76 protein-coding genes (2 of these 76 only partly in view) are annotated in these 49,917 nt (G+C 70.8%); 59 read left to right on the plus strand and 17 right to left on the minus strand.

Translation table 11 applies throughout. From position 1 onward, the window contains the following. Window positions 1-593 carry the 5' portion of a S1 family peptidase gene (locus tag ACZ4Z4_RS27395; protein ID WP_468332716.1) on the minus strand. The gene continues 265 nt to the left of window position 1, outside the view, so 593 of the gene's 858 nt are visible here — the first part of the coding sequence; the start codon lies at window positions 591-593; its stop codon lies beyond the left edge, outside the window. A 204-nt stretch (window positions 594-797) separates the two neighbouring features. Here ACZ4Z4_RS27395 and ACZ4Z4_RS27400 point away from each other — a divergent pair, with 204 nt between their 5' ends. Then, a complete protein-coding gene (locus tag ACZ4Z4_RS27400; protein WP_468332719.1) occupies window positions 798-2,009 on the plus strand; it encodes a pyridoxal phosphate-dependent aminotransferase in 1,212 nt (403 codons plus the stop codon). 117 nt (window positions 2,010-2,126) lie between these two features. Then, on the plus strand, window positions 2,127-2,537 hold the full coding sequence (locus ACZ4Z4_RS27405) for an SCO4983 family protein (RefSeq protein WP_398300656.1): 411 nt from the start codon (window positions 2,127-2,129) through the stop codon (window positions 2,535-2,537). Window positions 2,538-2,673: 136 nt separating this feature from the next. Here the strand turns inward: ACZ4Z4_RS27405 and ACZ4Z4_RS27410 are convergent, their stop codons facing one another. Continuing rightward, window positions 2,674-4,524: a phosphoenolpyruvate carboxykinase (GTP) gene (locus ACZ4Z4_RS27410; RefSeq protein WP_468332723.1), complete on the minus strand. Its 1,851-nt coding sequence runs from the start codon at window positions 4,522-4,524 to the stop codon at window positions 2,674-2,676. Window positions 4,525-4,820: 296 nt separating this feature from the next. Between ACZ4Z4_RS27410 and trhA the strand changes: the two genes are divergently transcribed. The 3 genes from trhA (at window position 4,821) to ACZ4Z4_RS27425 (ending at window position 7,044) form a co-directional block, all read left to right on the plus strand. Continuing rightward, window positions 4,821-5,558 (plus strand): PAQR family membrane homeostasis protein TrhA, encoded by a 738-nt coding sequence (gene trhA, locus ACZ4Z4_RS27415; protein ID WP_468332726.1) that lies wholly within the window; start codon window positions 4,821-4,823, stop codon window positions 5,556-5,558. 65 nt (window positions 5,559-5,623) lie between these two features. Then, the gene (locus tag ACZ4Z4_RS27420) at window positions 5,624-6,259 is read left to right on the plus strand and encodes a TetR/AcrR family transcriptional regulator (RefSeq protein ID WP_468332729.1); all 636 of its coding nucleotides are present in this window, start codon (window positions 5,624-5,626) and stop codon (window positions 6,257-6,259) included. A 29-nt stretch (window positions 6,260-6,288) separates the two neighbouring features. Then, window positions 6,289-7,044 carry a Mut7-C RNAse domain-containing protein gene (locus tag ACZ4Z4_RS27425; protein ID WP_468332732.1) on the plus strand — a complete coding sequence of 252 codons (756 nt, stop codon included), beginning with the start codon at window positions 6,289-6,291 and terminating at the stop codon, window positions 7,042-7,044. A 21-nt stretch (window positions 7,045-7,065) separates the two neighbouring features. Here the strand turns inward: ACZ4Z4_RS27425 and ACZ4Z4_RS27430 are convergent, their stop codons facing one another. After that, window positions 7,066-9,087, minus strand: coding sequence for a thioredoxin domain-containing protein (locus ACZ4Z4_RS27430; RefSeq protein ID WP_468332735.1), 2,022 nt, complete (start codon window positions 9,085-9,087; stop codon window positions 7,066-7,068). Between the two features lie 113 nt (window positions 9,088-9,200). On the opposite strand from ACZ4Z4_RS27430, the gene ACZ4Z4_RS27435 reads away from it, so the two are divergent. Continuing rightward, window positions 9,201-12,455 carry a hypothetical protein gene (locus tag ACZ4Z4_RS27435; RefSeq protein ID WP_468332738.1) on the plus strand — a complete coding sequence of 1,085 codons (3,255 nt, stop codon included), beginning with the start codon at window positions 9,201-9,203 and terminating at the stop codon, window positions 12,453-12,455. An 82-nt stretch (window positions 12,456-12,537) separates the two neighbouring features. On the opposite strand, the gene ACZ4Z4_RS27440 is transcribed toward ACZ4Z4_RS27435, so the two are convergent. The 5 genes from ACZ4Z4_RS27440 to ACZ4Z4_RS27460 form a co-directional block, all read right to left on the minus strand. Next, entirely contained in the window at window positions 12,538-13,575 is a 1,038-nt protein-coding gene (locus ACZ4Z4_RS27440; RefSeq protein ID WP_468332741.1) for a hypothetical protein, read from the minus strand. 324 nt (window positions 13,576-13,899) lie between these two features. Beyond that, window positions 13,900-14,037: a hypothetical protein gene (locus ACZ4Z4_RS27445; protein ID WP_468332744.1), complete on the minus strand. Its 138-nt coding sequence runs from the start codon at window positions 14,035-14,037 to the stop codon at window positions 13,900-13,902. Next, window positions 14,034-15,413: a tyrosine-type recombinase/integrase gene (locus ACZ4Z4_RS27450; RefSeq protein WP_468332747.1), complete on the minus strand. Its 1,380-nt coding sequence runs from the start codon at window positions 15,411-15,413 to the stop codon at window positions 14,034-14,036. The genes ACZ4Z4_RS27445 and ACZ4Z4_RS27450 overlap by 4 nt, the downstream gene beginning before the upstream one ends. Before the next feature lie 76 nt (window positions 15,414-15,489). Further along, window positions 15,490-15,684, minus strand: coding sequence for a hypothetical protein (locus ACZ4Z4_RS27455; protein WP_468332750.1), 195 nt, complete (start codon window positions 15,682-15,684; stop codon window positions 15,490-15,492). A gap of 149 nt (window positions 15,685-15,833) precedes the next feature. Further along, window positions 15,834-16,289, minus strand: a complete 456-nt coding sequence (locus tag ACZ4Z4_RS27460; RefSeq protein WP_468332754.1) for a hypothetical protein — start codon at window positions 16,287-16,289, stop codon at window positions 15,834-15,836. Window positions 16,290-16,464: 175 nt separating this feature from the next. Between ACZ4Z4_RS27460 and ACZ4Z4_RS27465 the strand changes: the two genes are divergently transcribed. From ACZ4Z4_RS27465 to ACZ4Z4_RS27630, 34 genes are all read left to right on the plus strand, one after another. Beyond that, window positions 16,465-16,716, plus strand: a complete 252-nt coding sequence (locus tag ACZ4Z4_RS27465) for a helix-turn-helix domain-containing protein (RefSeq protein WP_468332757.1) — start codon at window positions 16,465-16,467, stop codon at window positions 16,714-16,716. Window position 16,717: 1 nt separating this feature from the next. After that, complete coding sequence (locus tag ACZ4Z4_RS27470) at window positions 16,718-17,044, plus strand: hypothetical protein (protein WP_468332760.1); 327 nt, start codon at window positions 16,718-16,720, stop codon at window positions 17,042-17,044. Window positions 17,045-17,183: 139 nt separating this feature from the next. Then, window positions 17,184-17,591 (plus strand): DUF6197 family protein, encoded by a 408-nt coding sequence (locus ACZ4Z4_RS27475; RefSeq protein WP_468332762.1) that lies wholly within the window; start codon window positions 17,184-17,186, stop codon window positions 17,589-17,591. Beyond that, a complete protein-coding gene (locus tag ACZ4Z4_RS27480) occupies window positions 17,588-18,481 on the plus strand; it encodes a hypothetical protein (protein WP_468332765.1) in 894 nt (297 codons plus the stop codon). Before ACZ4Z4_RS27475 ends, ACZ4Z4_RS27480 begins: the two co-directional genes overlap by 4 nt. Next, a complete protein-coding gene (locus tag ACZ4Z4_RS27485) occupies window positions 18,478-18,849 on the plus strand; it encodes a hypothetical protein (RefSeq protein ID WP_468332768.1) in 372 nt (123 codons plus the stop codon). The genes ACZ4Z4_RS27480 and ACZ4Z4_RS27485 overlap by 4 nt, the downstream gene beginning before the upstream one ends. Beyond that, entirely contained in the window at window positions 18,846-19,454 is a 609-nt protein-coding gene (locus ACZ4Z4_RS27490) for a hypothetical protein (protein WP_468332771.1), read from the plus strand. Before ACZ4Z4_RS27485 ends, ACZ4Z4_RS27490 begins: the two co-directional genes overlap by 4 nt. Continuing rightward, the gene (locus tag ACZ4Z4_RS27495; RefSeq protein WP_468332774.1) at window positions 19,447-19,686 is read left to right on the plus strand and encodes a hypothetical protein; all 240 of its coding nucleotides are present in this window, start codon (window positions 19,447-19,449) and stop codon (window positions 19,684-19,686) included. The genes ACZ4Z4_RS27490 and ACZ4Z4_RS27495 overlap by 8 nt, the downstream gene beginning before the upstream one ends. Then, window positions 19,683-19,925 (plus strand): hypothetical protein, encoded by a 243-nt coding sequence (locus ACZ4Z4_RS27500; protein WP_468332777.1) that lies wholly within the window; start codon window positions 19,683-19,685, stop codon window positions 19,923-19,925. Before ACZ4Z4_RS27495 ends, ACZ4Z4_RS27500 begins: the two co-directional genes overlap by 4 nt. Continuing rightward, entirely contained in the window at window positions 19,922-20,182 is a 261-nt protein-coding gene (locus ACZ4Z4_RS27505; protein ID WP_468332779.1) for a hypothetical protein, read from the plus strand. The genes ACZ4Z4_RS27500 and ACZ4Z4_RS27505 overlap by 4 nt, the downstream gene beginning before the upstream one ends. Then, window positions 20,179-21,123, plus strand: a complete 945-nt coding sequence (locus ACZ4Z4_RS27510) for a hypothetical protein (protein ID WP_468332782.1) — start codon at window positions 20,179-20,181, stop codon at window positions 21,121-21,123. Before ACZ4Z4_RS27505 ends, ACZ4Z4_RS27510 begins: the two co-directional genes overlap by 4 nt. A 1-nt stretch (window position 21,124) precedes the next feature. Continuing rightward, window positions 21,125-22,267, plus strand: a complete 1,143-nt coding sequence (locus tag ACZ4Z4_RS27515; RefSeq protein ID WP_468332785.1) for a recombination directionality factor — start codon at window positions 21,125-21,127, stop codon at window positions 22,265-22,267. Next, window positions 22,264-22,995, plus strand: a complete 732-nt coding sequence (locus ACZ4Z4_RS27520; RefSeq protein ID WP_468332788.1) for an exonuclease domain-containing protein — start codon at window positions 22,264-22,266, stop codon at window positions 22,993-22,995. The genes ACZ4Z4_RS27515 and ACZ4Z4_RS27520 overlap by 4 nt, the downstream gene beginning before the upstream one ends. Beyond that, window positions 22,995-23,303: a hypothetical protein gene (locus ACZ4Z4_RS27525; RefSeq protein ID WP_468332790.1), complete on the plus strand. Its 309-nt coding sequence runs from the start codon at window positions 22,995-22,997 to the stop codon at window positions 23,301-23,303. Before ACZ4Z4_RS27520 ends, ACZ4Z4_RS27525 begins: the two co-directional genes overlap by 1 nt. Beyond that, window positions 23,300-23,560, plus strand: coding sequence for a hypothetical protein (locus ACZ4Z4_RS27530; RefSeq protein WP_468332793.1), 261 nt, complete (start codon window positions 23,300-23,302; stop codon window positions 23,558-23,560). Before ACZ4Z4_RS27525 ends, ACZ4Z4_RS27530 begins: the two co-directional genes overlap by 4 nt. Next, window positions 23,557-24,363: an adenine nucleotide alpha hydrolase family protein gene (locus ACZ4Z4_RS27535; protein WP_468332796.1), complete on the plus strand. Its 807-nt coding sequence runs from the start codon at window positions 23,557-23,559 to the stop codon at window positions 24,361-24,363. The genes ACZ4Z4_RS27530 and ACZ4Z4_RS27535 overlap by 4 nt, the downstream gene beginning before the upstream one ends. Next, complete coding sequence (locus tag ACZ4Z4_RS27540) at window positions 24,360-24,986, plus strand: hypothetical protein (protein ID WP_468332799.1); 627 nt, start codon at window positions 24,360-24,362, stop codon at window positions 24,984-24,986. The genes ACZ4Z4_RS27535 and ACZ4Z4_RS27540 overlap by 4 nt, the downstream gene beginning before the upstream one ends. Then, on the plus strand, window positions 24,983-25,429 hold the full coding sequence (locus ACZ4Z4_RS27545; RefSeq protein ID WP_468332802.1) for a hypothetical protein: 447 nt from the start codon (window positions 24,983-24,985) through the stop codon (window positions 25,427-25,429). The genes ACZ4Z4_RS27540 and ACZ4Z4_RS27545 overlap by 4 nt, the downstream gene beginning before the upstream one ends. Further along, entirely contained in the window at window positions 25,429-25,752 is a 324-nt protein-coding gene (locus tag ACZ4Z4_RS27550; protein WP_468332805.1) for a WhiB family transcriptional regulator, read from the plus strand. Before ACZ4Z4_RS27545 ends, ACZ4Z4_RS27550 begins: the two co-directional genes overlap by 1 nt. Continuing rightward, window positions 25,749-26,024 (plus strand): hypothetical protein, encoded by a 276-nt coding sequence (locus tag ACZ4Z4_RS27555; RefSeq protein ID WP_468332808.1) that lies wholly within the window; start codon window positions 25,749-25,751, stop codon window positions 26,022-26,024. The genes ACZ4Z4_RS27550 and ACZ4Z4_RS27555 overlap by 4 nt, the downstream gene beginning before the upstream one ends. A 20-nt stretch (window positions 26,025-26,044) precedes the next feature. Beyond that, window positions 26,045-26,482, plus strand: coding sequence for a hypothetical protein (locus ACZ4Z4_RS27560; protein WP_468332811.1), 438 nt, complete (start codon window positions 26,045-26,047; stop codon window positions 26,480-26,482). A gap of 83 nt (window positions 26,483-26,565) precedes the next feature. Further along, the gene (locus ACZ4Z4_RS27565) at window positions 26,566-27,372 is read left to right on the plus strand and encodes a hypothetical protein (RefSeq protein ID WP_468332814.1); all 807 of its coding nucleotides are present in this window, start codon (window positions 26,566-26,568) and stop codon (window positions 27,370-27,372) included. Beyond that, window positions 27,369-27,614, plus strand: coding sequence for a hypothetical protein (locus tag ACZ4Z4_RS27570; protein WP_468332817.1), 246 nt, complete (start codon window positions 27,369-27,371; stop codon window positions 27,612-27,614). The genes ACZ4Z4_RS27565 and ACZ4Z4_RS27570 overlap by 4 nt, the downstream gene beginning before the upstream one ends. 108 nt (window positions 27,615-27,722) lie before the next feature. Further along, complete coding sequence (locus tag ACZ4Z4_RS27575) at window positions 27,723-28,055, plus strand: hypothetical protein (protein WP_468332820.1); 333 nt, start codon at window positions 27,723-27,725, stop codon at window positions 28,053-28,055. Window positions 28,056-28,057: 2 nt separating this feature from the next. Continuing rightward, window positions 28,058-28,639 (plus strand): hypothetical protein, encoded by a 582-nt coding sequence (locus tag ACZ4Z4_RS27580; protein WP_468332823.1) that lies wholly within the window; start codon window positions 28,058-28,060, stop codon window positions 28,637-28,639. A gap of 77 nt (window positions 28,640-28,716) precedes the next feature. Next, the gene (locus tag ACZ4Z4_RS27585; protein ID WP_468332826.1) at window positions 28,717-29,331 is read left to right on the plus strand and encodes a hypothetical protein; all 615 of its coding nucleotides are present in this window, start codon (window positions 28,717-28,719) and stop codon (window positions 29,329-29,331) included. A 78-nt stretch (window positions 29,332-29,409) separates the two neighbouring features. Continuing rightward, a complete protein-coding gene (locus ACZ4Z4_RS27590; protein WP_468332828.1) occupies window positions 29,410-30,042 on the plus strand; it encodes a hypothetical protein in 633 nt (210 codons plus the stop codon). Window positions 30,043-30,130: 88 nt separating this feature from the next. Next, window positions 30,131-30,529 carry a hypothetical protein gene (locus ACZ4Z4_RS27595; RefSeq protein ID WP_468332831.1) on the plus strand — a complete coding sequence of 133 codons (399 nt, stop codon included), beginning with the start codon at window positions 30,131-30,133 and terminating at the stop codon, window positions 30,527-30,529. After that, window positions 30,526-30,933, plus strand: coding sequence for a hypothetical protein (locus ACZ4Z4_RS27600; RefSeq protein ID WP_468332834.1), 408 nt, complete (start codon window positions 30,526-30,528; stop codon window positions 30,931-30,933). The genes ACZ4Z4_RS27595 and ACZ4Z4_RS27600 overlap by 4 nt, the downstream gene beginning before the upstream one ends. After that, window positions 30,930-31,550, plus strand: a complete 621-nt coding sequence (locus ACZ4Z4_RS27605) for a hypothetical protein (RefSeq protein WP_468332837.1) — start codon at window positions 30,930-30,932, stop codon at window positions 31,548-31,550. Before ACZ4Z4_RS27600 ends, ACZ4Z4_RS27605 begins: the two co-directional genes overlap by 4 nt. 12 nt (window positions 31,551-31,562) lie before the next feature. Continuing rightward, a complete protein-coding gene (locus tag ACZ4Z4_RS27610) occupies window positions 31,563-31,847 on the plus strand; it encodes a hypothetical protein (protein WP_468332840.1) in 285 nt (94 codons plus the stop codon). Continuing rightward, window positions 31,844-32,305, plus strand: a complete 462-nt coding sequence (locus tag ACZ4Z4_RS27615; protein WP_468332843.1) for a hypothetical protein — start codon at window positions 31,844-31,846, stop codon at window positions 32,303-32,305. The genes ACZ4Z4_RS27610 and ACZ4Z4_RS27615 overlap by 4 nt, the downstream gene beginning before the upstream one ends. Continuing rightward, window positions 32,302-32,517, plus strand: a complete 216-nt coding sequence (locus ACZ4Z4_RS27620) for a hypothetical protein (RefSeq protein WP_468332846.1) — start codon at window positions 32,302-32,304, stop codon at window positions 32,515-32,517. Before ACZ4Z4_RS27615 ends, ACZ4Z4_RS27620 begins: the two co-directional genes overlap by 4 nt. 2 nt (window positions 32,518-32,519) lie before the next feature. Beyond that, complete coding sequence (locus ACZ4Z4_RS27625) at window positions 32,520-32,933, plus strand: hypothetical protein (RefSeq protein WP_468332849.1); 414 nt, start codon at window positions 32,520-32,522, stop codon at window positions 32,931-32,933. Window positions 32,934-33,028: 95 nt separating this feature from the next. Continuing rightward, complete coding sequence (locus ACZ4Z4_RS27630) at window positions 33,029-33,742, plus strand: hypothetical protein (RefSeq protein ID WP_468332852.1); 714 nt, start codon at window positions 33,029-33,031, stop codon at window positions 33,740-33,742. A 251-nt stretch (window positions 33,743-33,993) separates the two neighbouring features. Here ACZ4Z4_RS27630 and ACZ4Z4_RS27635 read toward each other — a convergent pair whose 3' ends face one another. From ACZ4Z4_RS27635 to ACZ4Z4_RS27645, 3 genes are all read right to left on the minus strand, one after another. Continuing rightward, a complete protein-coding gene (locus ACZ4Z4_RS27635; RefSeq protein ID WP_468332855.1) occupies window positions 33,994-34,221 on the minus strand; it encodes a hypothetical protein in 228 nt (75 codons plus the stop codon). A gap of 87 nt (window positions 34,222-34,308) precedes the next feature. After that, window positions 34,309-34,524 (minus strand): hypothetical protein, encoded by a 216-nt coding sequence (locus ACZ4Z4_RS27640; protein WP_468332857.1) that lies wholly within the window; start codon window positions 34,522-34,524, stop codon window positions 34,309-34,311. Between the two features lie 182 nt (window positions 34,525-34,706). Then, window positions 34,707-35,048: a DUF6233 domain-containing protein gene (locus ACZ4Z4_RS27645; protein WP_468332860.1), complete on the minus strand. Its 342-nt coding sequence runs from the start codon at window positions 35,046-35,048 to the stop codon at window positions 34,707-34,709. A 408-nt stretch (window positions 35,049-35,456) separates the two neighbouring features. Here ACZ4Z4_RS27645 and ACZ4Z4_RS27650 point away from each other — a divergent pair, with 408 nt between their 5' ends. Beyond that, a complete protein-coding gene (locus ACZ4Z4_RS27650; RefSeq protein WP_468332863.1) occupies window positions 35,457-35,636 on the plus strand; it encodes a hypothetical protein in 180 nt (59 codons plus the stop codon). Window positions 35,637-35,838: 202 nt separating this feature from the next. Here ACZ4Z4_RS27650 and ACZ4Z4_RS27655 read toward each other — a convergent pair whose 3' ends face one another. Further along, on the minus strand, window positions 35,839-36,312 hold the full coding sequence (locus tag ACZ4Z4_RS27655; RefSeq protein WP_468332866.1) for a hypothetical protein: 474 nt from the start codon (window positions 36,310-36,312) through the stop codon (window positions 35,839-35,841). A gap of 11 nt (window positions 36,313-36,323) precedes the next feature. After that, complete coding sequence (locus ACZ4Z4_RS27660) at window positions 36,324-36,617, minus strand: hypothetical protein (protein ID WP_468332869.1); 294 nt, start codon at window positions 36,615-36,617, stop codon at window positions 36,324-36,326. A gap of 169 nt (window positions 36,618-36,786) precedes the next feature. On the opposite strand from ACZ4Z4_RS27660, the gene ACZ4Z4_RS27665 reads away from it, so the two are divergent. From ACZ4Z4_RS27665 to ACZ4Z4_RS27710, 10 genes are all read left to right on the plus strand, one after another. Then, window positions 36,787-37,086: a hypothetical protein gene (locus ACZ4Z4_RS27665; RefSeq protein ID WP_468332872.1), complete on the plus strand. Its 300-nt coding sequence runs from the start codon at window positions 36,787-36,789 to the stop codon at window positions 37,084-37,086. Then, the gene (locus ACZ4Z4_RS27670) at window positions 37,086-37,241 is read left to right on the plus strand and encodes a hypothetical protein (RefSeq protein ID WP_468332875.1); all 156 of its coding nucleotides are present in this window, start codon (window positions 37,086-37,088) and stop codon (window positions 37,239-37,241) included. The genes ACZ4Z4_RS27665 and ACZ4Z4_RS27670 overlap by 1 nt, the downstream gene beginning before the upstream one ends. Window positions 37,242-37,399: 158 nt before the next feature. Continuing rightward, a complete protein-coding gene (locus ACZ4Z4_RS27675; RefSeq protein WP_468332878.1) occupies window positions 37,400-38,239 on the plus strand; it encodes a protein transporter Sec31 in 840 nt (279 codons plus the stop codon). After that, window positions 38,239-38,436 (plus strand): hypothetical protein, encoded by a 198-nt coding sequence (locus ACZ4Z4_RS27680; protein WP_468332881.1) that lies wholly within the window; start codon window positions 38,239-38,241, stop codon window positions 38,434-38,436. Before ACZ4Z4_RS27675 ends, ACZ4Z4_RS27680 begins: the two co-directional genes overlap by 1 nt. After that, complete coding sequence (locus tag ACZ4Z4_RS27685) at window positions 38,433-38,975, plus strand: hypothetical protein (RefSeq protein ID WP_468332884.1); 543 nt, start codon at window positions 38,433-38,435, stop codon at window positions 38,973-38,975. The genes ACZ4Z4_RS27680 and ACZ4Z4_RS27685 overlap by 4 nt, the downstream gene beginning before the upstream one ends. Beyond that, the gene (locus ACZ4Z4_RS27690; protein WP_468332886.1) at window positions 38,972-39,484 is read left to right on the plus strand and encodes a hypothetical protein; all 513 of its coding nucleotides are present in this window, start codon (window positions 38,972-38,974) and stop codon (window positions 39,482-39,484) included. Before ACZ4Z4_RS27685 ends, ACZ4Z4_RS27690 begins: the two co-directional genes overlap by 4 nt. After that, entirely contained in the window at window positions 39,481-40,086 is a 606-nt protein-coding gene (locus ACZ4Z4_RS27695; protein WP_468332889.1) for a hypothetical protein, read from the plus strand. Before ACZ4Z4_RS27690 ends, ACZ4Z4_RS27695 begins: the two co-directional genes overlap by 4 nt. A gap of 76 nt (window positions 40,087-40,162) precedes the next feature. Then, window positions 40,163-40,378, plus strand: a complete 216-nt coding sequence (locus ACZ4Z4_RS27700) for a hypothetical protein (protein ID WP_468332892.1) — start codon at window positions 40,163-40,165, stop codon at window positions 40,376-40,378. Window positions 40,379-40,380: 2 nt separating this feature from the next. Beyond that, on the plus strand, window positions 40,381-40,638 hold the full coding sequence (locus ACZ4Z4_RS27705) for a hypothetical protein (protein WP_468332894.1): 258 nt from the start codon (window positions 40,381-40,383) through the stop codon (window positions 40,636-40,638). A gap of 87 nt (window positions 40,639-40,725) precedes the next feature. Next, window positions 40,726-40,899, plus strand: coding sequence for a hypothetical protein (locus ACZ4Z4_RS27710; protein WP_468332897.1), 174 nt, complete (start codon window positions 40,726-40,728; stop codon window positions 40,897-40,899). Window positions 40,900-41,041: 142 nt separating this feature from the next. On the opposite strand, the gene ACZ4Z4_RS27715 is transcribed toward ACZ4Z4_RS27710, so the two are convergent. The 3 genes from ACZ4Z4_RS27715 to ACZ4Z4_RS27725 all read right to left on the minus strand — a co-directional run bounded on the left by ACZ4Z4_RS27715 (window position 41,042) and on the right by ACZ4Z4_RS27725 (window position 43,173). Continuing rightward, window positions 41,042-41,512, minus strand: coding sequence for a hypothetical protein (locus ACZ4Z4_RS27715; RefSeq protein WP_468332900.1), 471 nt, complete (start codon window positions 41,510-41,512; stop codon window positions 41,042-41,044). A 61-nt stretch (window positions 41,513-41,573) separates the two neighbouring features. Next, window positions 41,574-42,317, minus strand: a complete 744-nt coding sequence (locus ACZ4Z4_RS27720) for a hypothetical protein (RefSeq protein ID WP_468332903.1) — start codon at window positions 42,315-42,317, stop codon at window positions 41,574-41,576. Window positions 42,318-42,582: 265 nt separating this feature from the next. Beyond that, a complete protein-coding gene (locus ACZ4Z4_RS27725) occupies window positions 42,583-43,173 on the minus strand; it encodes a PH domain-containing protein (RefSeq protein ID WP_468332906.1) in 591 nt (196 codons plus the stop codon). A gap of 64 nt (window positions 43,174-43,237) precedes the next feature. Here ACZ4Z4_RS27725 and ACZ4Z4_RS27730 point away from each other — a divergent pair, with 64 nt between their 5' ends. Genes ACZ4Z4_RS27730 through ACZ4Z4_RS27750 form a run of 5 tightly spaced genes read left to right on the plus strand, consistent with a single transcriptional unit; the run spans window position 43,238 to window position 47,918 of the window. Then, entirely contained in the window at window positions 43,238-43,729 is a 492-nt protein-coding gene (locus ACZ4Z4_RS27730) for a helix-turn-helix domain-containing protein (RefSeq protein WP_468332909.1), read from the plus strand. Window positions 43,730-43,738: 9 nt separating this feature from the next. Beyond that, window positions 43,739-45,034, plus strand: coding sequence for a PBSX family phage terminase large subunit (locus ACZ4Z4_RS27735; protein ID WP_468332912.1), 1,296 nt, complete (start codon window positions 43,739-43,741; stop codon window positions 45,032-45,034). Continuing rightward, window positions 45,034-45,264 carry a hypothetical protein gene (locus tag ACZ4Z4_RS27740; RefSeq protein WP_468332915.1) on the plus strand — a complete coding sequence of 77 codons (231 nt, stop codon included), beginning with the start codon at window positions 45,034-45,036 and terminating at the stop codon, window positions 45,262-45,264. Before ACZ4Z4_RS27735 ends, ACZ4Z4_RS27740 begins: the two co-directional genes overlap by 1 nt. Continuing rightward, window positions 45,248-46,819 carry a phage portal protein gene (locus ACZ4Z4_RS27745; RefSeq protein ID WP_468332918.1) on the plus strand — a complete coding sequence of 524 codons (1,572 nt, stop codon included), beginning with the start codon at window positions 45,248-45,250 and terminating at the stop codon, window positions 46,817-46,819. The genes ACZ4Z4_RS27740 and ACZ4Z4_RS27745 overlap by 17 nt, the downstream gene beginning before the upstream one ends. After that, window positions 46,779-47,918 (plus strand): phage minor capsid protein, encoded by a 1,140-nt coding sequence (locus ACZ4Z4_RS27750; RefSeq protein WP_468332921.1) that lies wholly within the window; start codon window positions 46,779-46,781, stop codon window positions 47,916-47,918. Before ACZ4Z4_RS27745 ends, ACZ4Z4_RS27750 begins: the two co-directional genes overlap by 41 nt. Here ACZ4Z4_RS27750 and ACZ4Z4_RS27755 read toward each other — a convergent pair. After that, a complete protein-coding gene (locus ACZ4Z4_RS27755; protein ID WP_468332924.1) occupies window positions 47,915-48,232 on the minus strand; it encodes a hypothetical protein in 318 nt (105 codons plus the stop codon). The two genes, ACZ4Z4_RS27750 and ACZ4Z4_RS27755, sit on opposite strands and share 4 nt — an antisense overlap. 55 nt (window positions 48,233-48,287) lie before the next feature. On the opposite strand from ACZ4Z4_RS27755, the gene ACZ4Z4_RS27760 reads away from it, so the two are divergent. The 3 genes from ACZ4Z4_RS27760 to ACZ4Z4_RS27770 form a co-directional block, all read left to right on the plus strand. Then, a complete protein-coding gene (locus tag ACZ4Z4_RS27760; RefSeq protein WP_468332927.1) occupies window positions 48,288-48,458 on the plus strand; it encodes a hypothetical protein in 171 nt (56 codons plus the stop codon). Between the two features lie 153 nt (window positions 48,459-48,611). After that, entirely contained in the window at window positions 48,612-49,424 is an 813-nt protein-coding gene (locus ACZ4Z4_RS27765; RefSeq protein WP_468332930.1) for a hypothetical protein, read from the plus strand. 17 nt (window positions 49,425-49,441) lie between these two features. Beyond that, a protein-coding gene (locus ACZ4Z4_RS27770) for a major capsid protein (RefSeq protein WP_468332933.1) crosses the window boundary here: on the plus strand, window positions 49,442-49,917 show its 5' portion. Its footprint extends 589 nt past the window's final position; 476 of the gene's 1,065 nt are visible here — the first part of the coding sequence; it begins with the start codon at window positions 49,442-49,444; its stop codon lies beyond the right edge, outside the window.

Consider the following 49,917-nt stretch of genomic DNA (forward strand, 5'->3'; position numbering starts at 1 on the left):
TGGCAGGCCGGGGTGTAGCGGACCGAGTCCTTCCAGGTCCACCTCCCCTCCTTGAGGCGGTAGGCGAAGCCGTCGATGTTGCACTTGTACAGCCGCTTCCAGTAACCGGACGCGACGGTGATCGCCCGGCCCTGCTCGGGGCGCGCCGCGTTCAGCTCCAGCGCCTTGATGCCGTACCGGCTCTCGATGTCGCGGTAGGTGCTGGTGAGTTGGTAGAGCGACATGTCCGTGTCGGTCATCGTGCCGTACGCGATCTTGCTGGCCCGGACCGTCCCCGCGTTGCCCCCGGAGGCGTTGAGCAGGGTGAAGCTGCGGGACGACGCCTTGTTGACGATGACCTGGCCGGGCGCCGGGAAGCCGCCCTCCAGGCAGTGCCCGTTGGACAGGACGAGCGCCGGGTCGCCGGGCTGCGAGGACGGCACGCGGACCACGGACCCGGAACAGTTGCTGAGCGCCACCGTGCCCGCGAAGTTGACGGCCTTGGCCTTCACCTTGGGCGCGGCGGGAGGTTCGTTGCCGACGGCCGCCGCTGGTGCCGCCGTCGCTCCGAGTATCAGAGCGGCGAAGCACACACCGACGAGAGGCTTCTTCATGTGGGGGGTCCCCTCTGAATGACTGAGTGACCGAAGTTCCTTCGGTTTTGTCATGCGCATTGTTGAGGTACCCGGGGTGCGAGGACAAGACCGCGACCGGACACAACCGACCGCTCACAGGACACTCCCCCAGCGCCCCCGCACGCCCCTCCTGTGTCCGAAAACACGAAGCGGCCCGTCCCACCCGGCCTTAAGCTCGCGGACATGCAGGTCATCCAGTCGACGAAGCTCTCCAACGTCTGTTACGAGATCCGGGGCCCGGTGCTCGAGGAGGCGATGCGGCTGGAGGCGGCCGGGCACCGCATCCTCAAGCTGAACACCGGCAACCCCGCGGCCTTCGGCTTCGAGTGCCCGCCGGAGATCCTGGAGGACATCCTCCGCAACGTCGGCGACGCGCACGGCTACGGCGACGCGAAGGGCCTCCTGGCCGCCCGCCGCGCGGTCGTCATGCACAACCAGACCCTGGGCATCGAGACCGACGTCGAGCACGTCTTCATCGGCAACGGCGTCTCCGAGCTCATCGTGATGGCCATGCAGGGCCTGCTCGACGACGGCGACGAGGTCCTCGTACCGGCGCCGGACTACCCCCTGTGGACCGCGGCCGTCTCCCTCTCCGGCGGCACCGCCGTGCACTACCGCTGCGACGAGCAGTCGGACTGGATGCCGGACCTCGCCGACATCGAGCGCAGGATCACCGACCGCACCAAGGCGCTCGTGATCATCAACCCGAACAACCCGACCGGCGCGGTCTACGACGAAGCGATGCTCCGCGGCCTGACCGACATCGCCCGCCGCCACAACCTCCTGGTCTGCTCGGACGAGATCTACGACAAGATCCTCTACGACGGCGCGACGCACACGCCGACCGCCGCCGTCGCGCCCGACCTGCTGACCCTGACGTTCAACGGCATGTCGAAGGCGTACCGCGTGGCGGGGTACCGCGTCGGCTGGGTGGCGATCTCGGGCCCGAAGGCGCACGCCTCCTCGTACATCGAGGGCCTGACGATCCTGGCCAACATGCGCCTGTGCGCGAACATGCCGGGCCAGCACGGCGTCGTCGCGGCGCTGAGCGGCCGGCAGACGATCAACGACCTCGTCCTGCCGGGCGGCCGGCTCCTGGAGCAGCGCGACACCGCGTACGACCTGCTGACGCAGATCCCCGGCGTGAGCTGCGTGAAGCCGAAGGGCTCGCTCTATCTCTTCCCGCGGCTCGACCCGAAGGTCTTCAAGATCAAGGACGACCGGCAGCTCGTCCTCGACCTGCTGCGGGCCGAGAAGATCATGGTCGTGCACGGCACGGGCTTCAACTGGCCGGAGCCCGACCACTTCCGCGTCGTGACGCTGCCGACCGCGCCGGATCTGGCGGAGGCGGTCACCCGGATCGGCACCTTCCTGGACGGCTACAGCCAGCCGTGATCGCACGCCCCGGGGGCCGATGTCGGGACCGGCATGGGGACCGGCATTGGGACCGACTCAACTTTAGACAGGATCTAAGCTAGGATGGCTTTCAAGCAACCGTCTGGAGGCCGTTCCATGTATGAGCCGATCCGCACCAAGTCGGTCCACTCGATGGCCGACGACGCGGGCTACCCCCACCGCTCCCGCGAGGAGGAGCTGGACATCCAGCTCGCCGGGCACCTCGCCGCCCTCCTCGCCGTCACCGACGAGCTGCGCGCCCTGACCCCGTCCGCCGACCTGGACGACGCCGCCGAGCAGCTGGCGCACCAGGTGGCACGCCTGCGCGGCGGCACGCTCCCGCCCCGCTCCGCCGTGGCCGCCGCGATACACGAGCCCCACCTGTCCGCCCTGCACCAGCGCGCCCACGCCCTCGCGGGCCGCGCCCTGGTCGTCGCGGCCTCCCGCGCCGACACCGCGGCGGCGATCCTGGCCGCCGGGCGCATGGACGCCCACGCGGACGCCACGCGCCTGGTCGGCGCCCCCTGATCGGCCCCGGTCCGCGGCCGGGAAGGCCGCGGACCGGGCGCCACCAAATCAAGGGACGCCACCTCCCCTGACGCCTTGACACACGGAGGGGCCCCGCACGCCGTTGTGCGGGGCCCCTCCGGAACGTGCGGGTGCGTCAGCCGAGGCGCTTCACCAGCGCGCGGTACTCGTCCCACAGCTCCGTGGGCGTGTGGTCGCCGAAGGTGTTGAGGTGCTCGGGGACCAGGGAGGCCTCCTCGCGCCAGACCTCCTTGTCGACCGTGAGCAGGAACTCCAGGTCGTCCTTGGCCAGGTCGAGGCCGTCGGTGTCCAGCGAGTCGACCGTCGGCAGGATGCCGATGGGGGTCTCGACGCCCTCGGCCCTGCCGTCCAGGCGCTCCACGATCCACTTCAGGACGCGGGAGTTCTCACCGAAGCCGGGCCACACGAACTGGCCGTCGGCGTTCTTGCGGAACCAGTTGACGTAGTAGATCTTCGGCAGCTTCGACTGGTCCTTGTCGGCGCCGACCTTGACCCAGTGGGCCATGTAGTCGCCCATGTTGTAGCCGCAGAACGGCAGCATGGCGAACGGGTCGCGGCGCAGTTCGCCGACCTTGCCCTCGGCCGCTGCGGTCTTCTCGCTCGCCACGTTCGCGCCGAGGAAGACGCCGTGCTGCCAGTCGAAGGACTCGGTCACCAGCGGCACGGCCGAGGCGCGGCGGCCGCCGAAGAGGATCGCCGAGATCGGCACGCCCTTGGGGTCCTCCCACTCGGGCGCGATGATCGGGCACTGCGAGGCGGGCGTGGTGAAGCGGGCGTTCGGGTGGGCGGCGGGGACGCCGGACTCGGGGGTCCAGTCGTTGCCCTTCCAGTCGGTGAGGTGGGCGGGAGTCTCCTCCGTCATGCCCTCCCACCAGACGTCGCCGTCGTCGGTGAGCGCCACGTTCGTGAAGACGGAGTTGCCCCACAGGGTCTTCATGGCGTTGGCGTTGGTGTGCTCGCCGGTGCCGGGCGCGACGCCGAAGAAGCCGGCCTCGGGGTTGATCGCGTAGAGCCGGCCGTCCTCGCCGAACCGCATCCAGGCGATGTCGTCGCCGATGGTCTCCACCGTCCAGCCGGAGATCGTCGGCTCCAGCATGGCGAGGTTCGTCTTGCCGCAGGCGGACGGGAACGCGGCGGCGACGTACTTGCTCTCGCCCTGCGGCGGGGTGAGCTTGAGGATCAGCATGTGCTCGGCGAGCCAGCCCTCGTCGCGGGCCATGACGGAGGCGATGCGCAGGGCGTAGCACTTCTTGCCGAGCAGGGCGTTGCCGCCGTAGCCCGAGCCGTAGGACCAGATCTCGCGGTCCTCGGGGAAGTGCGAGATGTACTTCGTGGTGTTGCAGGGCCACGGGACGTCGGCCTCGCCCTCCTGGAGGGGCGCGCCGAGCGTGTGGACGGCCTTCACGAAGAAGCCGTCCTCGCCGAGCTCGTCCAGGACGTGCTGGCCCATTCGGGTCATGGTGCGCATGGAGACGGCGACGTACGCCGAGTCGGTGATCTCGACGCCGATCGCGGACAGCGGCGAGCCGACCGGGCCCATGCAGAAGGGCACGACGTACATGGTGCGGCCGCGCATGGAGCCGCGGAAGACACCGCCCTGCTCGTCCTTGCCGCGGAAGATCTCCCGCATCTCCGCGGGGGCCTTCCAGTGGTTGGTCGGGCCCGCGTCCTCCTCCTTCTCGGAGCAGATGAAGGTGCGGTCCTCGACGCGCGCGACGTCGGTGGGGTCGGAGGCCGCGTAGTACGAGTTCGGACGCTTGATCGGGTCCAGCTTCTTGAACGTGCCCTTGGCGACGAGCTCCTCGCACAGGCGCTCGTACTCGGCCTCGGACCCGTCGCACCAGACCACACGGTCGGGCTGCGTCAGTTCGGCGATCTCGTTGACCCAGGAGACGAGCTCCCGGTGGTTGGTCGGGGCAGTGCCCAGGGGCTCTGCCGGCAGGGGAGCCGCGATGTCGCGCGCCACGATTGCTCCTAATCGAGGGGTTTTGGGAATGTATGCCCCGTGGGGGCTGCGACCCGGACGCTTCACGTGTACGTACTTTGGCGCTCATCCGGTGCCGACCGCACTCATTTGATCATCCGACGCCCGCGCGCATCTGTCCAGAGGGCCTCACACCTGAGCGGCGTGAGCATCGCCACTTGTACGGGTACGGGCGCGAGGGCACGGTTCCGTCCCTTTCTGGCGTGAAACCGTCCCCCGTAGGCCGGGAACCCCCCGATTGATTCAGGACTTACGGGCCCGTAGGTACGATGCGGTCCATGACCGCTCACGTCCCCGAAGCGATCCCGCACTCCGCGGACGACACCTCGGCCGACTCCGACAACCCCTCGCTCGTCCCGTCACCGGACTCCATGCCGGTCCCGGTGAAGCCGAAGATGCGCGGCTGGCTGCACGCGGGCATGTTCCCCGCGGTGGTGGTCGCGGGCCTGGCGCTCACCGCGCTCGCGGACTCCCCCCGCGGCCGGCTCGCCTGCGGCATCTTCGCCCTGACCGCGTGCCTGCTGTTCGGCGTGAGCGCGCTCTACCACCGGGGCAACTGGAGCCCGAGAGCCGACGCCGTCCTGCGCCGGCTCGACCACTCGAACATCTTCCTGATCATCGCGGGCACCTACACCCCGCTGACGCTGCTGCTCCTCCCCGACGCGAAGGGGCGGTGGCTGATGTGGGGCATCTGGGGGGCGGCCGTCGCCGGTATCGCCTTCCGGGTCTTCTGGGTCGGCGCCCCCCGCTGGCTCTACACCCCCTGCTACATCGCGATGGGCTGGGCCGCCGTCTTCTTCCTGCCGGACTTCATGCGCACGGGCGGCATCGCGGTGCTCGTCCTGGTCATCGTCGGCGGCGTGCTCTACAGCGTGGGCGGCGTGATCTACGGCATCAAGCGCCCGAACCCCTCCCCCCGCTTCTTCGGCTTCCACGAGGTCTTCCACTCGCTGACCCTGGCCGCCTTCGCCGTGCACTACGTGGGCATCTCCCTGGTGGCCTACCAGCACGGCTGACGTTCACCCTCTCCCCCTCCAGTGGCCGCGACTCCCGAGTCGCGGCCACACCCGACAATGGGGTCATGACGGCCGCACGTATCCCCGCCCCCACGGGCGCCCCCCGGCCGGGGCTCCGTGAGCGCAAGAAGCTCAAGACCCGCCTCGCGATCCGTGAGGCGACGTACCGGCTGATCCGGACACAGGGGTACGAGGCGACGACGGTCGAGCAGATCGCGGAGGCCGCGGAGGTCTCCCCCTCCACCGTCTTCCGCTACTTCCCGACCAAGGAGGACATCGTCCTCACCGACGAGGTCGACCCGCTCCTGGAGCAGGAGTTGCGGGAGCGGCCCGCCGACGAGCCGGTCGTGGAGTCCCTGCGGCACGTGCTGCGCGGGGCCGTCGGCCTCGGCCGCGTGGAGGAGCCCGAGATCTCGCGGCTGCGGACCAAGCTGATGACCGAAGTGCCCGCCGTGCGCTCGCGGATGCTGGAGAGCATGTCGGTCACCGGCGGCATCCTGCGCCGCGTCCTGGCGGAGCGCACCGGCCGGGACCCGGACGCGCTGGAGGTGCGGACCTTCGCCATGGCGCTGATCGGCGCGCTCACCGAGACCGCCGCGTACTGGGCGGAGCACGACCACGAGGACGACCTGGCCGTGCTCGTGGACCGGACCCTCGACATGCTGGCGCACGGGTTCCCCGAGGCGGAAAATCCCCGGTGACGCCCGGTCCGGCATGCCATCCTGACGGCATGAACGGACCGGAGATCCTCATCAGTTTCGCCCCCGAGCTGGGGATTTTCGTCCCGCAGGCGCGACGGGGCGGACCCACCGCGGCCGTCACGGACGGGGTGTCCACGCTCGGCCACGTCGTCGAGTCGCTGGGCGTCCCGCTGACGGAGGTCGGCGCGCTCGTGGTGGACGGCCGCCGGGTCGCCGCCGGGCACGTGCCCGCGGCGGGCGAGACGGTCACCGTGCGCGCGGTGACGCGCCCGCAGCCGGTGCCGGGCGCCCCGCTCCGCTTCCTCCTCGACGTGCATCTGGGCACGCTGGCCCGCCGCTTGCGGCTGCTCGGCGTCGACGCGGCGTACGAGAGCACGGACATCGGCGACCCGGCCCTCGCCGCGCGCTCGGCGGCCGAGCGGCGCGTCCTGCTGAGCCGCGACCGCGGCCTGCTGCGCCGCCGCGAGCTGTGGGCCGGCGCGTACGTCTACAGCGACCGCCCCGACGACCAACTCCGCGACGTCCTCGGCCGCTTCGCCCCCGAGCTGCGGCCCTGGACCCGGTGCAGCGCCTGCAACGGCACGCTCCGGTCCGCCACGAAGGACGAGGTCGCGGACCTCCTGGAGGGCGGCACCCGCGGCACGTACGACGTCTTCGCCCAGTGCGAGTCCTGCGACCGCGTGTTCTGGCGCGGCGCCCACCACGACCGCCTGGAGGGCATCGTGGAGCGGGCGATGGCGGAGTTCGGCACGCCGGAGAACCGGCCCGCGGCCCGTACGGCCTAGGGGCCGGCCCCCGGCACAGCCCTAGGAGAGCAGTCCCGCCAGTTCCGCCGGGTCCGTCGTCGGGGCCGTGCAGACGAAGCCCCGGCAGACGTACGCCGCCGGGCGGCCGTCGACCAGGGGGCGGTCGGCGAGCAGGGGGAGTTCCGTGCTGCCCGCCGGGCCGGCCGCGACGACGGCGCCCGGCGCGGTGCCGAGCAGCGCCGTGCGGTGCAGGTCGCCGAGGACGTCGCCGACGACGGCCACCTCGCGCGGCCCGTCCAGCGCCGCCTCCGCGACCGCGAGACCGTGACCGATGAAGCGCGGCACGCGGGGGCCGAGCGCCTTGACGACGCCCAGCGCCCGCTCCGCCGCGGTGCGGTGCGGCTCGGCGCCGGTGTGGGCCGCGTAGGAGAGGAGCGCGCCCGCGGCCGCCGTCCACCCGGACGGTGCCGCGTTGTCCGTGGGGTCCTGCGGGCGCCGGATGAGCCGCTCCGCGTCCGCCGCCGTGTCGTACAGCGCGCCGCTCTCCGCGTCCACGAACTGCGCGAGGACGTGGTCGAGGAGGAACCCGGCGAACTCCAGCCAGACCCCCTCACCGGTGACCCCGGCCAGCGCGAGGAACCCTTCGGCGACGTCCGCGTAGTCCTCCAGGACACCCGCGTTGGCTCCCATTTGGCCGTCCTTGGAGGTGCGGGCGATCCGTGCGCGCGGGTCCATGTGGAGACGTACGAGCAGATCGCCCGCGCCGACGGCGGCCGCGATCAGGTCCGGCCGGTCGAAGTACGCGCCGACCTCCGCGAGGGCGGCGATCGCGAGGCCGTTCCAGGCCGCGACCACCTTGTCGTCCCGGCCGGGCGCGGGCCGCTCGGCGCGCGCCGCGAGCAGCCGCTCCCGCACGGAGGCCAGCCGTGCGGCGTCCGCCACCGGCCCGTCCAGCTCCGGATGTTGGAGGACCGAAGCGCCCTTCTCGAACGTGCCCTCCTCCGTCACGCCGAAGCAGCGCATCGCCAGCTCCGCGTCGTCCTCCCCCAGGACCTCCCGCAGCTGCCCGGGAGTCCACACGTAGTACGCGCCCTCGACGTGCGCGCCCGTCGCCGGGTCCTCGCTGTCCGCGTCGAGCGCGGAGGCGAAACCCCCTTCGTTCGTACGGAGTTCGCGGACCATGAAGTCCGCGGTCTCCAGGGCGACCCGGCGGGCGAGGTCGGAGCCGGTGGCCCGCCACAGATGGGCGTAGGCACGGCACAGCAGCGCGTTGTCGTACAGCATCTTCTCGAAGTGCGGCACGACCCACTCGCGGTCGACGGAGTAGCGCGCGAAACCGCCGCCGAGCTGGTCGTAGATGCCGCCGCGCGCCATCCGCTCGCACGTGTCGGCGGCCATCTGAAGCGCGCCCTCCGCGCCGGTGCGGGCGTAGTGCCGCAGCAGGAACTCGACCGCCATGGACGGCGGGAACTTCGGCGCGCCGCCGAAACCGCCGTGCGTCGCGTCGTAATCCCGGGTCAGCCCGAGCAGCGCCTGCGCGAGCTCGTCCTCGCCCGGCTTCTCGCCCGAGCCGTGGGTGAGCTGCCGCTCCCCGAGCTCCCGCACGATCTTCCCCGCGACCTCGCCGACCTCGCCGCGCCGGTCCGTCCACGCCCGGTGCACACCGTCGAGGACCTGCGCGAACGACGGCATGCCGTGCCGCGGCTCCGGCGGGAAGTACGTACCGAAGTAGAAGGGCTCGGCGTCGGCGGTGAGGAAGACGGTCATGGGCCAGCCGCCCTGCCCCGTCGCGGCCTGCACGGCCTCCATGTAGACGGCGTCGACGTCGGGCCGCTCCTCGCGGTCGACCTTGATGTTCACGAACTTCTCGTTCATGAGCGCGGCGGTCGCCGCGTCCTCGAAGGACTCGTGGGCCATGACGTGGCACCAGTGGCAGCTGCTGTAGCCCACGCTCAGCAGCACCGGCACTCCGCGGTCGCGCGCCTCCTCGAAGGCCTCGGCCGACCAGGGCCACCAGTCGACGGGGTTGTCGGCGTGCTGAAGGAGGTAGGGGGACGTCTCATGAGCCAGTCGGTTCGGCATGCCCCCATCCTCGCGCACACCGGGCCCCGATCCGCGGACGCCCTGTTGCCCGCGCCCCGTACGCAGGACACTTGTGACCGCAGGCAACTGTTGCTCTCGGAGGGGGAACCCATATGCGGGACAGCCATCGGGCCGAGGCCGAGCGGCTGTTGGCACGGGCCGTGGAGGAGGAGGTCCGGCGGTCGGGCGGGCGCGTCGACGGGAGCGTGCTGCTCTCGCGGGCGCGCGGCGCGCTGGACGCCATGGCACAGACGGCCGCCGAGGAGTACGCCGCGTACACCGGCGCGCTCGACGAGGCGGAGGCGGGCCGGCTCACCTTCGGGCAGCGGTACGCGAAGGAGGGCGCCGGAACACCGCTCCTGGTGGCGGTGGTCGCGGCGCTCGCGGCGGGGGTGTCCGACCTGTCGTTCGGCACGAGCGTCGGCACGGCGCTCGGGACCGGCGCCGTCGTCGCCGTGGCGGGCGCGGCCGCGACGGTCGTGAAGGTGACGGCCTCCCACGTCCCCGCGGCCAGCCGCCGCGCGGGGGAGCTCAGCAGGCCCGGCGGGCCCGAGCAGCTGCGGTTGCAGTGGCTGACGGCGCTGGAGGTGCGCGGCATCCGGCCCTTCCTCGACCAGCAGCGGGTCCTCGCCGCCTCGACCGGCTCGCACGCGGCGAAGAAGGCGGCGCCCCAGCTGCGCGGCACGGACAAGAGCGCGGCGGCCCGGCGGCGCAGCGTCCTCCAGCAGTCCTTCGCGCAACTCCCGGAGACCGCGGCACCCTTCGTGGGCCGGCGGGCCGAGCTGGGGCGGATCGCGCGGTGGGTGCACGCGGCGCGCGCCAGCACCGACACCCGGCCCACGGTCGTCGTGCTGCACGGCGCGCCGGGCTCGGGCCGGACCTCGCTCGCGGTGCGGGCGGCGCACGACCTGCGGGACCAGTTCCGCGGCGCCTGCGTGGTGGACCTGCGCGGCGACAGCGCGCAGGAGTCCCCGATGTCCACCCGGGACGCCCTGATGCATCTGCTGAACCGACTGGGAGCCCCGCGGGAGCAACTCCTCTTCCGGGAGCGGTCCTCGCATGAACAGCAGCTCAAACGGCTCAGCGAGCTCTACCACCAGTATCTGACGGGCGTCGCGGTGACGATCGTCCTCGACGACGCGAGCGACGCCGAGCAGGTCCGCACGCTGGTCCCCGAGCGCTCGGACAGCCTCGTCCTGGTCACCGCCAGGGAGCCGCTCGAACTCCCCGCGGACCTGCCCGCCTGGGTGCACCGGCTGCCCGTCGACGCGCTGGACGAGGCGGGCGCCGAAGAGCTGCTCCGCGAGGCCGCGGAGGACCTCTCCGGGCCCTACGACGCCGAATCGGCGGACGCGGTGCGGGAGTTGTGCGGCGGGCTGCCGCTGGCCCTGCGCGCCGCGGGCTCCTCGCTCGGCCCGCGTACGCCGCGTCAGCTGGCCGCCGACCTGTCGGCGTACGGGCCCGCCGACAAGGTCGCCCCCGTCGAGCGCGTCCTGTGGCTGCGCTACACCGACCAGTCGGAACCGGCCAGGCGGCTGCTGCGCCGCCTCGCGCTCGCCGGGCGCGCCTCGCTGGGCACGGCCGCCGCGGCGGCGCTGCTCGGCACGGACGAGCAGGAGGCGGCCCGGCAGCTGACCGCGCTGTCCCGCGCGGGCCTGCTCGACCGCCCCCGCCCCCGCGGCGGCCCCGACGAGAGCGCCGAGGCCCCGGCCGGCCGGTACCGCCTCCACGACCTCGTCCGCTCCTTCGCCCGCGCCCGCCTCCTCGACGAGGAGGAGCCCGCCGAGCGCAGCGCCGCGCAGGAGCGCCTCATCGTCAGCTATGGAGAGCTGGCCGACACGGTGATCCGGCTGGTCGACGGCAAGACGTCCACGCGCGCCCACCAGTTCGGGCAGCACGGTTTCGCCTCGCTCGACGCGGCCCTGCGCTGGCTCGACGACGAGTCGACGTTCATCACGGCGGCCCTGCGGCACGCGGAGGGCGTCGACCAGCGGGCCGTGCTCAACCTCCTCGGCGCGCTGTGCGACTACTGCCTGCTCCGCGGCGACCTCTACCGCCTCGGCGAGATCAACGAACTGACGCAGGCCATCGACCGGGGCCTGCTCGGCCGCAGCGTGCAGTGGCGCACGGGCATCGCGGCCCGCCAGCTCGGCGAGCTCGACCAGTCGCGCACGACGCTGAACTCCGTCGTCGACCTCTATTTCGAGGCCCACCAGGACGCGGCCGCCGCCCGCGCCCTCGGCTCGCTCGGTATCACCCTGCACCACCAGGGCAATCTGACGGAGGCGGCGGCCCGCCTCACCGAGGCGCTCGATCTCCAGGCCGCCGACGAGCTGGCGGGCGACCGCGCCTGGACGCTGCACGCGCTGGCCGCCGTCGAGCGGGACCGCGCCCACCTGGCGCACGCCCTCGGCATGCTGGGGACGGCGCTCGCGCTGCACCGCGACAGCGGCTCCGTGCACGGCGAGGCCTGGACGCACTTCCAGCTCGGCCAGCTCCGCCTGCGCATGGGTGACGTGCCGCGCGCGGAGGGCGAGCTGCGGACCGCCCTCGACCTGTACGGCCGCACACGGGACGCGCGCGGCGAGGCGTGGGCGCTCACGCAGCTGGCGCGGGCCCGCCTGGTGGACGGCGACCCGTCCCCCGCCGTCGACGGGCTGCGCCACGCGGTGTCGCGCCACCGCGACAACGACGACGCGCGCGGCGAGGCCTGGTCGCTGTACTACCTCGGCCAGGCCCTGGAGGAGACGGGCAGCCTGGACCAGGCGGTGCGGGAGCTGGAGCGGGCCCGCACGATGTTCTCCCGGATGCGGGACGTGTACGGCCTGGCGTGCGCCCGGCACCACTCGGCGCGCGTCACCCGCGACCAGCGGGCCGCCCAGACGGGTTCGCTGCGCAACTCCGGCTTCGCCCGCCAGCTCCTGGTCGACGCCCGCGCCGACTTCCAGCGCATCGGTGTCGCGCACGGCGAGGCCTGGACGTGTCTGGAGCTGGTCGTCGTCGACGCGGGCAACAACCGCAGCCAGCAGGCGCTCGCCCTGTGCGACGAGGCCATCGAGCTGTTCGCCTCCTACGGCGACCGGCGCGGCGGCGACTGGGCCCGCTTCCTGCGCTGCACCCTGCTGCCGTACGCGTCGCCGGGCGGCTGGGAGATCGGCACGGCGGTCGCCCAGGAGGAGCTCGGTCAGCTGGCGCGGGCCGACCACCCGACCCGGGACGGCAAGCTCGCCGAGTACGTCCAGGCGTACGGCCTGGTCCTGGAGCGGGGCGCGGAGCTGGAGACGGGCTGGCAGGCGTGGCGGCTCGGGATGGTGCCGAGCCGGCATGCGCGCGAGGTGATGGGGGTCGACGTGCCGCGGCCGGACTGAGCCCGCCGCGGCGGGAGGGTCGGCGCACACGCAGGAAGGCCCCGCTGATGCGGGGCCTTCCTTCGTGCCTGTCGCGCGTCGGCTAGCGGCGCGGCGCCGGGTACCGCCCGGCGGTGGCCCGCAGGGCTGCGACGGTGAGCGCCACGACCAGCAGCGAGGCCAGCGTCGCGACCGTCGCCGACAGGGTCGGGAGGGGGGCGGTCACCCCGTCCGGCCGCAGGACGTAGCCGAGTGTCGTGGAGTCGACCCGGTCGTCCACGAGGTGCCCGAGGGTCAGCCCGCCCGCCACGAGGGTGCTCGCCACGGCCACGAGCGGAGAGCCGCTCAGGAGCAGGGCCACGCCCGCCGCCGCGCAGAGGGCGGAGACGCCGATCGCGGCCGGGAGCCCGAGGCTCGGCGCGTCCGACCAGTTCAGCGGGGCGTGGGCGGCGGCGCAGAGCAGCAGGAGTACGCCGGCCGCGCGCCGCAGCCACACCAGGCGTGTGTTGTCCCGCGCGGCGAGCGGCGCCGCGCCGGGGGCCGTGCCGGACGAGGACCGGGCGGCTTCACCGGTCGGGGTGACCGCGGGCCTCGCGGTCTTGGCGGCCTCGGCTTCGGCGGCCGCCTCGGCGTCGGCCTCGGCGTCGGCGCTCCTGTGGTCCTTCAGGTCGCCGATCAGCTGCATCAGTTCCTCGACGGACCGGGTCGTACCGGCGGCGTGCACCACCTCCGCGCCGGTGTCCGGATCGTGCGGGGGCCGGGACAGCAGGTGGACGAGCCGGCTCACTTCCGGAATGGGGCGTTCCTCGGCGGCGTGGCGGATGGCCTGGTTCATCGGTTCGGCGGGGTGCTCGGGCGGGCCGAGCAGCTCCACCAGCCGGGTGACGTCGTCGACGGACCGGGCCACGGCCGCCAGGCGGAGCACGGAGGCGGCGGTCGGCATGCCGGTCGGCGACTGCTCCAGGCGGGTGACGAGGTCGACGACGTCGTCGAGCGGCCTGGACACCACGGCGACGCGTATGAGGTCTGCCACCGCGCCGTCGTCGGTCTCCGGCACCACCTGTGCGGGGGGCTCGACGATGGCGTCGGCGGGCGGCTTCGGGGGCACGGCGACGCCGTCGAGCTCGAAGGCGCCGTCCACGGCCGGGTCCGGGGTCAGGTCGGCTCTCGGCTCTGCCGTCTGCGGCCACGGGGCGGGCTGGTCACGCGGTGGGGCGCCGAGCTGCGCGGTGCCCCAGTGAACCGACGTCGAAACCAGAGGTTCGCCGGTACCGGAAGAATCCCCAGCGGCAGAGAATGACTCAGCGGCCATGTTCTCTTCTCCATTTCAGCGGGACGTCCTCGCCCCGCGCGGAAGCGTGTATTCCGTTCTATGCACGCTTCATGCGCCCCGCCACTGGAGAAGCCGCCTGGCGGCGCGTATGGCCCACCGCCCCGTCGCGCGCCGACACGACGGGGCGACCGGCTACTTCCCGCCCTCGGACTCCCGCTTGACGGCACCCGCGTCGTCGCCCGCCGCCGCGCCGACCGGCTCCTGCTCCGACGGCTTCTCCGCCGGTTCCTTGAAGTCGACCTTCCGCATGTGCCGGTTCATCGACTTCATGAAGACTCTTCCAAGACGCGATAGCCGCTGAACAGGGACGGAGCCCCGTTCCGTAGATCGACTGGGAGAGGTTTGGGAAACGGCGGCATCCACGGCCCCGTCGCCTGGAACTTCTCCCACACCTCCTGAAGGTACTGCACGACCCGCTTCTCCATGTCGAGCGTCACCTGGCTGTAGACGCCCTCGACGCCCGGCAGCTCGTGCCCCATACGAGCCTCCTTCGCCACACGCGGGATACCGGCCCCAGGCTGATCGAGCAGGGCCCGGTGCCAGTGCCGATAGAGGTAGATGTCTTGCCCCGCCATGTCGGGCACCGGAGCCATCGCCTCACGGGCGAACCGCTCGTACCCCTTCTGCGCCTCTCGCGCCTCCCAGCCGTCACGGATGGGGTGCCAGTAGTCCCGCTGAAACTGCGCTCCGGACAGGTCCAAGCCCGTCTTGGACAGGAACACGAACGGCTGGTCGTGCGAGGCGAGCAGGGCGCAGTGCATCTCGTGAAGGAACGGGGGGATCACCAACGTCCGGTAGCTCTCGTACTTGGGCCCAGCAAGGACCGGTTCGCGCTCGACGCGGTACAGCTGGTGCTGCACCCGCAGTGCGTGCATGCCCTTGTACCGCTTCAACCCGGCCCGCCGGCGAGCTGGATCTGAGTCTGAGGCGGGCCAGTGCACTGACGAGTATCCGCGTTGCATCCCGTACATCTCGCCTGGCGGGCGCATGCCCGTGAACGCGATGGTCCAGATGTACGCCCACCCCGTGTACCCCCAGACCTGGTACGCGTTCCGGGCCGCGTGATGGACAGAAGTCATCGGCAGGTCCGGCTTATCGGTGCGGCGTGACTTCTTCTTTGTGTACCGCCCGCGGCGGCGCTGTTCGACGATGGGCGACTCCGTGCGGAGCTTGTACTTCAGGACCGCGTCGTTCATCAACGATCGGAAAAGGCCCCGGAGTTGGTCGCAATAGTTGTCGGAGTACTGAGACGCTATTCGCTTCTTCCAGAAGTCGTATTCCAGAGGCGTGATATCACCGACCGGCCGCTTACCCCAGTACGGCTCAATCACGGCGTTAAGCATGGACTTGTACGTGTCACGCGAGTTGGGGCGCAGCTCCGCCGCCTCGAACCATAGCCAGATGTACGTCTCCATGAGGGTCTGCGCTGATACCCGCGGGATGTACCGGCCGTGCCGCACCTCGTACTCGCGGTCGAGCCCGAAATCGTACGCCTCTTCCTCATCCTGGAAGGGCACACCGGGTTCGGGCCCCGAAGCGCTGTCGTAGATCTTCTTCTTGGTCGGGTTGCCTTCGGCGTCGAGCTTGTACTCGCCGCCCCACCACTTCACGCGGATGCTGTTTCCGCGCACCTCGACATAAGGCACGGGTCTCCCCCAGTGAAAAGCCAGTCGGGCGGATGGGCCGGCAGGCACCCCTACCGCCGGCTATCCAGCGACCGCCTTACTCGGCCCGGCCGACTTCGCAGCCGAGGCAGGTGCGGCAGTCGACGCCTTCGCCCTGCATGAGCCGTCGAACCAGGAGCTGGGTGTCCCGGTCCGTCGCCGCTGCTGGGGTCAGGACACAAACGATCTCGCCTGCGACCTCGAGCACCCGGCCGATGAAGCCGGGGTGGTCGTACGTGATGACCGTTGCCACAGGTCCCCCTTGTTCTACTTGCGGAGAACCCCCCAGGTGGACCAACAGGGTTACATGCCGAACCTCCGTACGCGTAGGAGATGTTGACGTTTCATTGAGGCCGGAAGGTCACGATCCAGTCACGACAAAAGGTTGTACGGCGATCACCGCTAATCAGCCTTCGCGGGCAGGACTCCAGCGCGCCTCAACTCCTCGACGGCCCCCTCATTCATGGCCTCGACGTCGCCGATGGGCATGTCCGGGCGGGTCAGCGTCGCCGACTTGGTGATGGCCATCCTCACCAGGGCCTCCAGCTCAGTGGGGCCTGGGCGGGTGATCTGCCCGCCCTCGATGAGCTCGGTGCCGTCGTCCAAGGTGATGGAGTCGGCCCCGTCGAGCACTGCCCGGCAAGAGCCGGGGCGCATCCCGAACCCGATCTCGACCTTGCCGTAGGTCGTGTCGGTGACCTGCTCGCCGGCCTCCACCTTGCGGTACGTCATGGCCGCGAGGCGGCAGCGCTTCGCGGCCGTCTCCTTGTTCCGGATCCCCAGCGCGATGCGCCGTTGAGTCACGAGCGCAGCGAGTTTGCGCAGGTGACTGGTGGCGCGATCGCTCGGTGTCGACATGGCGCCAATCATGGCAGCTACCTCTAGCTACGGCTAGAAACATCCACCGAGCTGACCACTTCTGGTGCCATCGCGCACACTTCTCGCCATGTTGATCTAGAGGAAACTAGAGATAATTAGAAGTTACCCATTGGTAGCGCTAGAAATCTCTATTTTCGCGGGCTACGGTCTTCCCATGCACAGACCCCGCACCACCTTCCAGGTGGACGGGGCGGAAATCCGCAAGCGCCGCATGGCCCTCGGGCTCTCCCAGGACGACTGCGCCTCACTCGCCCAGATCAGCCGGCCGTACCTCAGCCAGCTCGAAACCGGGAAGCGGCGCGACATGCGGCCCCCCACCTTTGCGGGACTACGCACCGCCCTACAGCTCACCGAGACCGATCGGCGGCTCCTCGCTCCAGCCGAGGGCCCGCCACGAACGGAGTGACATGCCCGCCACGAAGGCGCCCCCGAGGAAGACAGCCGCCGCGCTCCTGGAGCACTTCTACAACGTCAAGCAGGCCACCGTCCGCCTCAACCTCGCGACCGAGGACGAGAAGGACAAGCGCGGCCAGAAGTGGCTCCGCGACGGGGTGAACAAGCAGGGATGGCCCTGTCACCGCCTCGCCGGACAGCTCATGTTCAGCGACTCCGACCTCGCGGAGATCACGGCGCTGATGCGCGACAAGCCCGATGGCCGCAGCAAGCCGCGTCCCAGCACCGGGCGACGCATGCGCCGACGCGCCGTGTCCAGGACGTCCGCGAACGGCTCCTGACCCACCCCCAACTGCGCCGAAGGGCCGCCCGACTGCCAGGCCCGGCGACCCCACGACTACGGCGCCTCAACCACACAAGAAATCGAGGTCACCGATGACCATCCAGCCTACTGATCTCCCGCGAGGAGATCACCATTCGGTGCTCGTCACCGGCATCACTGTCCCGTCCCGCCCGCCGCAGACCGCGCGAGAGGTGCTGCGCCGCGCGGCCCGGATCCTCGCCGTGAACGGCCTGCACCAGGGCGACTTGGTGCTCGACCCCTTCAACCGTCGTTTCACGACGCCGCACTCCGAGCGGCCCATGTCGATCGTGGCCGCGTGCCACACGGCGGTGAGCGGTGACCCGCATCGGCCGTCGCCGCTGGCGTACGCCGCGGTGGGGGTGCTGGCCCGTCGGCTGCTCGTGGCCGGGGAGGGCCCGTACGCGGAGGACACGCTCGCACTGTCGTGGCACGTCGAGCAGTGGGGCGACGTGGAGGGCCGTACGACGGAGTCGGCGGTTGCGGTGCTGGAGGCGGCTGCGGACGCGTGCGGGGTGCCGGCATGAGGACGAGCATCGTGAATGCCGCTGCCGGAGTGATCACTCGTGCGCAGTGGGCCGGTCGTACGACGCCCACTGGGTGGGCGGTGGCGCTGGAGTCGGCGCAGATGCTGATGTCGCCGGAGATCGCGGCCGAGTTGGAGCAGTTGCGGGATCGGGTCGCCGAGCTGGAGGCCGGTCTGCCTGCGATGCAGACGGCTCTGTGCCGGGCTCTCGACCGGGTTGCCGAGTTGGAGGCGGAGCGGCACTCGACGAACGAGGCGCTCTCGGACGCGGCTGAGCAGTTGCGTGTGAACCGGGACCGGCTCGCAGAGCTAGAGGCTCGGTCCGCGCAGCGGTGCCAGTCCGCCACGTACCCGCCCGCCATTCCTTGGGCCGAGCTGATGGACGACGAGGACTTGGAGGAGTTCCTTGCCGAACTCACCGCGTCCATCGTCGGTCATGACGGTCAGGATGCACTTGCGCAGATCGAGGCGACGTGCGGACGGTGGCGGGCGATCACGGAGGCGCAGCACGGGCACAACACGGCGCCGGGTCCGTCGGAGGAGGAGTCGGCGGACCGGTTGACCGCGCTGTTCGCGCCGACGCAGGCCCTCCGCGAGGACGCGCCCGACGCCGAGAAGCCTGCCGTGTGCCGGTGCGACGAGCCCGGCGCTGACCCGTACACCTGTGAGGCCGAGGACTGCTCGGGTGAGTTCTCCGAGCTCAATCCGCGCGGCTCTGCCCGGCCCGTCGACGAGTCCAGCGCCGACGTCTCCCGCAAGTGCGACACGTGCGGCTGGGTCACCTCCGTCTGGCACGTGGCCGACGGGTCCGCCGAGGAAGAGCTCCACGACCACGTCGTCCGCGTGCACGGCGGCGACTCCCGGACCTCCGAGACGGGCGGTGCGCGATGACGGACGACCGTACGCCCGTCACCGGGCCCTTCCGGATCCACGTGGACGCCCTCCCCACCGGGGCCGGCCTCGACGTGTCGCACTACCTCACCGCCGTGATCCTCGGCCTCGCGCAGGCGGCGGACGAGGACGGCGAGAGCCTCCTCGACGACCTGCGCAACATCCGCGAGTTGGCGCGGTCGGCCGCGCACCAGGGGTCGGACTCGCACGCCGCGCACGAGCGGGACGAGCGGGTCGCCGAGCTGCTGGCGGAGGTTGCGGACGACGGGGTGATCCCGGTGTACGGGGAGCAGGTCGCGCGGCTGCGGGATCGGCTCGCTCTGCTGACGGCGCCGCGTGCGGTGCCGGGTCAGCGAGGTGCCGCGTGAGCACCATTCCCATGGACGAGGACTACCCGGGCGAGCTCGCGATGCTGCGAGGACTGGTCGGTGTGACTCGCGTGATCGCGCAGCACGGCGACATCGAGGAACTGCGCCGGGTACTGGCCGAGCACGCGGTCGACGAGATGGCGGCGTACGCGGCGTGCGGGGAGAAGGCCACCGCTTCGGCGGCGACGGCCACTCCCGACGACGACCCGCTGATCGTGGACCGCTTCGGCACCGCGATGGAGCCCGACCCGGAGGACCCGCCGGTCCTCATCGTGGGCGCGGTCGCTGCCGACGGCACTCCGGTGGCGCTGTTCTTCGACGCGGAGGCGCGCGCCAAGGTCGGCGGCTGGCTCGCCCCCGGGCCGCCGCGCGACTCGGCACGGGAGCGGCGCCTGGAGCAGCTTCTCGACACCATCCGCACCCACGGCGGCAGCTGGAACAAGGCCCGCGTGCAGGACATGCGCCGCCGCCAGGGGCACCCCGCGCAGCGCGGCACCGCGCGGCACGACCTCGCCGAGCTCTACCGCCGAGGCCACCTCACCGTGCACGGCCCGCAGGACGGCCGCTACTACCTCCTCGCCCGGAAGGCGGACCGCGATGCCTGAGCAGAAGTACCGCCGGGACTGGCTCCTCGCCGCCATACAGCGCGAGCCCGGCCCGATCTCGACCGGCCGCGCCGAGCAGCTGCTGGCCACCACGGAGTGGAGTTGCCACCGGAACACGGCCCGGAAGGACCTGCGAGCGCTCGCCGCCCGCGGGGCCCTCTGGGCGATGGACGACGACGGCCGCCGCATCTACTTCCCCGCCAGCACGCCCCACATGGGAGGCGCCCTGTGACCCGCCAAACCCCCACGGGCGCACGCCAGGACGCGCGCCTCACGCACCAGTCGGCCGACACCGAGCGGGTCCTCGGCCAGATCGAGCGAGGGGAGATCCGGGTAGGCCCCGACGCTGCCCGCGAGATCGCCGCCCACCACGAGGCCGCGTACGGCGCCGCCTGGGCCGCCGACCACGCATGGGCCGACGCTCTCGCCTCCTTGAACCCCACGACCACCGGAGAGGACGGCCGCTCATGACCGGCCCCGAGCACTACACCGAGGCCGAGCGCCTTCTGAAGGCGATGACGACCGACCGCGGTGCGCTTCTCATCGAGGAGGGATCCGCCGAAGTCCTCGCCGCGGCTCAGGTCCACGCGACGCTCGCCCTCGCTGCCGCGACCGCCATGGGCGTCCCGCTCGACGGCGAGGAAGACAGCGGCATGCCGCAGCGCGACGCCGAGGCGTGGTGGGACGTGGCCGGGGTCAAGCCGCAGAAGGGCGGTGACGCCGGATGACGAACACGACCGTGCGCGCCGGGGCTTCGGCCCCGGCCGCCGGCCGCCGCCGTAAGGCCGCGGCCCCCGAACCCACCGGCGCCGACCGCATCCCCAAGCCCTCCCAGGGCTGGTACCGCGACAAGGTCACCGGCGCCAAGCTGCGCCGCGTCACCACCATCCTCGAACAGGGCTGCTCCAAGGGCGACGCCCTCACCCACTGGGCAGGCAACATCACCGCCGAGACGGCGATGAACAACCTGCCCTACCTCGTCGGCTGCTCACGGCACCCCGTCGAGCGCGCCGAGGCATACGACTGGCTGCGCCGCGCCCACACCCGCAAGAAGGACGAGCGCGCCGACATCGGCACCGCCGTCCACCAGCTCGTCGAAGCCCACGTTCTGGGCACACCGATGCCCGAAGAGCTGCTCGATGACGAGGAGATGGCGCCGTTCCTCGACCACTTCCTCCGCTTCGTCGCGGAGTGGCAGGTCGAGTTCGAGGCGTCCGAGATGGTGGTCGGCAACGAGGACGAGGGATACGCGGGCACCCTCGACTACCTGCTCCGCTCTCCGCTGATCGCGGCCGCGCTCGCCGCGTATTTCGAGACGGACGTGCCCGCCGACTCCGTGTTCATGGGCGACACCAAGACCGGCGGCGAGCTCGACGTCAAGGGCGTGTACCCGGAGGCCTCACTTCAGATGGCCGCCTACCGCAAGGCGCGGGTCGCGTGGCTGCGGGACGGCTCGAAGATCCCGATGCCCAGCACGTTCTGGTCCGGCGTCGTCCTGCATCTGCGGCCCGAGGGCTACCGGCTCATCCCGGCCGTCGCCGACGACGCCGTGTACGCCGCGTTCCTCACCGTCAAGGCCAACGCCGAGTGGACGTCCGGCCTGTCGAAGAAGGTCATCCGCCCCGCCCTCACCCTCCCCACCACGACCAGCGAAGAGAGGGCCGCCTGAGATGCCCATCATCGATCTTCAGCGCCGCATGCGGCAGCTCGGCGAGATCCGCCTCGGCCACGTCGTCGCCGGTACGAGCAAGGCGGGCAAGGCCTACACCCGCCCGGCCAAGCTGAACCACTTCCGCTTCACCTCGCCCTCACGCGAGATCCTCACCCAGGTCGCGGCCCTGTACGGCGGAGAGGTCAAGCCGTGGACCCCGGCGAACGGTGGCCCGGCCGAGTTCGAGGTGTACTCCACCACCAACCGGCTCCCCGTCCTCATCCCCCCGCGCGACGCCGTCTCCCAGTGGTACGAGCTGTACGCCGGATCGAAGTGCCAGCGCCGCTGCGACGGCGTCACCGAGCACAAGAAGGACCGGCCCTGCCTCTGCGACCCGGAGAACCGGGAGTGCTCGATCACCACCCGCGTCAACGTCATGTTGCGCGACGTGCCCGCGCTCGGCCAGTGGCTCCTCGTCTCCAAGGGCTACTACGCGGCCGTCACGCTGCCGCCCGCCGCCGAACTCCTGGCGCAGGCCGGCGGATACGTCGCCGGATGGCTCGGCGTGGAGGAGAAGCTCGTCCAGCGCGACGACGGCCCGGCCCGCTTCATGGTGCCGACCCTGGATGTCGAGATCACCCCGGCCGCGCTCATGGAGGGGCAGATCACCGGTGCCCCGGCGGCCGTGGCCAAGGGGCCCGAGCGCGTCGCCATCACTGGCGGGCGCCCGGACTACGCCGCCCTCGCCGCCGTCGCCAGCACGGCCAAGGACGTCGCCAAGCTGTGGAAGCAGGCAGTCGACTCCCAGCACATGGACGACGCGCTCGCCGCCGTACTCAAGGCGCGTGGCGAGGAACTGCGGGCCGAGGAAGTCTCGGACGAGGCTGGTGAGTCGGGGTGGAAGGACGAGCCACACCAGGACGGGCCGCCTCCTGCTGTGGAGTCCGCCCCGGACGAGGTGGTCCACGACGTTGAGGTCGTTGAGGACGACGACGTTGAGGGCCTGTGGTTCCAGGTCATCGCCGCCGCCGGGCCCCACGGCCTCACCACCGACCAGGTCGAGCAGCGCTTCGCCGAAGCCAACGGCGGGCTGCACCCGAGCACCGCGAGCACCGACCGGCTCCGCGCCTTCCTCGCCTCCCTGAAGGGGGGCCAGGCATGAGCTGGTACCTCGGCCGTCTGTGCGGCTTCGACCTGGAAACCACCGGCATCGACGTCGAGACCGACCGCATCGTCACCGCCTGCGTCGTCCAGTGCGGCGGCGGAGCCCCGGTGCAGTCCGCCAAGTGGCTCGCCGACCCGGGCGTCGAGATTCCCGAAGAGGCCGCCAAGGTCCACGGCATCACCACCGCGCAGGCCCGCGCCGAGGGACGCCCCGCGGCCGAGGTCGTCGAGCAGCTGGTGGCCGCACTCGCCGAGGCCGTCCTCGCCGGCACCCCGGTGATCGCGATGAACGCGTCCTTCGACCTGACGATCCTCGACCGGGAGGCCTGCCGCCACGGCGTGCAGCCTCTCATCGACATCGTCGGCAAGGATCTCCGCGTCGTCGACCCGCGCGTTCTGGACAAGAAGGTCGACCGGTTCCGGCGCGGTGGGCGAAAGCTCGAAGACCTCTGCCGCACCTACAAGGTCCGGCTCGACGGCGCGCACTCGGCGGACGCCGACGCCCTCGCCGCGTGCCGGGTCACCTGGCGGATCGCTCAGCAATACGCCGAGATCGGCGGCACGGGCCTCGATGCCCTGCACAAGGCCCAGGTGCGTTGGGCGCGCGAGCAGGCCGAGGGCCTCGCCGACTACTTCCGGCGCACGCCCGGCAAGGAGCACCAGGCCGCGACCGTGCGCGTCGAGTGGCCGCTCATCCCGGCGCAGCGTCAGGCAGGTGATCGCTGATGTGGGGCCACAAGACCCAGATCATCAACGCCCTCATTGCGCGCCTGGTTCGCCTCATGGATGCCCACCGCCAGCTCGAAACGCGGCTCACCGCCGCCGAGAGCAGCCAGGCCGCCATGGCCGACCGCATTGACCGGCTCACACGCGCCTGCGCCCGATACCGGACCGACCAGGCCCGCACGGACCGGGACATCGCTCGTCTTCAGGCCCGCCTCGACGACGCCCTGGGCCTCACGAGCTCGGCCGTTGAGGCGGGCGTGAACTGGCAGAAGCGCCGCTCGGACGTGGTCCGCGGAGGTGGCGCATGAGCCGCACTCTCACTGCCGTACGGCGCTTCTTCCACGGAACCGGCCGCCACCGTCCCGGCGCTCTGCCCGCGCCGGCCGACGAGTCGGCCGAGCTGCTCGACGAGGAGGCCCTCGCCGAGGCGATCGCGGACGGCAACGTCGAGGCCAACGACTGGGCGCACTGCCCGGCCGAGCAGCGCACCACGTTCCACGCCATCCACACCGACGGCAGCCGCACTTGCTGGACCTGCCAGAACGTCACCGGAGGTGGCCAGTGATCCGCGCCATCAGTTTCGGTGGCGGTCAGCAGTCCACCGCTCTCCTCGTCCTTGCCGCTACAGGCCGGATCGACTTCCGAACCTTCCTGTTCGCCAACGTCGGTGACGACTCTGAATTGCCCGCCACCCTCGCCTACGTCCGTGACTACGCCATGCCATACGCCACAGAGCACGGCCTGGAACTCGTGGAACTGCGCCGCTACATGCAGGCCACCGGCAAGGAGCGGACACTCCTCCAGCGCCTCGAACAGGCCGACTCCAAGAGCATCGGCATCCCGGTCCGTATGAGCAACGGCGCACCCGGCAACCGGAACTGCACGGATGAGCACAAAATCCGAGTCGTGGCCCGCGAGACGAAGAGGCGGGGTGCTACGCCTGCCGATCCGGCTGTGATTGGTATCGGGATCAGCCTGGACGAGATTCATCGGGCGCCTGACGGCAAGCCGATCCCGCACCAGCGCAAGGTGTTTCCGCTGCTCGAACTGGGACTCCGTCGCACGGACTGCCAGCGCATCATCCTCGGTGCCGGTCTGCCAGTCCCGCCGAAATGTGCGTGCTGGTTCTGCCCAATGAAGCGTCCGGAGGACTGGCAGAACCTGCGCCGCGAGCAGCCCGCATTGTTCGCCAAGTCGTGCCAGCTTGAAGCCGACCTCATCGAGCGTCGGGCAGCACTCGGCAAGGACCCCGTGTACTTCACGCGCTTTGCCCGCCCGCTGGCCGAGGCCATCCCGGAGGGCGTGGATCTGCTGCCCATGTTCGACGAGGCCGATGGCCTCTGTGACTCCGGATGGTGCATGACGTGACCGCCGCCCCCACTCTCTTCGACACCGAGGCCTCGGCCGCCACCACGGCGGCCGGGCCCCGGCCCCTCGTCATCGGCCTCGACATGGCCCTCGGCACCAGCGGCATCGCCGGACCCGGATGGACCGACACCATCCGCACCGGCGACCTCCGCGGCGAGAAGCGCCTCGTCTACATCGCCGAGGCCGCCGCCTCCTTCTACCGCCGCGCAGACCTCGTCCTCATCGAGGGCGCCGCCTTCTCCATGGCCAAGCAGGTCGGTCACGACGAGCTGTCCGGCCTGCGCTGGATGATCCGCTGCGACCTCTACCGCCGCGCGATCCCCTTCGCCGTCGTCAACCCCGACAGCCGCACCATCTACGCCACCGGCAAAGCCCGGTGGAAGGACGAGGAAGGGCGCAAGCTCACCCCCAAGCAGGTCAAGGGCCTCGTCCGGGACGCCGTCGCCGCCCACTGGGGCATCGAGTGCACCGGCACCACCCGCTACGACCAGGCCGACGCCTACGTCCTTCAGGAGATGGGCCAGGACTGGCTCGGTTACCCCGCCGCTGATCTGCCGAAGACGCACCGCCGCGCGCTGGACGGCGTGCACTGGCCGACCGAGACCGTGGCGGTGGCCCGATGAAGATCCGCGCAGACGTCGCCGAGCTGCTCCACGCCGGCCTGTCAGACATCGCCATCGCCCGCGAGCTCGGCGTGGACCGGCAGCACACCGTCGCCCCGGCCCGAGCCGCCCTCAACCTGCCAGCAGTCCGCCCGGGTAAGAAGCCAGCGGCCACGGTCGAAGACCTCTTCTGGCTCCGCTCACAACCTGTGGACGGTGGCCACCGGATCTGGACCGGCGCCCGACAGCCCGACAGCGGCTGCCCGGTCCTTCGACACGGGAAGCGGCTGCACACCGCATACCGGGTCGCGTTCCGCCTCCAGTACAGGCGCGAGCCCGAGGGCAGGGTCACGCCTACCTGTGACCGGGACGGCTGCGTCGCCCCGGCCCACACCGAGGACCGAATCATCCGCGAGCGCACCAACGCCACCTTCGCGGCGATCTTCGGGGAGGTGAGCCAGTGATGGCCGTCCGCCACGCCACCTACCAGCGCGCCACCCCCGACACCGCCGACTCCAAGCAGCGGTGGCAGGACGCCGGACAGTGCGGGCGCCCCGAACACAAAGACGATCAGCCCCTGTTCTTCGCCCCCGAGCGTCACCGCGCCGCGGTCCGGGCCGCACTCGCGATCTGCGCGCACTGCCCCGTCCTCATTCAGTGCAGGGAATGGGCCCTCACCACCCGCGAGGAGTACGGAGTCTGGGGCGGCCTCACCGAGCGGCAGCGGCGCAGCATCCGGCGCCGGGAGGCCCGCGCCCGCGCCGCACAGCGCAAGGCCGCGGCATGAACGGGCTCGGTCCGACGATCGGCAACCCACACCCCGGCTACGGCATCCGCGTCCGCCTCGACAACGCCAAGGCCAAGTCCCTCGCCGCCGCCGACTTCACCTGCCCCTGCGGCCACGCAGAGGACTCCGTCGGCTACGCCGAGACCGAGCAGCTCGTCATCCGCGCACAGCGCCACCGCCGCGACTCCTGCCCGGTACCGGAGGTCCGCGAGCAGGCACGGCGCCAGTACGCCGCCCTCCACCGCTCCCTCACCCAGAACCGCCGCAAGTAGACAGCCGGAAGGAACAGCACATGCCCAAGCTCAGCCCCGCCGAAGTCCCCGAGGTCAAGCTCGACCCGGCCGCCGCAGCGATCGAAGCGACCATGACCCGCGACCAGCGACGCGGCCTCTTCGAGAAGCCCGGCATGGTCGTCTACGCCATCGTCGAGCTCACCTCCAAGAGCTACACCGGCCATGCCGAGGGTGAAGACAAGGACCCCCAGGTCAAGGTCCGCGTCACCGGCTGCGAGGTCGCCCGCAGCGACGAGGACGCCAAGGCCCTGATCGAGGCCCGCCGCGCGATGTACCGCGGCCGTCAGATCGACGGCACGTTCGACGAGGTCGGCAAGGGCTCCCTCCACCCGGACGCCGAGCTGGAGCTCCTCGCTGCGTCGAAGCCCACCGAGGCCGAGCTGAAGGCCCACAAGCGTGCGGTCGAGGACCGCCGCCGCGCCGAGTACGTGAGGTGACCGCGCTTCGGGGCGGTCTCACCGGCCGTCCCGGAGCCGGATCTTGCCGTATCGCTTCCGCAACGTACCGAGAGAAGAACGAGTTGAGCACTGAGGAGCAGGAGACCCGCGCGAGCGGCAGCGTGCCGCACGCGTACGGCAACGCCCTCGCCTGGAAGTGGTCACGCGAGATGCCCACGACCCTGCGGCGCGGCTTCCTCACCGTGCTCTACGCCCTGCGCGCCATGGCCAACGCCAGCGGCGAGCTCCGCTTCCACGGTGACCGCAAGGCCATCCGGATCCAGGACATCGCCAAGGCCGCCGGCGCGGACGAGAAGGACACCCGCCGCTACCTCGATGCCGCCGAGAAGGCCGGGGTCGTGGGCATCGTCGGCGAGCGGCGCAGGGGCAAGTCGACGCTGTACTGCCTTGTCCTGTCCCCCCGTCCGGAGTGGTCTGCGGCGGTCGCCCACCTCGATGCGACGAAGCGCGATCGGCCCGCCCGGAAAGCCGCTCCGTGGGCGGAGAAGGAGGGCGAGAAGTTCGGGGGGCGGTCCCCTGAACCCGATGACGCGAAGTTCGGGGGACCGCCCCCGGAACCTACCGCCGGTACAGAGAACGAAGTTCGGGGGACCGCCCCCCGTTGGAGTTCGGGGGACCGCCCCCCGAATGGTTCGGGGGACCGCCCCCCGAATAACCCAGGGAGTACCCATGTCTCTCCCCAAGAGCGGGCCGAGGTCGGTTTCCAACCTCAGGTAGTGGGCGCCCCCGAGCCCCAAAACGATCACCAGGGACACGACGAACTGACGCGGTGCACCGAATGCCGCCGCCCCATCGCACCCGACCCCAAACGCCCCGGCCGCACCATCCACACCCGATGCCAGGCCCGCGCCGAGAGGACCGCCTCGTGAACCCACAAGAGCGCCTGGACGCCGAACAGATCCCCACCGGCACCTTCGGACACGCGACCCCCTCACGCGTCGCAGACGGCCACACACGCCCCGCACCCACCTGGACCCCCATCCAGCAAGCCCAACACCGCGCCGACCTCCTCGCCGCCCTCGACACCTGGGCCTGGGACGAGGACAGCCGAGACGCCGAACGCCGACACCTCCGCCTCATCGCCGACCAGAACGACACCGAAGCCGCCTGAGCGCGCGCATCCGGTTAGAGCCAGCCACGCGCGACCAACCCAACGCGACCACAACGGAAACCACCACCCATGACCACCCGCCCGACCCGACACCACCAGGAGCAGCACATGCCCACCGTCGAAATCACTACCTCGGACGGCCTCACCACCGTCGAGGCCACAGAACCCGTCCCCGGCCTGCGTCTCTACGAGCTGCCCGCCGAGCCGTCGCTCGAATACCGATGGGTCCTCGCCCACCACGAGGGCCGCGCACTCGGCCTGTTCACCTCCGTAGACGACGCGAGCGGTGCCGCCACTGCCGTCGCCTCGATGGCCGACTGGACACGGAACTCGATGACCGTCGCCAACGAGATCTCGCTCGGCGGGAACGCCGAACGGTTCGGCTACGCCCTGATCGCGCACGGCTGCGCGCCCATCTCCAAGCGGCCTGAAGGGGAATGACCATGACTGTCCGCCACTTCACCCGTGAGCAGCTCGCCACCCTCGGCATCCCGCCCGACAGCCCCCGCGACGTCGAGTACAGCGACGTCCTCCTCGCCGACGAGTTCGTGACCACGCTGAAGTACACGGCGCAGCGCCGCGTGATCTTCGCTGCGCCGGATGACGGCCGGACGTACGCCGTCGAGTACGAAGGCCGCCTTGACGTCGGGGACTTCGAGGTCGGCGACGGCGGCCCGACCGATCACGGCTGGTGGGGCGACACCGTCGAGGCCGTCGAGGTCGAGGAACGCCCGGTCGTCATCAACCGGTGGGAACCCCTCACCACACCGCGGGCCGAGCAGACCGACGAGGACCCGGCGCTCCACCACCTCACCGAGATCTACGGGGAGGCCGGCCACCGCGACCACGATGCGCAGCGCTACGCCGCCGAGCTCCTCGCCAAGCACGCCCGCGAGCTCGCCGCGCTGACCCGCGGCCTCCACAGCTCCGTGTACGAGGACGCTGGGCGGCGCACCGCTGACGGGGTCCTGCGCGCGGCGGAGCACCTGGAGGCGTACGCGCGGGGCCTGGCGCCGGACGCGTGAGCAGCAGGACGCCCGCCCGTGTTGGAGCCACGGGCGGGCGCACCACCCAGCACACCACACCCCACCCGGAGATGACCATGACCCAGAAGCCGTACACCGACGACGACCTCCGCACCGAAGCCGGGCTCGCCCTCTCCGCACTGGTTCACCTGCCGACCGTCGAGGAGATCGCTACCTCCCTCCGGGGCTCCTACGTCCCGCACCTGCACGCCGACGGCGATACGACCACCTGGGGCGACCTCCTGGGCCACGACGGTCTGACCGAGGCAGCTCGCCAGATCCACGAGCTGATGATCCCCGCGGCGCCTGTGGGTGAGTGGGCCGTCCGCCTCGGCGCCGACGGCCTGGAACCCTCCACCGAGCACGAGATCACCCTGAACGCCGGGCGCCCGATCGCCCGCGTGCTCTTCGCGTTCGAGCCCGGCATGCCCGACGACATGCGCACCGATCTCGTCGAGGGCATCGGCGACGCCATCAACGAGGCCGGAGTCGAGCGCGAGGACGACGGCGAACCGGCCGACTCGGACGCCGCGGTGTTCGACCTGATCAGCGAGATCGCTTCGAAGCTGCGCGACGCCACCGACAGCGGCGAGTACCACGCGGTCGGCCTGATCTATGACCTCGCGAACGGGCGTACCACCGTCGCCGACGCCCGTGAGCAGCTCGCCGAGATCACGTTCCGCCACGTCTGAGCAAGGCGCCGGCCGCCGCGGCCCGAACCTGCGGCGGCCGGCCTCGGCCAGTCCACCACGACCACCCCGGAGACGACCATGAAGCCCACCGGCCCCGCCTGCGGAAACAACCCGAACTACCCGCTCACCGACGGAGACCGCCAGGCCATCGAGAAGTTCAAGGCCCGCCTCGCCGCCCGAGCCAGGCGCCGCCGTTACGGCGACGTACTCCGCCGCTGGGGCCTCCTCGACGAGGTGGACAACCCGAAGGACGCGGAGGAGTTCGCCGTCACGGACCTGTTGGCGATCGCGGACGCCGAGCAGCAGCCCGCCGACCAGGCCGCCGAGTTCGAGCTGCGCGGCACCACCGAGATCCGGCGCACCGCGTACCGCGACGCCGCCGACATCGCGATGAACGAAGCCTCCCGCCTGTACGACGACGCAGGCCAGAAGGCCGCCGCTGGAGCCCGAGCCGTCGCTGACCGTCTTCGCCGCATGGCCGACGAGGCGCAGCAGGCCGAGCCCTGGCCCTCCGTCACGACCTACGTCACCGAGGCCCACGACGGCGACCAGTGGATCGGCATCAGCTTCGGCCGGAAGACGCTCGACGGGGCGCGGACCACCCGCGAGACCTGCCGCACCAGGCGCCTGCCCAACGGCCGCTTCCGCATCGTGCGGTGGGACGAGACATCCACCCTCGTCGAGACCGACGACGAGGAGCAGCAGCCGTGATCCTCGTCGTCGCCTTCGTCGTCCTCGTCATGACGACCGCTGGCCTCCCCCTCGCCCACTGGCTCTACCTCCCACCCTGGAGAACCCGATGAAGACCGCCGTCGAAGAACTCCACCAGGCCGCCCAAAAGTTGCGCGAACTCGCCACCGCCGCCAGCACCACCACCGACGGAACGCCCACCGCCCACTGGAACGTCGAGCACACGGAGTTCCAGAGCCCCAACCACAGCCTCCTCTACGGCGACTACATCACCAACGGCCGCGGCGAGCGCACCGGCTGGCCGCTCCTGCACCGAGGCGGCAGCCAGCACCGGCCGACCTACATGGCCACCCAGCACGCCGAGTACGCCGCCGCCATGGGCCCCACCGTCGGCCTCGCCCTCGCCGACTGGCTGGAGCAGACCACGCGGGCACACGACGACGGCCATATCGCGATCCCGACCGAGGCCCTCGCCGTCGCCCGCGCCATCAACGGGAGCCAGCCATGACCCACTACCTCCGCCGCGCCCGCGCCCTCACCGCCGGCGCCACCCTCAGCAGCGGCACCGCCGCCTACCTCGCCACCACCCGCACGCCCCTGTGGGCCGTCCCCGTGGTGTACGTGGCCGCTGTGCTCGCGTGGTGCGCGCGCCGGGAAGCCGTCCTCGCGCGCCGCGAGCGGGTGATGGCGCAGCGCGCCGAGATGCTGGCCCGGCCCGTCCCGTGCTGCCTGCTCTGGCAGATGTCCGAGGGCGGCGACCACGGCGCCGACTGCCGCCTCGTACCCGAGCTGGTCGAAGGCATCGCCCGCGGGTGGGCCGCGCTCGACGCGGTGTGCTGCCTGGCCTCGTGGGAATCCCGCGGCGCCCAGCACGAGGTCACGCACTGCACGAGGAAGGGCCAGACCGCATGACCGAGCGCAGGCACACCGCCGACACGATCACCGACGACGAACTCGACGCTCTGTACGCCCGAGCGGCTGCCGCCGAGCAGCGCGCCCGTGAGCTGGAAGACCGGATCACACATCTGCGGGACCGGTGGGCATCGTGCCGTGAGCGCGTCGGCATCGCGATCGGCAGAGCAGTCACGGCCGAGACTGCGATCGAGCGGGCCCGCGCCCTCGCCTCGCGGTGGGCCATCCTGCGCGCGTACGGCAGCGCTGCCACCGAACTCCGCTCCGCCCTCGACGAGCCCAGCCCGGGAGCGACCGAGCCCCCGAGCAGCGCCCGCGAACTGATCGCCGCCGCCATTTACGAGCACAACAATCCAGGCCGCCCGTGGGCCCACGCCCACCCCGACGACCGCATCACGTACGGCGGCGACGCGGACGCCGCACTCGCCGTCATCCAGCCCGGCACCCGGATCACCGCCACGCTCGCCCGCATGTCCGATGCCACCGTGCAGCGCGTCATCGCCCTGTACGAGCAGTGGGTGAAAGCCGGACCCCCGCCCCTCGGCGCACCCCTCGCCCGCTGGTGGGACGCACGTCTCGCCGAGCTGCACAACGCCATCCTCCCGCCCACCAACTGACCTGGAGAACGCATGGACCAGAACCAGCGCCGCGCCCGAGCAATCGGCATGCGGAAGACCAACCCCCTCCCGCACCTCCGTACCGCCCCTGCAACCCCCGGGACCGTCTACTTCATCGAGTCCCGCCCCCACCCCGGCGCCCCGTGGGAGCGCGGCACCAGCCGCACGGCCACGTGGGAGGACAAGCCTGAGGCGCTCCGGCAGCTCGCTAGCCGCCGCGAAGCGCAGCCGAGTTGGGAGCACCGGCTGATGGAACGGATCACCACCGTCACCGAGCAGCCCGCCACGGAGGCATGACCATGGAGCAGCAGCCATCTGGCGACCTCGGGGCCGCACGTATGGAGCACGCCGTGCGGAAGTACGCCGCCGCCCTGATGCAGATCGAAGACACCGAGCGGGAACGCGACGCCGCGTACCGCGAGCGCGCCCACCTCGTCGCCCTCCTCGCCGCCATGACCACCGACGCCGTCATCACTCCCGCCCTCGACCTCGACGAGCCCGGCTGGTGGATCGCCTACCTGAAGATCGGCGGCCGACAGTGCTCCTGGCACATCGCGCCGAGGGACGCCGGCCTCTTCAAGGACATCGAGCGCGTCGAGCCCACCGACCCGCGCGCGCGGTGGGACGGCCACACCACCGACGAGAAGTACCAGCACATCACCGCCCACGCTGCCGAGTTGATGCAGCGCTGCGGGCCCGAGTGCTCCGAGATGCATACCGAGGTCGGTCGCTGCGAGATTGCGAGGAACCGATGACCGAGCCCCTGCCGCCCTACAGCGGCAACAACCCCACCTGTATCAAGTGCGCCCATGTCGGAGCCGCCACCCGGCATCGAGCAGCCGGAGAGCACGGCTCGAACGACCTCGCCACCTACGGGCCATCGGACAAGGGCGAACGCCTCGAACGCGAATGCGGCCGCTGCGACTACGTGTGGGACGAAGCCCTCAACCCGCCGAAGGAGCAGTGACCATGGAGCCCACTCGTGTCGAGCTCCTCGACGACAACGGTGAATGGCAGCCCCTGCACGGCATCACGAACATCGTGATCTACGACGGGCCGGAGATCGCCCGCATCACCGAACGCATCCGCGAAGTCCAAGCCGCGATGACCGCGCTCATGCACGCGTACGCGGAGGCCTCCCGCCCGCTCCTGGAGCAGGTCGGCCGAGCCTTCCAGACGCTGCACGAGGCCGGGCTCGTCGAGAGCGACGGGAAGCCCGCACGCCGCCCGGACCGGCCCCCCCTGGCAGTCGCCGTACGGGCCGCCGACGAGAAGGCACTGACCATGGCCAACACCGTCACCGTCCCCCGCTGGTACGTGACCGCGAACCTTGCGCTCTGGCTGATCACCCTGACCTGCTGGGGCGTCGTCATCCTCACCTGAACACACAGCAGGGGCGCGCCGCTTGTCTCCCCAGACCCGGCACGCCCCCTGGTGCTGATCACCGTACCGCCCCACGCACCACAGGAGCACCCACGATGACCACCACCGCCACCCACCTCCGCACCATCGCGCTGCACTGGGCCGACCTCCGAGAAGCCGCCGGCGCCCCCGCGCAGCACGGCGCCTTCGGGCTCGGCCTCCGCGGCTACCTCGCCGCCCTCGACCAAGCCGACGCCGACCAGCTGGAGTACGACCGCCACCAGGCCGCCCACCTCCGCTCGCTGGAACGTTCCTCCGACCAGATCGGCGAACGCCCCGCCCCCGTACGCCTGCACATCCTCGACACCATGCGCGCCGTCGAAGCCGGCCTCGTCGAGACCGCCGACCAGACCGCCGCCATCGTCCAGCGTTCCCCGATGGGCTACGCGCCCCGCGGGTGGCCGGCCGCCGACCGGGCCCGCCGCGACGTCCTCGCGCGGGCGGACGCGCTCGACCCGCGAAGGTGGCGGTACACCGGCCGCCGTACGGCGCCGTACGCCGCGCTGTGGCTCCTCGCCCGCATCACCCGCGCCCCGGGCCCGTTTACGGCGCTGCCGGAGCGGGAGGAACGGCGCATCGGCATGGTCGCGGAGGGCGCGGCCGGGCGGGTGGAGCGGGCCCTGGATATCGCCGCGCAGCGCCGCACCCTCGAACGACGCTGTGATTGCGGCGGTGCGATCGACGTCCACGGCGGCGAAGGCCGGCAGCCGCTCGCGCACTGCACGGGATGTGGGCGCGTGTGGACGGAGGGCGGGGTCGTCGCGGCGTGAGCGAGGGGAACAGTGTCAGCACCGTGCCATACCTTGGTGTGTAGGCGCGGGGCCTGGACAGTTAGGACACCCATGCCCACAGACGAAGCTCGCTTTCAGGGCGGCCCCTTCGATGGCGAAGTCCAGCAGTGGCCTGCGAGCCCCTGGTTCCTCCTCGCTCTTTCGGTTATGCCGCACCACGACCCGGGTGTACGGGCTCAGTACCTCCTGAGTTCCCGCACTGCCGGCGAGAGGGTTGTGCTGGTCTATCGCTACCTCGACACGGTGCCTGCATCGAGGACGACGAGCAGCCCACCCACAGCTGAGTAGACGAACCAGCACCGCCCCCGCAGCACGGCGTCGGCCGCCGTCAACGGTCCGGCGCCGTGCTCGCGCTCGGCGGCCACGGAGTCGATGAGCGCCAGCGTCTCCTCGTGCACGTCATCCGGCATCGCGGTCAGCACCTCGTCGGCCGCGCGCGTGAGCTCCACCCTCGTCACGCCGCCCCCCTTCGTGATCGCAGGAGCAGCACGGTACGGGTGAAGCACAGGGAACGTGTGTGCCTGTGGATAACTGGGGCGGCAAGGTCAGCGCTCCCATTCGTCCGGTCCACCGCCCCGCCACTCGATCAGCGTGGACCGTACGACGTCCATCTCGTCCCAGCCCTGGAGGCCTGCCTGCTGGAGGAGGGCCACGATGTCGCGCACGGAGTAGGCGAGGCCGAGGATCGTCCCGTCCGCGCGGACGCGCCGGCCGCCCGACGAGTCGGGTGGGTACACGATCACGGGCGTAGCAGAGGGCATGCCCTCAGGGTGCCGTCCTCGCCATGATGCGGCGACTCGGCGGTGAAGGCGCCGCGGCCCTCGGGGCACCACCCCCGAGGGCCCGTGCGGTGGCCCTCCAGACCAACGCCCAGAGCCACCGTATCCGCGCCGCTGGGGAGGGAACCCCCAGGGTGAGGGGATGCCGACAGATCGGGCATCGCTCATTCCAAGAGGCCGAGCTCAGTGTCTGGTCGGCAGTGCGTGCACGCGCGGAGCCCCTCCGCCAGCGCCCGTCGCGCCTCGTCGCGCACGATCGGGCGCCGGCGCTTCCCCGCGGCGTAGCAGTCTCCCCGGTGGACCTCGATCGGTGGCGCGCCCTGTCCGATGCCGAGCTCGACGACCCAGTCCGGCGTCGGCGGCCGGGCCTGCTCGCCCCGGCGCTGCTCGGCCTGTCGCCGTTCTTCGTCCGCGATCCACTTTCGTGTGCGCGCGAGGTCCCGCTCCTGCACGCGCTCTAGGAAGCGCAGCAGGTCGAGGCGGGTAAGCGGAGCCGGATCGTTCACATGTTCGAGTCTAGCGAGCGTCTACGCGCAACTGTGCGTCCGGCCATGAGCCCTACGCCACCCAAATGATGAGCTCCGAGCCGTTCACGGCCAACTGGTTTGGACGGAAGGGCGAGAATCAGCCGACCTGCAAACGGAAGAAATCGTTCCATCGCAATCCGCGTGGATTACGGCCGTAAAACCGCAGGTCAGCGCCTTTAACCCCGCCTATAGAAAAGTTGGAGCGGAGGAACTTCGCTTCCCTGGACCCATGTTGAGCGCTTGGCCGAGGAGAGCCCCCTAGCGACATCAAGGCTCACGTCGGCCCCCTACTGTTCACTGCCAAGACGACGGAGGCCGCCATGCAGGGCGGCCTCCGATGACGTCCAAGCCCCGATCTCAGCGGTCGAAAGGGAAAGGACCCCACCTATGGAAGCACAGAGCTGGCGAGGCATCAGCGTCCAATGGACACGCCCCCACGCGTCCGATCTCGCCGTGGCAGCGACCCTCTTCTACCTGCTCTACCTGGAGCAACAGGTACCCAAGGTCATCAGCATCGCCGTCGCGGTAGTGGCGCTTCGCTGCATCCGACTCGGCCGGGCTGTCTGAAAAGACGCGCCGACCGCCAGAGCCCCCTGCTCCACAGAAACGGCGGGGGGCTCAGCCGCGCGTGGTCTGCGGCCGCCACTCCTCGCGATATCCAAGCCGGTCGGCGTACGGCTCGGCGAAATCCTTGACGACGGGTTCCAGCATCAGGTGTGCCATGCGGGCCGGTCGACAAGACAGCCCGGCAGCGAGACAGGCACATAGATCAGCTAAGAGCCCGGGCGGCGTCGCGCAGTGCGGTGTGCGCGTCCCGACTCCGCTCCCGGCCAGCGGCAAGAGCGGCCTCCACGTCGTCGCTGAAGCGCTCCGCGTGCACGTCACCGAGGGGGATGTCGCTCAGCTCGATGGCCGACCATGCGGCCTCGACCGCGGTATCGGTTAGCTCGCGGTCGGTGGTGATCAGCGCGAGGCGGTCGAAGGCCGCGGTGACGGCCGAGCGAGCCCTGAACAGGTCGGCCCGCCCATCCCTGGTGGGGGCCACACCCTCGCGCAGGTCGGCGATCTGGAGCCAGTAGATCTCCCGGTACGCCAGGGAGGCGGCGAGCAGCTGCGCGGTCGCGTCGAGGACTCGTTGACGGTGGTCGGCAGCGCGGGCGCGGCGGTCCGTCCAGTGCGCGGTGAGGCCGGCCAGGGCGGCGCCGGCGAGCGTGCCGAGCACCGCGACCAGAGTGGACCACATCGATGCTCCCCCTACGCCTCCGCGTCGCCCTTCTTCGGTCGCTTCGTGCCCGAGCCCGAGTAGCCCTTCATGATGTCCTGCACCGTGCTGAAGCTGATGTTGAGCTCGGCACCCACCGTGCGGAGTGAAGCGCCCGGCCGGTCAAGCAGCTCGCTCACGGCCGCCTGCCGGGCCTCCTTCAGCGCCTTGTTCTGCGATGGCATCGCCTTCAATACCTCACCGAGGGCGCGCGCTCTCTCAGTTGGGTCGGCGATCTCCTTGAGAGCTTCGATGGCGTCGAACACCCGTTGCGCCTCCTCGGTCACACCCGGCCCCTTCTCTCTGGGCGGGCCACTGGCGCAAGTGTAGGGGGTTCCCCTACAGTGCTGGAAGTGGCTCCGCAGTCACTGATGCACAAAGCCCCCGGCCCGGCGCTGCAACGCCATATGGGCCGGGGGCGGACCCACCCACAATCCGAGAAGGAGCAGGTCCGCCATGGAGCGTACCCAGACGATCGACCGCACCACAGCCCCCACCAGCGTCCTCACCGAACCGAGCTACGCCGCACAGATCCTCACCGTCACCGCCCACCTCCTCGGCGAGAGCACCGACACCCTCGGCATGCACGAGCTCGACTGGCGACTGACCACCGCCACCGACGCCATCTGCGGCACGCTCCCCGCACCGGTCCGCGACGCCGCCGCCGCCCGCGCCCGGTCCGCGCTCCCGCCCCTCACCCCGGTCAGCTGCGGCCAGTACGCCGACCAGCTGCGCACCGCCGCCGAGGAGCTGTGATGGCCGACCCCGAGCCCACCGAGGCCGAGCGCGTCGCCGAGCTGCACCGGCAGGCCGCCGCGGACTACGAGCACGGCCAGGACCCCCTGACGAAGGCCGAGGCGGTTGCGCAACTCGCGCTCGCCCGCGCCCGAGTCCACGAGGCCGGCCGCTGATGGAGCGCTTCCTCTACGCGATGAGCGTCGCCGTGGCGTTCGCAGCCCTGCTGTTCGCGATCTACCAAGGCGTTGCCTGACCCGCCCAGATACCGCCGGGCTCCGCGCCCTGCCCCCGCCCCGGGGCCCGGCCCTCTTCCCGCTCCCGGAGGAGCACCGTGAAGACCCGCCCCACCACGCAGTACGTCCCTCACACCCTCGACGGAAAGACCCGCATGATCCCCGTCGAGGTCGACACTCCGGCGCCCCCGCGCGACTGGGACCACCTCGTCCTCAACGGCGTCACCGGCACCGCCGCCCTCGTCCTCACGGCCTCCGTCGTCTGGTCCACCGCCAGTATCGGCGACCTCCTCGCCCACGTCGTCATCGAACCCGCCGCGTACGGCGGCGCCGTCGTCTTCGACCTGGTCTGGATCGCCTGCATGGCCATCGAGTGGCTCGCCCGATACGACGCCGACCAGGCCCGCCTGCCCCGCCGCGCCGGGCACGCCGCGCTCGGCGTTGCCATGGCCGCCGTCGCCGCACACGGATACATCGCCGACCAGCTCGTCATCGGCATGGTCGGCGCCGTCGTCTCCGGACTCGCCAAGGGGCTGTGGACCGTCGTCCTCGCACACCAGACCCCCGCCCTCGACCCCCGCACCCGCGAGTTCCTGCGGCAGGAGCTGGCCGAGGCCGGCGCCACCATGGCCGTGATCCCCGCGCGCCGTCGAGTGCAGCGCATGCAGCACCTGGCGGCGGCCGAGCGGGCCGCCCTGGCCGCGGATTCCGGATCCGTGAATCCGGACGGTCCGGACGAGGACGCGGGCGATCCGGACGACAACGTCCTGCCGATCAACCCCGGCACTCTGACCACCAAGGACGCAGTCCGGATCGCGTGGGACAGCGGAATCCAGGACCGGGATGCCGTCGCCCGCTACGTCGGCAAGGCCACCGGCAAGATGCCCTCACCTGAGACCGTCGACCGGTACCTCCGTGCCCTGCGAGTGGGGGCCTGATGACCGCCGCCGGCGGGCTGCTCCTCGCCCTCATCTGCCTCGCCACCGTCGGCCTCGCCGCAGGCATCGGCATCGCCACCCTCAACGGCCGCGAGCCGTCATGGCTCGTCGCCTTCGTCCGCGCCGCCGCAGTCGGCTTCGCCGCCTTCTGCCTCCTCGTCGCCTCCCTCCACCAGCTCGCCGAGGCCCTCTCATGACCGACTCACCGCCGCCCATCACCCCGACCCGGATCATCCCCGCCGGCACGCCGCTGCCCGAGCGGCCGCCCCAGCCCGGCGAGGCACCGCCCTGGCGCACCCCGCCGCCACCTCCTGCACCGCCACCCCCGCCCACACCACCGCCTCCGTGGTGGCCTCCGCCCCCGGCGCCCGGCACGATCGAGCTGCGCGTCACCTACGCGCCCGTACCGGTGGAGCCCGAGCCGTCGCGCTGGCAATGGCTGTGGAACTGGCTGCGCCCCTGGCAGTCCCTCGCCGCGGCAGGCGTCGCCCTGCTGCCAGCGTTCGACGGCTACAGCCTCGCGACCGGATGGGGCGCAGCCCTGCACGATGCCCGCACCACCGAGTCCATCGGCGCCGCCTACGTCCTCGCCGGAGTCGGGCTCGGCGTGGCGCTGCTCCTCGACCGCACCGGCCGCTTCCTGCCCCGCGTCCTGCTCGTCACCGCCGTCGTCGGCGGACTCGGCGTCATGGACTGGTGGGACCCCTTCCTCCTGCTCACCGGAGTCTCCCGATGACCGGCACCACCACCCTCACCCTCGGTGGCCTCCTCGCCGCCCTCCTCGTCCTGATTGCCAACCTGCACCCGTGGTGGACCGGCAACCGCGAGATGAAGCAGCTCGCCAGCTTCGGCAAGGGCTTCGGCGCCGCGGCCTGCGCCGCCGCCTGCCCCGGCGGCCTCCTCGGCTGGGCCCACTCCCGATCCGGCACGGTCGCCAACGGTGCAGGCGAACGCACCGGCACCGCGACCACCGGCACCAGCTCCGCCTCCGGGATCACCAACGGGCAGCTCGTCGGCCTCGGCGCCACCGGAGCCGTCATCGCCGTGTGCGTCGTCTTCCTGGTCGTGCTCGCCTACAAGGCCGCCGGGAAGCAGGACAAGAAGAGGATCCTCGGCGGGGCCTTCGTCGGCTCCGTCCTGCTGCTCACCGCAGGCGTGGCCGGCGCCCTGGCCTGGCTTCCCGAAGCCCTCAACACGACCGGCGCCACCCTGGTCGACGCGGTGCAGGGAACGGGCATCCTGTGAGCCGCCTCTCCCGAGCCGCCGACCGAATCGCCATCGGGACCAGCCTCCTGACGAGGCGACTTCTTGCCGGGGCGGCCGCCTGGTGCGCGCGCGGCCGCCGCGAGGATCTGACCGGCTGGAAGGCCATCCTCGGCATCATCGCCCGCGCCCTCATGCTGGGCCTGGGGGTGTATCTCGCCGCCCGCATCGTGCGGGCCCTGCCCTGGCTGCTGTGGCTCCTCGGCGCGCTGTGGCTCGGCGCCGCCTGGAAGGCCTCCCGCAACCACCCCAAGACCCCCGCGGAGGAGCCGCCCACCGGGCCCTCTGCGGGGGGCGACGGCGCAGCCCTCCGGGCCCTCCTCCTCGACCTCATGGGCACCGGCTCCGCGGTGCACCTGCGCACCGTCCTGGCCCACCTCCAACAGGCCCCCGACACGGCCGCGCTGACGGCCCGCTGGACGATCGCCGATCTGCGCGCCCGCCTGGAGGCTCAGGGCATCCCCGTGCACCCCAAGGTCAAGGCGCACGGAGGAGGGCCCACGCGAGGCGTCCGGCGTGAAGATCTCGCCCCTTCCCCGGATGTCCCGCAGGAGACGTCTACCGACGCGCCTACCGCCGCGTGACCTGCATGTCTACCGGCTCATCTACCACCATCTACCGGCCCATCTACCCACCGTCTACCGCCCGTTGGAGCCCACAGTGAAGACCGTCCCCACCGAACCCGCCCGCAGCAGCCAGACGTGCGGCTACCAGCTGTCCACCAACGGATGGGACAGCCGAGCCTCGTTCTGCGCCGAGCCGAAAGCCGCCGGCCTCTACTACTGCCAGAAGCACCACGACTGGGTAGCCGCTGACGACCCCGATGGCGTCGTGCGCATGGCCCCCGGCAACGCCATCGGCACCGGCAAGGGCTGACTGTGAACCCCGCCGAGAAGCTCGATCTCTACTACAGCAGCCCCGCCGCCGACGTGGACTCCTCTGCTGACTACCGCAAGGAGACCAGCGACGACGGGCGCACGTGGACTAACCCGCGCCCGATGACGGGGCAGTTCCTCCGCCTCGACATGGTCGCCGCGCTCGCCGCTGGCTGCTCGGTGACCTACCAAGAAGGCGTCGCGGTCATCGAGTCCCCGCACCCCATGGGCGGCTGGATCCGCTACACGCCCACCACCTGAGCCCCGGAGCGGGCCGCTCCCAACCGCCAAGAAGAGCGCGGCCCGACCCGGTTCCCCACCCCGATCACACGAGACAGGAGCACCACCATGGCACGAGACGACGGCCCCGAGACCCAGGCCCTGCACGCACTGGTCGACGACCTGCCGAGCAACCCCTCGGACTGGTCACCGGATCAGCGCGGCGAGTACGCGCAGCAGTCCGACGCGGCCATGCGGGAGCAGGCCGGGGTATCCACGGCCGAACTCGGGCGCGGCCGCTGATCTAGGAGCACACTGAGACGGGGCCCCGCCGCGCATCCCCCCGACGCGGCGGGGCCTCGGCGTCAGAGCCAGCCACCCCTACTGGTGCCTGGAATAGCGCACACGCACAGGTGCGCGCTCACACAGGAGCCCGTTCCGCTGTTCAGAAGGGCCGCTCTCCATCGACGATCGCCAAGGTCCACCGGGCATTGCCATCCGCCTGGACAGCCAACTTCTGCTTAGACGGGTCGATATAGACCCGTCCGAGAGTGACCGGGCTGCTGCAATCGATGAGGCTCGGATTATCTTTGGGGCGCTCACGCTTAACAATCTGCATCGTGCTAACCCCAGAGCACTTGACGTGCACTGTGTACACCTTTTCAGACGGCGTGAAGTCAGGCAGGTCCTCAGCGCCCGCGCCTTTGCGCACCGGGACCAAGTATTTGGGGTGTGCGGGGAGTCGCAAGCTCTTCTCCACCTTGTCGTCGCTGCTTGGCGCAGACGACGCGTCCCCCGTACGGCTCGGATGAGGCTTGCTGCTGGTGGGCCGAGAGGATCCCGCATCACTGTTCGAGCAGGCAGCGATGAGCGCCAGGGGGAGCAAGGCAAGGGAGGCGGCCAGTCTACGGCCCATGGGGTCTCCTGAGAGGGTGCGCCCGTCCGGCGGCAACTGCGCCGGACGGGCGGGACGGAATTTAGTGAACGGTCCATCCCTCGCGGTACGGGGCCCAGAAGGTCACGTACTGCTTGTGACCAACGGAGCAGTTGGTGTAGCGCGTCCCGCTGTAGCCGTACACCTTTTCCTTCTTGATGCCGTACTCACCCTTGACCGTCGAGTGCGGCTTCACCTTGCCCCCGATTTCAACGCCCAGCTCCGAGGTCCAGCTTTTCTGGGCCGACGCCTGAACATCGGCCTTGACCTTACCGAGCCACAGAACCTTGAGCTCAGAGCTCAAAGTGAGGGAGGCACCGAGGGTCGTCGTACCAGACCGCTTGGACGTGAACTTGTAATCCATGGAACGACCAGTGTCATTCGACGCGTACGTCGAGTATTTGACGGACATGGTGTTCTTGACGTTCTTCGTGATGTGCACGAAGCGGCCGGTCGGGCAGTCCTCGCTCGTCGGGCCCTTGGGGTCACCCAGATCAGGCCCATCAGTCTCACCGGGGATCGGCATGTCCTCGTCCAGCGCGCCGTCGACATCCACCCCTGGTGCGACCTCCGTGCCTGATGCAGGCGCGTCTGTCACTGTCCCGGGCTCCACAGCCGCACCATCGGCAACCACCGGAGCGGCTACTCGGCTGTCATCCGCGTACGCCGTTGCTGAACCCCCCATGATCAGCAGGCCGGTGGTGACCGCGATGACTCTTGTTGCGCGGCTCTTCATAAGGTCCCCCCTAAGAAAGAAGCGGCCCCTCACCGGGGCCGCGGTCGCCATGATCACAACATAAGCGCAGGTAGACGCGCTAGACACTTGAGGGAATCGTGAGGTTCCCTTTACGGAGGCCCGCCCGCTCCCTTGCGCCCGGGCTGGGCCCGGTCGCATTTCCGTCTGCGCCGAGGGCTCGGCCGCCGACCGTAGTTGCATCCGCCGCGATCATGCCGCACACTGAGCCGCAGATCCGGCATGCCCGGAAACAATCACAGACCACACGGAGCCCCCAGCCACCTTCCTTGGCTGGGGGCTCTGGCATGACCAAGCTCTACAGGCTGTCGAGGATCTTCTCCCGACGATCCCGGTACTCCTCATCCGTGATCGCCCCAGCAGCCCTGAGCTGATCCAGCGTCGCCAGACGAGAAGCAACATCGCCACCAGCAGGAGCCGGAGCGGCCTGCGGCACCCCAGCCGCCGACGCCCCCGCCGCGCCAGCCAGGCGGGCCCGCAGCGCATCCGCGAGCGCCTTCCCCGCGTCCTTCGGCATCTGCTTGATCTCGGCCTTGTTGCCCGACGTGAACACCTGGAGCGTGCCCATGAGCATGCCTCCCGACCACTGCACGGAGCTGATCCGGCTGTAGGGGAAGTCCTCAACCTGCTGCGACATGACGCCGTGCTTCAGGAAGATCAGCCGCTGGCTCGTCATGGCGACCAGCCCGTTCCCCTTGCCGTAGAGACCGGGCGAGAGCATCTCCACCGTCTCGCCCTCCCACAGCACTTCGGGCAGCCGCTGGATCTCCCGCTTCGATCCCACCGCGCTCTTGAGCTTCGCTGCTGCGGCATCGATGTCCGGCCGCACGTTGACGTCCACCATGTGGCACCCCTCCACGTCGAGCGACGGGGTGCTGCTCTGCGGCATCGCGCCCCCGCCGCGATGAGGCACTGAGCGTATCGCCCAACACACGGCCCGTGGAGGTGACCACGTGACGCGACCCAAGGTCAGCAAGGGCGGCCTCGTCACCGACGAGGAGCGTGCCGAGATCATCCGCCTCCACGGCGAAGGCAAGGGCCGTAACGAGATCGCCAGGATCACGCGCCGCTCACAGCGCACCGTCTCCGTTATCTGCCAGGAAGAGGGCCTCGCGTTCGACGTGACGATGACCGAGGACGCGACCCGGCACCGCGTCGCTCAACTCGCCGAGCGCCGCGCCGTTCTCGCCGAGGAGCTCCAGAGCGACGCGGAGCGCCTCACCGAGCAGATGTGGCGTCCCGCCATCGCCTTCAACTTCGGCGGCAAGGACAACGTCTACCGCGAGAAACAGTTCGAGGAGCCGCCGGCCGCCGACAAGCGCAACCTGATGGCGGCCGCCAACCTCGCCATCGAGAAGTCGCTGAAGCTGCTGCCGCCCGAGCGCGAGGACACCGAGGGTCTGGCTGCGGTCGACCAGTGGCTGAGGGGAATGATCGGCGGCTAGGGGGCGGTGATGTTCAAGCCCCTGACCGGGAAGTCCCTCCGAGCCGTCAACCTCGCGGCCGCACGCGGGAACTTGTGGGAGGGCGCGGTCCGCTCGGGTAAGACGATCGGCTCGATCATGGTGTGGCTGCGGTACATCCGCACCGGCCCGCCCGGCGCGCTGCTCATGGTCGGGAAGACGGAGAGAACGCTCAAGCGGAACATCATCGACGTCATCGAGCAGATGGTCGGCAAGAAGCGCTGCGTCTACCGCGCGGGGGCGGGCGAGGTCGTGATCTTCGGGCGCACGATCTACGTGGCCGGGGCGAACGACGAGAAGGCCGTCGACAAGATCAAGGGGTTGACCCTCGCGGGCGCGTACTGCGACGAGCTGACGACGTACCCAGAGACGTTCTTCCAGATGCTGGAGACCCGCCTCTCCGTACACGGGGCACAGTGGTACGCCACGACCAACCCCGAGGGCCCGAACCACTGGCTGAAGAAGAACTACCTCGACCGAGCCCGCCTGCACCTGCGCCGCGACGGGACCCTGGTGGAGACACAGGACCCCGACGCCCTCGACCTGGCCCGCTTCTCGTTCACACTGGACGACAACCCGACGCTGCCGGCGGACTACGTGGCCTCGCTACGGCGGTCGCATCAGGGACTGTTCTTCCGCAGATACATCCTCGGCGAGTGGTGCCTCGCGGAGGGCGTCATCTACGACGCGTTCGACGAGGCGAAGCACGTCGTCGACCTGGTCCCCGAGATCTCCCGGTGGATGTGCGTGGGTCTGGACTACGGCACCGTGAACCCCTTCGCCGCCCTGCTGATCGGGATCGGCGCGGACCAGCGGCTGTACGTGGCCAGCGAGTACAGGCACGACTCGCGGATCGCGCGCAGGCAGCTCACCGACGCGCAGTACAGCGTGGGCGTGCGGCGGTGGCTGGCGACGTACGAGCACCGCGGGCAGAAGGGCGTCGCCCCCTCGTGGGTTTTCGTGGACCCCAGCGCGGCGAGCTTCATGACGCAGCTGTGGGCAGACGGGACGCCCGGTGTGGCGAAGGCCAACAACGACGTGAAGGACGGCATCCGCAGCGTCAGCACGGCGTTCGGCGAGGACATCCTGTCCATCCACCGCTCATGCACGGGCCTCCTCCAGGAGCTGCCCTCGTACGTGTGGGACGAGAAGGCGTCCGCGAAGGGCATCGACCAGCCGCTGAAGATCGACGACCACTCGGCGGACGCACTGCGGTACGGGCTGCACAGCGCAGCGCACGAGTGGCGGCACCTGCTGCCGAGGACATCCCTGGAGGTGGCTGCGTAATGGCGGCGACAACGTCGATCCCCGTGTGCCTGTCCGTCGGCGGCGGCGCCCCGGTTGAGATCGGCACCATCGAACTCGCCGCGGACTCCGACGGACGCATCACGCTGACCACGTTCGACATCGCGGTCGCTCTCCGTGAGACAGCGGACGCCATGGACGAAGCAGCACGAGCACGCGAGGCCGAGCAGCAGAACACCGCCGAGGGGGTGGACCATGCCGCTCCCGAGTGAGGGCACCGCCTGGCCGCCCATCGACCCGGCGATCCGCAGCGACATGGAGGACTGGGCAGCCTGGTTCTCAGCGAACCCGGACCGGCTCGCCTACCGCTACAGCAACCGACACCGCGACAGCGCCCGCTACGGCCCTGCCCACAACCGGCCCTCGCAGTACCGCGGCGGCGTCGTGGGCCGAATGGCCCGCTGGTTCTGGGGCGAGCCCACACCGCTCGGCGAGAAGCGCGCCAACCTGCACATGCCGCTCGCCCGCGACATCGCCCGCACCTCCTCCGACCTGCTGTACTCCGAGCCGCCCGCCCTGAAGGTGGAGCACGCGGGCACTCAGGAGGTTCTCGAAGGCCTCCTGAACAAAGGGCTGAAGCGGACGCTGATCGCGGCGGGCGCGGCGGGGTCCGCCCTCGGCGGCGCCTACCTGCGCAACGTGTGGGACACCGAAATCAGCCCCCTGCCGTGGATCGGCCGTGTCCGCGCGGACAACGCCATCCCCGAGTTCGCCCACGGCGAGAAGCTCCGCGCGGTGACGTTCTGGACGGTGCTAGAGATCGACGGGCAGAAGGTCGTGCGGCACCTGGAGCGGCACGAGCCCGGGTACGTCCTGCACGGCGTGTACGAGGGCACTACAGACAACCTCGGCAAGCCTCGCGCGCTGACCGACTTCGCGGCCACCAAGGACCTCCCGCCCGTGCGGCAGCTCCCGGCCGGGATGGAGAAGCGACTCCTCGTCGCCTACGTCCCGAACACCATGGACGCCCCCGACTGGGACGACCTTCCTGGGGCCGCCGGGCTCGGAACCTCGGACTTTCAGGGCGCCGAGACGTTCCTGTCGGCCATCGACGAGACGTACACCTCCTGGATGCGGGACATCCGTCTCGCCAGGTCCCGGATCATCGTCCCGTCGGGGTACCTCCAGTCCAACGGACCCGGCGCCGGCGCACTGTGGGAGGACCGCGAGGTATACGCAGCGATGAACATCCCACCGACCGAGCGGCAAGAGATCACACTCAACCAGTTCGTGATCCGGCACGAAGAGCACCGGGCCACGATTGAGGAACTGGCGGGCAAGACGATCCGCAATGCTGGGTACAGCGGCGGAACGTTCGGCGATGACGCTGACGGCCCCGCGGTGACGGCCACGGAGATCAAGGCACGGACGGCACGCAGCATGAGCACCCGCGCACGCAAGAGCGAACTTGCGGCACCAGGGATCGCGGACGTCACCGAGTCGTGGCTCATGCTGCTCAACTCCGGGATGTTCCTGGGCGCACCAAGCATCGAGGTGCAGCGGCCCGAGGTGGAGTTCCAGGACAGCGTGCAGGACGACGTCAAGACGCTCGCCGAGACCTCAGCCCTGCTGCGGCAGGCGGAGGCGGCGTCCACGGACACGCTCGTCGCGCTGCTGCATCCCGACTGGGACGAGGACCGGCGCCGCGCGGAGGTCGACGGGATTCTCGCCGAGTCCGGCCGCGCAGTCGCCGACCCGGTCCTCACCGGAGCGGAAGGGGATGCGGATGCCGGTTTCCCCAGCGATGGCGGAGGACCTGGCGCGTGAGGTAGCGCGCCTGTACGAGGACGCCGAGACAGCACTGCTGGAGCGTCTGGCGAAGGCCCTGGAGGCGGGCATCGACTCACCGCGTTGGGCGGAGCTGAAGCTGGCGGCGGTCGGCAACCTGCGTAAGGCGGTGGAGGAGGTCGCCGAGGCGCTCCAGGCCGACGCGGACGGCAAGGTCCGCGAGGCTCTGGTTGCCGCGTACAACCGGGGCCGGCAGGCGGCGGTCGCGGAGCTGGGGGCGCTGGACATCGGCCGTGAACTGGTGGCCCGCCAGACGCTTCCCGGCGCCCCGGCGGTGGACCGGCTGGCGGCATCACTGGCCACGGACACGCGGCCGCTCTACCAGCGGATCACCCGCGCGGTCGTGGACGCCTTCCAGCGCATCGTGGCCAGGGCGTCGGGCGGGGTACTGCTGGGCACCGTCACCCGTCGGCAGGCGTCGCAACGGGCGCTGAACGCGTTCGCGCAACGCGGCATCACCGGCTTTGTCGACAATGCGGGCCGCTCGTGGGACATGGCGTCGTACGCGGAGATGGCCGTCCGGTCTGTGACCGCGCGGGCCGCGATCGAGGGGCACACGGATGCGCTCGCGGAGGTCGGCGTGGGCCTAGTCATCGTCTCGGACGCGCCGCTGGAGTGCCCGCTGTGCGCTCAGTGGGAGGGTGAGGTGCTGGAGCTGTCCGGCGAGCCGGGCCCGCACACGGTCATCGCGGAGCACGCGATCCAGCCGCAGCGCATGTTCGCCCCGAAGCGCACCGTCGCGGTGCACGTCGCCGGGTCCCTCGTCGAGGCCCGCGCGGCAGGGCTGTTCCATCCGAACTGCCGCCACAGTCTGGCCGCGTATCTGCCCGGGGTGACGAAGCGGCCGCCGCATCACCCGACGCCGGGGACGACGTACGAGGACACGCAGCGGCAGCGGGAGATCGAGCGGCACATCCGCCGGTGGAAGCGGGTCTCGGCTGCGGCCATGGACGAGGACGCCCGGCGGAAGGCGAACGCCAAGGTGCGGCAGTGGCAGGCCGCGCAGCGCGAGCACGTAGCCGCGCACGAGCACCTGCGTAGGAAGCCCGCGCGCGAGCAGGTCGGTTCTGCCCGCTAGGCCATAGGCGACGGTCCCACGCCGACCAACTCGACCTCCCAAGAGCGGTCATCGATGAGCGTCGCTCCCACGATGTGGGCAGATCCAGCCCCACCGCAGGGGAGGAGCACCTCAACCGTTCCGGGGCGCTCCAACCACTCCGGAGTGACCGCAGGCGCATCGCTCTTGGCAACGCCAGCCGTCCCCTCCCAGCTCTTGATGACGGTGCGGTCCCCCGACTCGGCGCTCTCGGAGAGATGGACCTTGGAGAACTGGACGCCGTCAACTGCGGCGGGGCCGTCGTACCGGTTGAGGCTGAACGAGATCTCAGGCATGTGCCCATTGTGGCCGCCCTTCGCCCGCCCCGCGTAGGAGAGACAGGAGGACGTCGTGGCGAACCACCCGACCCTCAAGGGCGGCAGCTTCAACTGGGACAAGATCGTCGCCGAGTTGCGTGCCCGCGGTGCCCGCGACCCCGAAGCGCTCGCCGCCTGGATCGGCCGCAAGGTCATGGGCAAGGCGGCGTTCGAGCAGCTGTCCAAGAACGCCCGCCGCGGCTGACCCCACCCACAGACTTCGGCCCGCCAGGTGCGGGCCGGGAACACCGCAGGCTGCCAGGCGCGGCCCGCACCCGCCTTTGTCAGGTCTGCCAGGCGCAGGCCATCCCCCCCTTTCCGCCCGCCAGGCGCGGGCCGACCACGCCCTGGAGGCACCATGCACAAGAAGACACTGCCCCGCAGCGTTGCCGCAGCGGGCGCCGGATGGGCACACCCCTACGCCACGGGCCCTTTCGACCCGTTCCTGTACGCCGACGGCGGGGACGACGACGGCTCCGGATCCGACAGCGGCGGCGCAGGTGACGGCGACACCGGTGGGACCGGTGACGGCACAGGCGATGACCGCGGCAGTGACGACGGTGCAGGCTCCGGCCAGGGCAACAGCTCGGACACCGGCAAGTCCGGCGACTCCCGCGACAGCGGCGAGAGCCCGGAGGCGCGGATCGCCCGGCTGGAGAAGGAACTCAAGGCCGCCAACGCCGAGGCAGGCAAGGCCCGCACCACGGCGAAGAAGCAGGCCGCGGAGGACGCCCGCAAGCAGCTCGCGGAGGAGATCGGCAAGGCGCTGGGCCTGGTCAAGGAGGACGCGGCCGAGACCGACCCGGCCAAGCTCCTGGAGCAGCTCAAGGCCGAGCAGACCAAGGCTGGTTCGGCTGAGGAGGCCGCGATCGCCGCGCGCATCGAGGCGACCGTCGTCCGTACCGCGTTCGGCATGGGCATCGACGGCGACAAGCTCCTCGACTCCCGCAGCTTCTGCGAGCAGGTCGACGACCTCGACCCGTCCGACCCGGCGAAGTTCCGCGAGTCGCTGAAGAAGCTCGTCGCCAAGACGGCGGAGAAGAACCCCGCGGTGCGGCTCCAGTCCGCCGGCCGGTCCGGCCCTGACCTTTCCGGCGGCACCGGCGAGGGCGCCGCCAAGCGCGGATCGGGCGGCCTGGCAGGCGCCATCCGCGGCCACTACCAGACCTGACGTACAGGAGAACCCTCATGCCCGTGACGCTCGCTCAGGCGCAGCTCAACACTCAGGCGGACATCGACTACGCCGTCATCGACAACCTGCGCCGCTACTCGTGGCTGCTGGATCAGATGGTGTTCGACGACACCGTCACCCCCGGCACCGGCGGCTCGACGCTGACCTACGGCTACACCCGGCTCGTGAGCGCCTCGGGCGCGGACTTCCGCGCGGTGAACACCGAGTACAGCCCGACCGAGGCGACCCGCCAGCGATTCACCGTCGACCTCAAGCCGCTCGGCGGAGCGTTCCAGGTCGACCGGATTCTGGCGCGGCTTGGCCCGGCCGCGACCAACGAGATCATGTTCCAGATGCAGCAGAAGCTGACCTCCATCCGGGGCCGCTTCCAGGAGGAGCTGATCAACGGGGACGTCGCAGTCGACGCCGACGGCTTCGACGGCCTCGACAAGGTCCTCACCGGCCAGCCCACCGAGTACCTCCCGGCTGCCAA

The organism is Streptomyces sp. NPDC030245 (assembly GCF_055572995.1).

What these genes read in the sequence shown, in the direction of transcription:
- ACZ4Z4_RS27400 (WP_468332719.1), top strand. Translation starts at nt 798, where the DNA reads ATGCAGGTCATCCAGTCGACGAAGCTCTCCAACGTCTGTTACGAGATC.
- ACZ4Z4_RS27405 (WP_398300656.1), top strand. Translation starts at nt 2,127, where the DNA reads ATGTATGAGCCGATCCGCACCAAGTCGGTCCACTCGATGGCCGACGAC.
- trhA (WP_468332726.1), top strand. Translation starts at nt 4,821, where the DNA reads ATGACCGCTCACGTCCCCGAAGCGATCCCGCACTCCGCGGACGACACC.
- ACZ4Z4_RS27420 (WP_468332729.1), top strand. Translation starts at nt 5,624, where the DNA reads ATGACGGCCGCACGTATCCCCGCCCCCACGGGCGCCCCCCGGCCGGGG.
- ACZ4Z4_RS27425 (WP_468332732.1), top strand. Translation starts at nt 6,289, where the DNA reads ATGAACGGACCGGAGATCCTCATCAGTTTCGCCCCCGAGCTGGGGATT.
- ACZ4Z4_RS27430 (WP_468332735.1), bottom strand. Translation starts at nt 9,087, where the DNA reads ATGCCGAACCGACTGGCTCATGAGACGTCCCCCTACCTCCTTCAGCAC.
- ACZ4Z4_RS27435 (WP_468332738.1), top strand. Translation starts at nt 9,201, where the DNA reads ATGCGGGACAGCCATCGGGCCGAGGCCGAGCGGCTGTTGGCACGGGCC.
- ACZ4Z4_RS27445 (WP_468332744.1), bottom strand. Translation starts at nt 14,037, where the DNA reads ATGAAGTCGATGAACCGGCACATGCGGAAGGTCGACTTCAAGGAACCG.
- ACZ4Z4_RS27460 (WP_468332754.1), bottom strand. Translation starts at nt 16,289, where the DNA reads ATGTCGACACCGAGCGATCGCGCCACCAGTCACCTGCGCAAACTCGCT.
- ACZ4Z4_RS27465 (WP_468332757.1), top strand. Translation starts at nt 16,465, where the DNA reads ATGCACAGACCCCGCACCACCTTCCAGGTGGACGGGGCGGAAATCCGC.
- ACZ4Z4_RS27470 (WP_468332760.1), top strand. Translation starts at nt 16,718, where the DNA reads ATGCCCGCCACGAAGGCGCCCCCGAGGAAGACAGCCGCCGCGCTCCTG.
- ACZ4Z4_RS27480 (WP_468332765.1), top strand. Translation starts at nt 17,588, where the DNA reads ATGAGGACGAGCATCGTGAATGCCGCTGCCGGAGTGATCACTCGTGCG.
- ACZ4Z4_RS27485 (WP_468332768.1), top strand. Translation starts at nt 18,478, where the DNA reads ATGACGGACGACCGTACGCCCGTCACCGGGCCCTTCCGGATCCACGTG.
- ACZ4Z4_RS27495 (WP_468332774.1), top strand. Translation starts at nt 19,447, where the DNA reads ATGCCTGAGCAGAAGTACCGCCGGGACTGGCTCCTCGCCGCCATACAG.
- ACZ4Z4_RS27505 (WP_468332779.1), top strand. Translation starts at nt 19,922, where the DNA reads ATGACCGGCCCCGAGCACTACACCGAGGCCGAGCGCCTTCTGAAGGCG.
- ACZ4Z4_RS27510 (WP_468332782.1), top strand. Translation starts at nt 20,179, where the DNA reads ATGACGAACACGACCGTGCGCGCCGGGGCTTCGGCCCCGGCCGCCGGC.
- ACZ4Z4_RS27515 (WP_468332785.1), top strand. Translation starts at nt 21,125, where the DNA reads ATGCCCATCATCGATCTTCAGCGCCGCATGCGGCAGCTCGGCGAGATC.
- ACZ4Z4_RS27520 (WP_468332788.1), top strand. Translation starts at nt 22,264, where the DNA reads ATGAGCTGGTACCTCGGCCGTCTGTGCGGCTTCGACCTGGAAACCACC.
- ACZ4Z4_RS27525 (WP_468332790.1), top strand. Translation starts at nt 22,995, where the DNA reads ATGTGGGGCCACAAGACCCAGATCATCAACGCCCTCATTGCGCGCCTG.
- ACZ4Z4_RS27530 (WP_468332793.1), top strand. Translation starts at nt 23,300, where the DNA reads ATGAGCCGCACTCTCACTGCCGTACGGCGCTTCTTCCACGGAACCGGC.
- ACZ4Z4_RS27545 (WP_468332802.1), top strand. Translation starts at nt 24,983, where the DNA reads ATGAAGATCCGCGCAGACGTCGCCGAGCTGCTCCACGCCGGCCTGTCA.
- ACZ4Z4_RS27550 (WP_468332805.1), top strand. Translation starts at nt 25,429, where the DNA reads ATGGCCGTCCGCCACGCCACCTACCAGCGCGCCACCCCCGACACCGCC.
- ACZ4Z4_RS27555 (WP_468332808.1), top strand. Translation starts at nt 25,749, where the DNA reads ATGAACGGGCTCGGTCCGACGATCGGCAACCCACACCCCGGCTACGGC.
- ACZ4Z4_RS27560 (WP_468332811.1), top strand. Translation starts at nt 26,045, where the DNA reads ATGCCCAAGCTCAGCCCCGCCGAAGTCCCCGAGGTCAAGCTCGACCCG.
- ACZ4Z4_RS27575 (WP_468332820.1), top strand. Translation starts at nt 27,723, where the DNA reads ATGCCCACCGTCGAAATCACTACCTCGGACGGCCTCACCACCGTCGAG.
- ACZ4Z4_RS27580 (WP_468332823.1), top strand. Translation starts at nt 28,058, where the DNA reads ATGACTGTCCGCCACTTCACCCGTGAGCAGCTCGCCACCCTCGGCATC.
- ACZ4Z4_RS27585 (WP_468332826.1), top strand. Translation starts at nt 28,717, where the DNA reads ATGACCCAGAAGCCGTACACCGACGACGACCTCCGCACCGAAGCCGGG.
- ACZ4Z4_RS27590 (WP_468332828.1), top strand. Translation starts at nt 29,410, where the DNA reads ATGAAGCCCACCGGCCCCGCCTGCGGAAACAACCCGAACTACCCGCTC.
- ACZ4Z4_RS27595 (WP_468332831.1), top strand. Translation starts at nt 30,131, where the DNA reads ATGAAGACCGCCGTCGAAGAACTCCACCAGGCCGCCCAAAAGTTGCGC.
- ACZ4Z4_RS27600 (WP_468332834.1), top strand. Translation starts at nt 30,526, where the DNA reads ATGACCCACTACCTCCGCCGCGCCCGCGCCCTCACCGCCGGCGCCACC.
- ACZ4Z4_RS27605 (WP_468332837.1), top strand. Translation starts at nt 30,930, where the DNA reads ATGACCGAGCGCAGGCACACCGCCGACACGATCACCGACGACGAACTC.
- ACZ4Z4_RS27610 (WP_468332840.1), top strand. Translation starts at nt 31,563, where the DNA reads ATGGACCAGAACCAGCGCCGCGCCCGAGCAATCGGCATGCGGAAGACC.
- ACZ4Z4_RS27615 (WP_468332843.1), top strand. Translation starts at nt 31,844, where the DNA reads ATGACCATGGAGCAGCAGCCATCTGGCGACCTCGGGGCCGCACGTATG.
- ACZ4Z4_RS27620 (WP_468332846.1), top strand. Translation starts at nt 32,302, where the DNA reads ATGACCGAGCCCCTGCCGCCCTACAGCGGCAACAACCCCACCTGTATC.
- ACZ4Z4_RS27625 (WP_468332849.1), top strand. Translation starts at nt 32,520, where the DNA reads ATGGAGCCCACTCGTGTCGAGCTCCTCGACGACAACGGTGAATGGCAG.
- ACZ4Z4_RS27630 (WP_468332852.1), top strand. Translation starts at nt 33,029, where the DNA reads ATGACCACCACCGCCACCCACCTCCGCACCATCGCGCTGCACTGGGCC.
- ACZ4Z4_RS27640 (WP_468332857.1), bottom strand. Translation starts at nt 34,524, where the DNA reads ATGCCCTCTGCTACGCCCGTGATCGTGTACCCACCCGACTCGTCGGGC.
- ACZ4Z4_RS27650 (WP_468332863.1), top strand. Translation starts at nt 35,457, where the DNA reads ATGGAAGCACAGAGCTGGCGAGGCATCAGCGTCCAATGGACACGCCCC.
- ACZ4Z4_RS27655 (WP_468332866.1), bottom strand. Translation starts at nt 36,312, where the DNA reads ATGTGGTCCACTCTGGTCGCGGTGCTCGGCACGCTCGCCGGCGCCGCC.
- ACZ4Z4_RS27665 (WP_468332872.1), top strand. Translation starts at nt 36,787, where the DNA reads ATGGAGCGTACCCAGACGATCGACCGCACCACAGCCCCCACCAGCGTC.
- ACZ4Z4_RS27670 (WP_468332875.1), top strand. Translation starts at nt 37,086, where the DNA reads ATGGCCGACCCCGAGCCCACCGAGGCCGAGCGCGTCGCCGAGCTGCAC.
- ACZ4Z4_RS27680 (WP_468332881.1), top strand. Translation starts at nt 38,239, where the DNA reads ATGACCGCCGCCGGCGGGCTGCTCCTCGCCCTCATCTGCCTCGCCACC.
- ACZ4Z4_RS27685 (WP_468332884.1), top strand. Translation starts at nt 38,433, where the DNA reads ATGACCGACTCACCGCCGCCCATCACCCCGACCCGGATCATCCCCGCC.
- ACZ4Z4_RS27690 (WP_468332886.1), top strand. Translation starts at nt 38,972, where the DNA reads ATGACCGGCACCACCACCCTCACCCTCGGTGGCCTCCTCGCCGCCCTC.
- ACZ4Z4_RS27710 (WP_468332897.1), top strand. Translation starts at nt 40,726, where the DNA reads ATGGCACGAGACGACGGCCCCGAGACCCAGGCCCTGCACGCACTGGTC.
- ACZ4Z4_RS27715 (WP_468332900.1), bottom strand. Translation starts at nt 41,512, where the DNA reads ATGGGCCGTAGACTGGCCGCCTCCCTTGCCTTGCTCCCCCTGGCGCTC.
- ACZ4Z4_RS27720 (WP_468332903.1), bottom strand. Translation starts at nt 42,317, where the DNA reads ATGGCGACCGCGGCCCCGGTGAGGGGCCGCTTCTTTCTTAGGGGGGAC.
- ACZ4Z4_RS27725 (WP_468332906.1), bottom strand. Translation starts at nt 43,173, where the DNA reads ATGCCGCAGAGCAGCACCCCGTCGCTCGACGTGGAGGGGTGCCACATG.
- ACZ4Z4_RS27735 (WP_468332912.1), top strand. Translation starts at nt 43,739, where the DNA reads ATGTTCAAGCCCCTGACCGGGAAGTCCCTCCGAGCCGTCAACCTCGCG.
- ACZ4Z4_RS27740 (WP_468332915.1), top strand. Translation starts at nt 45,034, where the DNA reads ATGGCGGCGACAACGTCGATCCCCGTGTGCCTGTCCGTCGGCGGCGGC.
- ACZ4Z4_RS27745 (WP_468332918.1), top strand. Translation starts at nt 45,248, where the DNA reads ATGCCGCTCCCGAGTGAGGGCACCGCCTGGCCGCCCATCGACCCGGCG.
- ACZ4Z4_RS27750 (WP_468332921.1), top strand. Translation starts at nt 46,779, where the DNA reads ATGCCGGTTTCCCCAGCGATGGCGGAGGACCTGGCGCGTGAGGTAGCG.
- ACZ4Z4_RS27755 (WP_468332924.1), bottom strand. Translation starts at nt 48,232, where the DNA reads ATGCCTGAGATCTCGTTCAGCCTCAACCGGTACGACGGCCCCGCCGCA.
- ACZ4Z4_RS27765 (WP_468332930.1), top strand. Translation starts at nt 48,612, where the DNA reads ATGCACAAGAAGACACTGCCCCGCAGCGTTGCCGCAGCGGGCGCCGGA.